The sequence below is a fragment of the Paenibacillus sp. ISL-20 genome, from assembly GCF_018613005.1.
Classification (GTDB): Bacteria; Bacillota; Bacilli; order Paenibacillales; family Paenibacillaceae; genus Paenibacillus_AQ.
Genome location: NZ_JAGGRD010000019.1, coordinates 1 through 57671 on the forward strand (window position 1 = coordinate 1; position 57671 = coordinate 57671).

Here is a 57671-nt window from a genome sequence, read left to right on the forward strand (position 1 = left end):
CGTCGGTAGAGGTTTTTCTTATAATGAAGAATTAATCGAACAAACATATAGAATGATGGAGGTTCACATAACATGCTGCTGCAAGCCAATGGCATTACGAAATTATACGGAGTTACGCCCGTGCTGGACGGGATCAGTCTACAGGTGCTTGAACGCGAAAGAATCGGCCTTGTCGGAGTCAATGGAGCCGGGAAATCGACCCTGCTCAAAATTTTGGCTGGCGAGATGTCTTATGATGGCGGACAAATCTTCAAAGCTAAGGAAACGACCGTCGGTTATCTTGCCCAGAACAGCGGACTTCAGTCCGATTCGTCGATATGGAACGAGATGCTGGATGTATTCACTCCCCTTCTGGAGATGGAGCGCGAGCTGCGTCAGATGGAGGAACAAATTGCCGACCCGAAGTCAAGCGAGGATCCAAAGAAATACCAGGAGCTTCTGGATCGTTATGCGATCCGTTCGGACTGGTTCAAGGATCAGGGCGGTTATGAGATCGAAACACGTATCCGCAGCGTCCTTCACGGCATGGGATTTGGTAGCTTTTCGCCAGACACCTCCATTGCCACATTAAGCGGCGGGCAGAAGACAAGGCTGGCCCTTGCAAAAATATTGCTGCAGGCACCCGACCTGCTCATGCTGGATGAACCGACGAACCATCTGGATATCGCGACCCTCACCTGGCTGGAGGATTATCTGCGCGGCTATTCCGGTTCATTGCTTGTCGTTTCCCACGACCGCTATTTCCTGGATCGTCTCGTGACGACCATCGTTGAAATCGAACGCCGTCACTCCAAAAAATATACGGGCAACTACAGCCGGTATATTGAGCTGAAGGCAGCGGAATACGAATCCCAGCTGAAGCAATACGAGAAGCAGCAGGATGAGATCTCCCGCATGGAGACCTTCATCCAGCGAAATCTGGTCCGGGCCTCTACGACCAAGCGCGCACAGAGCCGTCGCAAAGCGCTGGATAAAATGGAACGGATGGACAAACCGCTGGGGGATCTGAAAAAAGCGCATTTTTCTTTTGAAGCCGAGTATATGTCAGGTAAAGACGTGCTTCATGTGCGGGATCTGTCGCTTGCGTTCGAGCAGGACAAGCCACTGTTCCGACAGGTTTCCTTTGATCTCAGCCGCGGAGAAACCGTAGCTTTGATCGGTCCCAACGGGGTTGGCAAATCGACGCTCCTTAAATGCCTGATCGGTACATTGAAGCCATCGGCGGGATCGCTTCAATGGGGGACAAAAGTGAAGATCGGCTACTACGATCAAGAGCAATCCGAGCTTAATCCGAGCAATACCGTTCTGGAAGAGCTATGGAGCACCTATCCTCATATGGAGGAATCCCGCATCCGCACCGTTCTGGGCAACTTCCTCTTCAGCGGCGAAGATGTGCTCAAGAAGATCAGTTCCTTAAGCGGCGGGGAAAAGGCACGCGTCTCACTTGCCAAGCTGATGCTCCTGGAAGCCAACATGCTCATCTTGGACGAGCCGACGAACCATCTGGACTTATTTGCAAAAGAGGTTCTGGAATCGGCACTAATAGATTACGAAGGCACTTTATTGTTCATATCCCATGACCGTTACTTCCTTAACAAAATGGCCGAGCGCATCATCGAGCTTCATCCGGACGGCATTCAACATTTCCTGGGTAATTATGACGACTATACGGAGAAAAAGCAGGAAATTCTCGATATGAATGACGAACCTTCCGAGCCGTTTGCTCGTCACACCCTGAAACAGGAAGGGAAAGCTGAAGCTACCGTCGAGAAACAGGGGGCCGTTTCTTTTGAAGCCGAGAAGCAAGCAAAGCGGGAGGAACGAAACCGTCAGCGCAAGCTCACAAGTCTGGAAGAGCAAATTCATGATTTGGAATCGGACATTTCCAAACTCGAGACCGAGATGACGCTGCCGGAGATCTATCAGGATTATATGGCACTCCAAGAACGCCAGCAGTCGTTAGAGGAGAAAAAGAGTCAGCTTGAGCAAATTTTTGCCGAATGGGAGTCATTGCTGGAAGCTTAAAAAAAATTCACAAAAGTGTTTCAAATGGAGTTTTGCATTTATGCACAAACTTATCCCCAATAATGGTGCATAAGTTTACCATGAAAATGGCCGAAATGGCCATTTTTTTGTTGTTATTCGCGCATCTTCGGTCCTGTATCCAACTTTATCCACTAAGTTATTCACATTATCCACAGTTTCCACCGAAGAAATTGAAAATCCTGTCCCCTCTTTTCAGCATCTTGCAAAAGACCGATTTATCGACATTTTTCTCGCTTATGCACATTTTTCGGCGAATATGTGGATAACGTTGTTCACAACTTGACAGAATTATATGTCTTATATAATAGCCTTCTATATAGACTTACCACTTGTTATTAGCCAGTTATATTGAGCTAGATCTTGAAAAAAGCGACCTTCCTCAGTGCAATTCGGAAGGTCGCTTGTGTCAAATTATCGAAGTGGAGACGCTAAGGTTCCCTGCTCAGCTTCCTCGCCTAGACCGACATCAACGCCGAGTTGCATGCAGCAACGTATGCCAGACCTGCGGCCATAACGATATCCTGGTGCACGGCCGTGCCGCGGAAGATCTTGCCGGCCTTCTCAACCGTGACCGCCGCTTCGGCATGCGCATCTTCGCCGCTACTTAACGAATGAAGTTCCAGATCGCCAAAGCGGATGGCACTGCTAATTCCTTGGCTGATCGCCGAAATAACGGCTTGCACCGGACCGTCCGCCACGCTGGAGTAGGTTGTTTCCGTTTGCTCGCTCAGATGACGCAGCGTGACAGCCGCAACCCGGCTGCTGCCCGTTCCCGAAATGACCTGCGCCTCGGTCAGCTCATATACTTGGGCCGGTTTGCCTAGTGTGCTGCTCACCATCTGCAGCAGCTGATCATCGCTGACCACCTTCAGGCAGTCAGCCGTCTCCTTGAAGGTATCGTACAAGGACTCCATTTCGGATGCATCGAGCTGGACACCGTACCTGGCAAGACGATCCTTAAGCGCATGACGACCGGAATGCTTGCCCAGCACGATCATGCTCCGCGGAATCCCCAGCTTTTCCGGGTCCATAATCTCGTAGGTGCTTCGATCCTTCAGCAGACCGTCCTGGTGGATGCCTGATTCATGCTGGAAGGCGTTCCGACCGACCACAGGCTTATTAAAGGCAATTGGAAAATGCATCGCACCGCTAACGAGACGGGATACTTCATACAGCTTCTCGGCCGTAATACCCGTCTCCGCCCGCAGGATGTCACCCCGGGTAGATAGAACCATGACCAGCTCCTCCAGTGCGCAGTTGCCTGTACGTTCGCCCACCCCATTCACGGTAACCTCGATTTGGCTGGCACCGTTTTCAATCGCAGCCAGGCTGTTGGCCACAGCCAGACCGAGATCATTGTGGCAATGGGCGCTGTAGGCAACCGTCTTTCCGCCACGGGCGCCTTCCCGCACGCGTCGGAACATCTGACCATATTCATTCGGAAGCGCATATCCAACCGTATCGGGCAGATTGATAATCGTTGCGCCCTCTTCAATGACGGCCTCCACCATCTCAATCAGGTCATCAATGCTGGTGCGCGAGGCATCCATCGCCGTAAATTCCACCACGTCGCTGAACTGCTTCGCATAAGCTGTCATCTCACGTGCCCTTGCTACCACATCCGGTCGGCTCATGCGCAGCTGGTGGCGAAGATGGATGTCGGAAGACGAAATAAACAGATGAATTCGCCTTCTGGCCGCGTCTTGGGTGGCCTTGACGGCAGCATCGATATCTCCTTTCACAGCACGTGCGAATCCGCATATCTCCACCTGCTGCAGCTGTCTCGAGATGTCTTGTACAGCGGCAAACTCCCCGGGGCTAGACACCGGGAACCCTGGCTCCATTACGTCAACGCCCAGCTCCGCCAGCTTTCCGGCCAGCACAATCTTCTGCTCAGGGTGCAGGCTTGCTCCCGGTGCCTGTTCCCCGTCCCGCAATGTGGTATCGAATATTTGGATGGTTCTCATGGATTCACTCATTTTTGTATACTCTCCTTGGTTATGGTATGACCCGATTTCCTACGGGCTTGTTGTCCCATCTGCTCGATATGTTCGCTTTACGTCCGCACGTCGACTTGCGTCCGCATCCCACCCTGCTGCTGCCGGCAGCAAAAAAGCCCGCCATCTCTTCATAAAAGAGACGACGGGCTAACACCCTCCGTGGTACCACTCTAATTGACGCGCCTCGTTCGCAGCTGTTCTGCCGCGACATATACACGTCCACTCACGTCCATGATCTCCTCATACCGGCTGGACATGAAGAGAATGGACATCCTGATGACGGAGGAAACTCCGTAAGAGAGTACGGCTGCATTCATCGTCATTGGTCTGTCTTGCTCCATTCCCGATGCGTGCTGTTCCCCTCTTCCGCTCCCGGGCGAGATTCAAAGCTTGCTGCCGCTGCGTTACACCAAACCCGTAGCTCTCTGTAGACAGCTCTCTTTTACTGCTCCCGTTCATCGCGTTTATACGATATGCTGTTATGCCTACTGCTGCTTGATCAAAGCATTAGCAGCCTAATAAGCATGCAAAAAAGCCTGCCATCTCTTATTCAAGAGACGACAGGCTATCCTATCGCGGTACCACTCTTGTTGACTCTAAGCTCCCGGGTTCATGCTGTTCCCGGACTTTAAAGCCCCCTCCATCGCCAAATCACAAATGATTTGTACGCAGCCTTTCTCACGGAGGCCATCCCGTAACAAGGTCAAACTCCGCAATCAATCCATGCCTGATCGGCATTTCATTGCGCAAGGTTCCCCTGCTCCGCTCCCAGGTGAGTTCAGGCCCTCTCGTCTGCGTTGCACCGTCCCGCAGCTCTCTTTATCCAAGGTTCACCTTACTGGTCCTGTTCTTTGCGTTTCAACATTCTGGAATTTGATCAAGATTATACGTCCTATATAGAGACGTGTCAAGACGCTTTAGCTTAGTGACTGCGCCCAAAGTTCCAGCGACATTTGCGGGTCGGCCTTCATATCGAGCGACGTAAAGCTCCCCTGCTTCCATTTCAGATGCGCCGCGGCGGCAATCATCGCTCCGTTATCGGTACAATACTGAAATGGCGGGATCGTCAGCAATATCCCTTCCTGCTCGCAACGTTCAGCCAATGTTTTACGGAGCCCGCGATTAGCGGCAACGCCACCGCACAGCAGCAACTGCTTGGCATCATATGTTCTGACCGCGCGAACCGCCTTTTCCACGAGCACTTCAACCACCGATTCCTGGAAACCCCGGGCTATCGCTTCCGTCCGGACTTCCTCTCCACGCATTTTGCTCTGATTGACGACATTTAATACAGCCGATTTCAGACCGCTGAAGCTGAAGTCGTAGGAATCCGGCTCCAGCCATACACGGGGAAGCTCCACAACCTCTTCGGCCTCCAATGCCATACGGTCGACATGCGGGCCCCCGGGATACGGGAAGCCAAGCGCTCTGGCCACTTTGTCGTACGCTTCGCCAACTGCATCATCGCGCGTCCTGCCGATCAACTCAAAGTTGCCTTCGTCTTTCATGTAGACCAGCTCGGTGTGACCGCCGGAAACAACCAGTGCCATACAAGGGTAAGCGATATCGCCCACAAAGCGGTTGGCATAAATATGACCCGCAATATGATGCGTACCGATTAGCGGCTTACCAAGTGCAAACGCCAGGCTTTTAGCAGCCATAACGCCAACGAGTAGCGCTCCGACCAGACCGGGCCCCTGCGTTACGGCGATCGCCGACAAATCCTTCATTTCAATGCCAGCCTCAGCTACGGCTTGTTCAATAATTAGCGTGATGCTCTCCACATGCTTGCGGGAAGCCACCTCGGGGACAACCCCGCCAAAAGCTTTATGTGTTTCGATCTGGCTGGCAATGACGCTGGACAAAACCTCATAGCCATCCTTTACAACGGCAACCGAGGTTTCATCGCAGCTCGTTTCTATCGCCAATATGCAGCTGTGCTGCCGGTCCACTCTTTCTTCATTCATGATAGCCTTTGACTTCCTTCCTCGCCATCGTCCTCCCGATATGGGGGCAAATCTGCCCACATGATGAGTGCGTCTTCCTGGTTATCGGAATAATACCCCTTCCGGACACCGGCTGGTTTAAACCCTTTTTTGGTATATAAGTGCTGGGCGACGTGATTGGAAACCCGAACTTCCAGCGTCATTTTCTCCATTCCCATATAAGCAGCGGTCTTCATCAGTTCCGTAAGCAGTCGATCGCCCCACTTGCGTCCGCGGTACTGCTCCAGCAGCGCAATATTCGTAACGTGTGCTTCATCAACGATCGTCCACATGCCTGCATATCCAACCGTCTTGCCTTCGTACTCCATAATCATATAACGTGCAAAATGATTCAGTTTCAGCTCATTGTGAAAAGCTTCCTCGGTCCAAGGCACGGTGAACGCTTCGCGCTCCACCACGAGAATCTCCGGAATATCCTCCAGGGTCATCAACCGAAAGGACAAACCGTCTTCACCATCTACCGGCTTCTTCTGCTGATCCATGACGAATCCAACGCTCCCTTCACCGCTTACGCAGCAGGTTCGCTTCCGCTTCGGAAAGCTGTGTATAATTGGGCACCAGTGTATGCACATCATCCGCTTCCCCGGCGAGCAACCTGGCTGCTCCCAAGTACCCCATCCAGCGGCCTTCAAGCGAATACGGATGAATATGCAGCCCGTCTCCAAACCCAGGCTCAAGCCCGCGGGCGGTTTCGGCATGAAGCTCCACTTCCCCAGTAAACCAAAGGCAAACCGGGCGCTCCTCTTCAGGCAGCTTGCTGATCCGTTCCTGCAAGGCCTCCACCCAGGATTGCATTAGGCGAATACCGTCTGCTTCCATACGTATCGGCGCATCCTCTTGACTCTCTGAATCGACAGCGAATAATGCCGTGTACACTTGCCCCCGTCTTGCATCCAGCAGCGGAATGACCCAGTGGAATCCCTTCTTCGGCTCGGCTTGATGCCATCCGGACTTCAAGCCCCCCCATGCCAAGGCATGCAGGCTGGATACCCCGACAACCGGGATGTGATTAGCCCATGCCAATGTTTTGGCAGCCGTTACCGCAATCCGGATCCCCGTATAAGAACCCGGACCTACTCCTACGGCAATGCCGTCCATCTGGTCCATGCCGAGGCCTGCTTCCGCAAGCGCCTGTGCCATCACCGGGTGCAGATGCACCGAGTGGTTGCGGTCCGCATTCGTGTTCACTTCCGACAGCAGCTTGTCCTGCTCCATCACGGATACCGCCAGCGATGCCGTAGACGTATCCAGCGCCAAAAACCGCTGCTGCGGCTTCGTGTCATTGTTGTTCATTCCAGCTACCCCATTTTTCATTCAAATCCCGGCACCACTCGCCATAGGGCTCGCCCTGGCTTGAAAGTGTGATGATCCGGTGAGTTTCGCCTGTCGTTTCAAGCTGGATATGCAGATAACGCTCCGGCAAAAGCTCGGTGATCAGGCTGCTCCACTCCACGAGACAAACCCCTTCGCCAAAAAAATACTCATCCAGCCCGAGCTCATCCGCTTCATCGATCGACAAACGGTACACATCCATATGGTAGAGCGGCAGACGCCCCTCATATTCTTTAATAATCGTAAATGTCGGGCTATTCACAACCCCGTTCACACCAAGGTGCCGTGCAAATTGTTGGGAAAATGCCGTTTTTCCTGCTCCAAGATCTCCGTCCAAGCCGATGACAGTCCCTGGCTTTGCCCTAGCGGCCAGCCAAGCAGCAAGCTGCTCCGTCTCTTCCAGACTGCTTGAACTCATTCGAAACCGGCCCTCCGTACGGCCATTGTTCACTGATAACCCACCCTTTACTTATTTTGCCCATATCTTAAAATACTTGATCTTCATTATATCGGTCCTCCCAAGCCGCTGCAAGAACATGAGTTTCGCTTTTAAGTTTGGGATGAGAAAAGAAACGTCAACCCAGGTATCAAACACTGACACGATGTAGTCAAAGATCAAGCCTTATAGTTAAACCAGAACAAAGATAAACCATGATAAAAACCTTGAGGAGGATGACAATGAATATAACAAACATACCGAACACAGCCCCTTTTTCTGAAACAACTATAACTCCCTTTCACATTCAAATTCCGGAATCGGACCTGATTGATCTTAAGGAACGTTTGGCCCGTACTCGCTGGCCTGATGATCTGGAGGATAACCACTGGGATTATGGCACGCCGCTGTCTTACCTAAAGAAGCTATGAACTTATTGGAAGAATTCATATGACTGGCGTAAATATGAAGCCATGCTGAATGAATTTCCTCAATTCACGACCACCATCGATGGACAAAATATCCACTTCCTGCATGTTCGCTCCCCTGAGCCTGATGCACTGCCTCTAATCGTTACCCATGGCTGGCCAGGATCGATTGTAGAGTTTATACATATGATTGAACCGCTCACCAACCCAGGCAAGTACGGTGGAAATCCGTCCGATGCATTTCATCTCGTGATCCCCTCCCTTCCAGGTTTCGGCTTCTCCAGGCATACAACGGAACGGGGATGGAACATCGAGCGTGTAGCTAGAGCGTGGGATGAATTAATGCGTCGCTTGGGCTATGAACGTTATGGAGCTCAAGGTGGAGATACCGGGTGTTTGGTTTCTACTGAACTTGGCCGGATCGCTGCAGAACGTATCATTGGCGTTCATTGTAATGGTTTGTCGATGTTCCCAACCGGAGATCCTGCTGAAACCGAGAACCTTACGGCTGCAGAGCAGCTGCGCTATGGGGAATTAGCCGGTGGCGGATTTGACGGGTCCGGATATGCCGTCCTTCAAGCAACCAGACCGCAGACACTATCCTACGGCTTAACAGATTCCCCGGTTGGTCAGCTGGCATGGATTGTGGAGAAGTTTAAGGCATGGACAGATCCAACGGCAGATCTCCCTGAGGATGCGGTTGATCTCGATCTCCTTCTTACAAATGTCTCAATCTATTGGCTCACGGCTACAGCAGGCTCATCTGCAAGAATCTATAAAGAAAGCTCCAGTAATTGGGGAGCTCCAGCACCCTATTCCTCGGTGCCCACGGGCGTGGCGGTCTTCCCCAAGGACCTTTCCATTCGGAGCATGGCTCAGCGCCAGTACAACATACTGCATTGGTCAGAATTCGACCGAGGCGGCCATTTCGCCGCATTGGAAGCTCCTGATTTGCTGGCTGATGATATCCGATTATTTTTCAGAGGGATTCGTTAACGACGTAGTCAACACAAACACACCTTATCCGGTTTCCAACGATATAGGACCCGTACAAGGTGTGTTTTTCGTGTTTATTAACCGATTAGACGGAGCTAAAGAGCACCTACAATAAGCTATTCGCCTTCTTTCAGCCGGTCTACGTTCACAGTCAGTGTATTCGTAGGACGGGAACCAACCTGAACGGTGGCCATCCCGTTCTGCTGATCCACATGCTCGATCCACACGGACTCCCCTCCCAGGTTGACCTTGTAAGTATCCTTGGAGTTGAAAATCTCCACGGCTCTCTGTATCTCCATACGTTTAGTCCTCCTTCTCCATATTTCTTGGCGATTCGTCCACGACGTCCATCGTATCGGTTGTGGAAGGGCCGATCAGCCCGTTATCCAGGGTGACATTGCCTCCGCCAAGGCCTTCGTTGATCATCCGGTCAATATCGAACATCGTAGATTCCCGAGAGATCTCGCTCTCCTCCGAAGTTAGGCTGTTCCAATCCACCATCTCCCCGTTCACCGGTTCTGCAGCGGAATGATCCGAGGCTCTGTCCTTCTGTATCTCTTCCGACGTTTCGGTTTCTCTAGGCTCCATCATAACGAAAATTACCTCCTTATACAGGCAGAGTTCATCGTCAATATGCCACAAACGGGTTCTAATTATGCAATCCTGAGCTATAACTCATACTAGAGTCTTTTTTGGGCACACTAATAGTAGTCGTTTATTGCGTTACTACACAGTCATACCCAAACATATTAGAATTTGATAGGAGGTTTCATAGAATGCATACGGTTTGGAAGGGCGCGATCAGCTTTGGTCTGGTGCACGTGCCCGTCAAGATGTTCTCGGCTACGGAAGATAAGGATATTTCGATGCGGTACATTCACAAGGAGTGCGGCAGCCCCCTCTCTTACATCCGCAAATGTCCGGTATGTGAAGAGGAAGTTGCCTGGGAGGAAATTACGAAGGGGTACGAGTATGAGAAGGGGAAATTCGTGCTGTTCGAGAAAGAGGAATTGGAGCAGCTGGCGGAGCAGAACAGCAAAAACATTACCATTCTGGACTTTGTGGATCTGACCGAAATTGACCCGATTTATTTTCAAAAGACATACTATCTCTCGCCGGATCAAGCAGGTGCAAACGCATACCGGCTCTTGCTGGAAGCGATGAAGCAGTCAGGCAAAATCGGCATCGCCAAAATCGCTATTCGCTCGAAGAGCAGTCTGGCCGCGATCCGGGTGCTCGATGAATGCTTGTCGATCGAGACGATTTTCTACCCGGATGAGATCCGGCCGATCTCCCAGGTCCCGAATTTGCCTGAAAGAACCGAGGTCAACTCCAAGGAACTCGATATGGCCAAACTGCTGATTGACCAGCTGTCGACTCCCTTTGACCCTGAGAAATATACGGATGATTATCGGGAACGTCTGCTGGATCTGATCAACAGCAAAGTATCCGGCGAAGAGATCAAGATTGCGCCTGCCCGTCAGGAGACCAACGTTGTCGATCTGATGGCGGCCCTCCAGGCAAGCATCGAAGCGGTAAAGCCAATCGGAACGGATCCTGGCACCAAACCAAAGCCGCGTAAACCAACCCGGAAGACGGCTGCCAAAGAACCGGCTGCCAAGGTGAGCGGCGGGGAAGGCGAGCTTGACACACCGAAGCCGAAGCGCCGGACAACCAAATCCAAGAAATCCGACTCGACATCCTGATCCGTATGGGACAATTGCAGAATCTGCTGCCCAAAGAGCCGATGGCACCGATCTCGACGGATCAGATCACGACGGGTGAGGATTGGGGTTATCAGCTGAAATGGGACGGCGTGCGCATTCTGGCCGGACTTGACCAGAACCGTGTATCGCTATACTCCCGCAAGTTGCTCGATAAAACATCTCTATATCCCGAAGTCGTTCAGGCATTATCCGGACTGCAAGAACGGCGTCTTCTTCTGGATGGCGAGGTTGTCTATTTTCATCCGGAGCTTGGTCGTCCCGTGTTTCAGAAAGTTCTTCAGCGGGAGCGTTCACGTGCGGTCAGCACGAACGCTCCTCTGTTTACTTATGTCCTCTTTGACATTCTGGTGGACGGCGACCAAGACATGCGCAAGCTGCCATATCTTGAACGACACCACCGCCTGAAGGAGATCGTTTCCGACACTCCGGGCCTGCTGACCGCGGATCTGTTTCTTGAAGGCGAGCATTTATGGAGTTGGGCCGAAGAACGGGGATGGGAGGGCATTGTGATGAAGCGCCTCTCCTCTCCTTATCGTGAAGGCAAGAAGCATCGGGATTGGTACAAGAAAAAGATCGCCGTGAACATGACAGCCTCCGCCGTCGCCATGATTATCAGGGAAGGCCGTGTCGCCAGCCTCGTCATTGCCGATGACGACGGTAACTACATTGGCCGGGCTTCCCTGGGGCTTAATGAGCAGACGAAGAAGCGGCTGCTGCAATATGCCGAAAGCCATCGTGCTGATGCGATATGGAGTACGCTCCATACCGACCTGAAGAAAGAACAGCTGGCCTGGCTTAGCCAGCCGCTTTCCGTTCAGGTCACATTTCTTGAATGGAGTCAGGATGGCATGATGCGCCATCCCAAACTCGTATCGATTGAGGGGGTGTAAACCATATGGCTCGTACCGTCAAAGGGACCCTAATGATCGAGGGACAGGAGATTCAAATTACGAATCCCGACAAACCGCTATGGCCGGAAGTCGGCATTACTAAAGCGATGTATCTGCAAAAGCTTGCGGCTATCTCCCCGTTCCTGCTCCGGTACTGCCGGGGCAGACTGCTCACGACCATCCGATATCCGCACGGGGCCGAGGGCGAATCCTTCTATCAGAAAAATGCGCCGGAGCCGCTGCCGTCTTTTGTGCAGACCTATGTGCACGAAAATATTAACTACGTGCTGCTCAACGGACTGCCGGAGCTGCTCTGGCTGGGGAACCTGGCTGCGCTTGAGTTTCATCCTTCACTGCACATAGCAGGCAGCAATCTGCCCTGCGAATGGATGATTGATCTGGATCCAACGCTGCCGGAAGAGCCGCGGATCATGGAAGCGACTTCGATTGTAGGGGACGTGCTGAGCTCCTTGGGCCTGTCCTCCGTCCCGAAAACCTCAGGAGCTACCGGGGTTCAGATCATCGTTCCGATTCCGGAAGGCATTACGTTTGATGAACTTCGCACGGTTGGCCAATTCGTGGGGCAATATGTGACGGAGAAGTTCCCTAAACTGTTCACCATCGAACGACTTAAGAAGAATCGCGGCGATAAAATCTACTTTGATTATCTTCAGCACTACAGCGGAAGGACGCTCGCCGCTCCTTATACCCCACGGGCCCGGCGGCTGGGGACCGTCTCCACGCCGCTCACTTGGGACGAGGTCCGTCAGGATGTTTCTCCCACGGATTTTCATCTGCTGAATATCGAAGAACGGCTAAGAGAGAAGGGCGACCTGCTTCAGACCTTGCCTCCCCAACCGATAGAGAACGTCATCCGACATCTGAAGCCCCAAGGAAAGGGAGCATCAAAAAGGAAAGGATAGCTGCTCAATATCCGGCATAAGCTCCTCCCAGGAGACCGGCACTGCCGGTTGCGGCAGCTTCCTTGGCTGTGCAGGAGCAACCAAGTCCCCCACTGAAAGAAGATGCTCGCGAGCGCCTTCAACCTGCGTCCCGTTCTCTTGAGAAGTCCTGCTTACGATCGTCCCGGACTTGCTCACGGCAGCAGCAGATGCACCCGTGGTCAGTCCGTACAGATCATATTCGTTCAGCAGCCTGGCTGCCATCGACTTGAAGGAACGCACGTAATGCTCTTCAGCATATGCGCCCTGTCCATATAACTCGCGGTACGGTTGAACCACTTCGGGAAACTGGTGTTTAAGTGTTTCGATGTACCATTTCTTCACGTCGCGCGAGAGTCTCAATAACGAGATCATGGCAAAAGAAACGCCCCTTACCTTCCCCTGCAACAAGAGATCTTTCAGCTCTGACTCCTTATCCGTCAAAAAGGGCAGCACAGGCGCCACAAACAAGCCCGTTCTTATGCCTACAGCCGATAATTGGTGGATCGTATCGAGCCTGCCCTCCGGATGGGGCGATGCCGGCTCCAGCTTCCGGATGATGTCCCCATTCAGCGTGTTGAGACTTATGTTGACAGACACATTCTCCATTCGGGTCAATATATCCATATCCCTGAGTACGAGCGGAGAGCGCGTTGTAATGCTTGTGGAGATGCGGTATTTAGCGAGCAGCTTCAGACACTCCCGCGTAATGCCCTCCTTGCTCTCGATCGGTTGGTACGGATCGGTTGCCGTACCGATCGTAACCTGTCCAATATATCTCCGCATCGCTTCAATATCATGATCAAACTTCCTTGCCGCACTCGATAGCTGCTTCTCAAGCGCTTCGGCTGCATTCGACTTCATAAAGATATGGTGCTGAAACTCATCTTCCGCTCCCATGCCGATAAAGGATTGGAAAGCGCGGGCATAACAAAAGCTGCAGCCATGCCCGCATCCGCGGTACGGATTGATGGACCAATCGAAGGGCATCCTCTCTTCCTTCACTCTGTTTAAAGTCTGTTTGGTAGTTATCCGTTCATATAACGTACGAGCCACTCCTCTTCCTCCCCTCTGATCCTTTACTGCTGTATGTTGAACTATTTCATATTTTAACAAACATATGTTCTTATTATAAGTGGGTTTTACTGGATTTACAAATAAAACTCCAGCAACGCTTTGCGGGGTTTTCTGATCAGGAGCTGCAATCGATTTTTTTGAAAATGCAAACCTTTCAGACAGGTCTCTGTGTCATGCTAGCCAATGATTTGTTTACGGAGAGCGTGGATGATGACAGGATGATCCATATGATGGACGAAGCCGCTGAAGATTTCATACGTGCCGCTCGTTTGCGGAAACAGCAGGAGGCATGAATCTGCATAAAGTATGGATAAATTAGGATTTATGGGAGGTATAAGGAGAATGGGAAGAGCCCTTGAGCAGTCGCTCCTGGATGAATGGTTGGCTCAGATCGCCAATAAAAGAAATGTGTTTAGCACGGTTTTGTGCGTCGAGGACCAGAAGCAATCACTCTCCCTTGAGGATTACACCGAAGAAATCACCGTCAAACAGTTAATGTCCAATACGTCAGGCATCCCGGACTATTTTTCCGGAGACGTCTTCTCGGAACTCATCGCCGGGCATGATCAGGCTTGGAGTCTGGACAAAACAATGAATGCAGTCAGACGGCGAAAGCCTAAGTTCAAACCGGGACAGAAGAAAAAAGCTCAATATTCCGACATCAACTATCGGCTGCTTGGGCAGATCATCGAGAATATTAAGGGTGACTCCATTCAGAACGTATTCAAGGAATACATCTTCGACAAACTGAATCTGACACTAACGTATTTCTATCGTAACCCGGAGGATACGACTCCCGTTCCATTCTATTATAAGAAGAAGCGTTTGGACCTTCCTCAGTACATAGCGTCAATCGGAGCGGAAGGCGGCATCGTCTCAACGGCAAGGGAAACGATGACTTTCCTGCGGGCCTTTTTTAACGGGGAGTTGTTTCCGATAGGTGATTTGGAGGAACTCCAAAGAGAATGGAACTTTCTCTGGGCACCTGGCCCCTTTTTCTATGGCACCGGCATTTCAAGACAGCCGCTTTCTCCATTTGGCTTGAGACGAGGACTCATCGGTCATTGGGGTCAATCCGGCGCATTTGCCTTCCATCACCCTGAATCAGGACTTTATTTCACCGGAACCGTTAACCAGGCTGTCGGTCAATCCGCGGCTGCGCAAGCGATGACGAGAATCATCCGTCAATATGGGCGGGAGAAGAAGGCACTACGCTTGCACGCAGATGTCCCTTAAACAAAAAAATGTTCCACCCGTGTTAACTCTTAACACGGGTGGAACATAGGAATATTGGTGTATTAATGAATGGCCTTCTTCTTAAAGCGGCCACCCTTCACATCATGGATATTCCCGATGGCAACAAAAGCCTGGGAATCCCAATCTTCTACGATGGATTTGAGCTTCGCTTCTTCCAGACGGGTAATGACAACAAAGATAACTTTCTTGCTGTCGCCGGAATAAGCGCCCTCTCCCTCCAGATAGGTTACACCGCGCCCAAGACGTTGGGTCAGGGCATCACCGATCTCCTTATGCTTATCACTGATAATCCAAACCGATTTGGATTGATCAATGCCTTCAATTGTAATGTCAATCAGTTTAAACGCCAGGTAATAAGCAATCAGCGAGTACATGGCATGATCCCAACCGAAAATAAATCCTGCGCTGCCAAGAATAAATACGTTAATGAACATCACGATTTCACCGACAGAGAACGGCGTTTTTTTGTTGATCAGAATAGCCACGATTTCCGTTCCGTCCAAGGAGCCGCCGGACCGGATAACAAGACCAACCCCGATTCCGAGTAGAACGCCGCCGAACACGGCCGCAAGCAGCGGGTCAATGGTGATCGGATCAACGGGATGTAGAAAATAAGTTCCAACGGACATGATCACTACGGCGAACAGCGTGGATAATGCAAAGGTTTTCCCGATTTGTTTATATCCCATAAATAAAAATGGAAGGTTGAACAAGGTCAGGAATACACCTAGCGGAACATTGGTGATATGGGAAACCATAATGGATACACCGGTAATTCCCCCGTCAATAATTCTGTTGGGTACCAGAAAGATCTCCAGCCCTACTGCCATCAATATCGCACCGAAAGTTAAGAACACCAGACGACGGAGAAGCTTCAAGGTGGTTGAGCCTGCCTTGGGATTCTCCGGCTTCTGCTGCTCCGCTTTCACTTGCGTAAGAATCTTCACATCACTTGACATAAATCTCCCCCGTTCAACTTATGAAAAATAAGCTAATTTATATTTATAAGTGAAACCCTTATAAATATTCTATCATATAATAAATGCTGGACATAGGACTTTCAGGTTTCTTCCTGAATTTCACCTGCTTTTTCAACACTCTCACATCTGATGTAAGATGTTACACTTATAGTAAGGGTGACAGCATCCTGCATAAAATTTCGGCTGCTTTCTGCCATCTTCCGCGCTGACGAAACCTTTCCGCATCAATCTGCCTGCTCTGTTTGAGATCCTCCTTAAAATCCGCAACCAACTGCTCTATCGGCAGTTGATCAAACAGTACGGCTGTCAGCTCGAAATTACAGAAGAAGCTCCGCATATCCATATTCGCCGTACCGACCGAACCGAGAAGTTCGTCCACAATGAGCACCTTGGCATGGATGAATCCTTTTTCATACTCGTAGAAGGTAACTCCAGCTGCCAGCAGCTCTTCCACGTAGGACAAGCTTGCCATCTTCACAAAACGGGAATCGGCACGATCCGGAATAATAATCCGTACATCCACACCGCTCACCGCTGCCGTCTTCAGCGCCTCATATATCCCTTCATCGGGAATGAAATACGGCGTTGTGATCCATATCCGTTCCTTGGCTACGGAAATCGCCCCGAAGCACATCTCCTGAATGGCATTCCAGCTCAGATCCGGTCCGCTGCTCAAAATTTGCATTTGCTCATTCCCGGTGCATTGATGCTCCGGGAACAGCCCGAAATCCGCAATGCGCTCTCCGGAAGCAAGCTTCCAGTCATGCAGAAACACATTTTGCAGGAAATAGACTGCATCTCCCTTAACTTCCAGATGCGTATCGCGCCAGTAGCCCATTTTCGGATATTCGCCCAGATAGTCGTCCCCGACGTTAATTCCGCCAAGAAAACCGATCGTGCCATCCACTACAACGATTTTACGGTGATTCCGGTAATTGATTCTGCGGCTGAACATCGAAACCATGGCGGGCAGGAAGAAATAGAACTCCACTCCCGATTCCTTAAACCGCTGAATGAACGTTTTCTTGAGTTTATAACTGCCAAGCCCGTCACAAACCAGACGTACCTTGACGCCTTCCTTCGCCTTTCGAATCATGACATCCTGAAACTTCGTGCCGATCCGGTCATGACGAAAGATATAAAACTCCACATGAATATGATCTTTGGCCTGCTCCATCGCGCTCAGCATGGCAGCGTAAGTCTCTTTCCCATCCGTCAACACTCGGCTCTGATTACACCCTGTAATCGGACTCTCCGACAAGTGATTAAGCAGATTGAATAAACGATCATTGTGATGGAATCCGGCATTGTTCATATCTTCCTTGTGCCGAACAACGGCGGCCCGATCCCACAGATGCCCCCTGAGTTCCTGAAACAGTCTGGAGCCCCGCTTGCGAATCTTCAACCGCTTCTGATAGTCCCTCGCCACAAAGAAATAGAGTACAAACCCGATCAATGGGAGGCAAAATAAAATAAACAGCCAGGCCACGGCCTTGGACGAATTCCGAAACTCCAGCAACAGCACTGCAACCATCTGCAAAATAAAAGTAATAAGTGCAACCAGAAGCCATACCATATCGACAGCCTCCTCAGCATGAATAATAGTCGTATTTAGAACCGAATAACTACACTACATCATTGACCAATTCCATACGTATTTATTCAATTACCCAATGACGCACCATACTGAATAAGTTCTCTTATCTAATAATTTTTGACATGTTCTTCGAGAGAATAGAATACATACTAGATAAGGAGCTGGTCAAGTCTAGCGGGTACCATAATTCATAAATGATGTATGGAAGGGAGATGCCATGAAAACCACACACCGTAAACAACGCTTAACCCTGCTGGTACTTCGGGATGCCCAGCATTCAGTCAAGCAGATCCATCTGTCCAAGCCTCTAATGATAGCGGTGCCCGCGGCCGCTATTTTGTCCATCGCCGGACTGATTGTTTCCCTGCAGATCCAGTCGGCCCAAACGATCTCGGGGCTGGAACAGCAGCTGATGCTCAGAAGCCTGGAAGCCTTAAAGATGGAAGTGACGGTCACCGACAAGGAGGAAGCCATTGAACGACTAAACAAAGCTATCATTCAGCTGTCGGGTGAAGCAGAGCAAACGAAGGTCCAGATGGAGCGCGTTCAGCAGCTGGAGCAGGAGCTTCAGCAGTTTATTCAGAAGCACGGCAGCTTGTCAGGACAGACCTCCTCCATCACAGCTGAGGATAAGCAGCATGTCGGAGGTGAATTCATTGCCGTTCATGAGAATGAAATGTTAAGTCTCGCAAGGGAGACCCATGATGATTTCGAGGAGATTCAGCAGTTGATTTCACGTATGGAGCGTCATATTCCGCGTACGCTGGATCAAGCCCAGGAGACCCAAGAGAAACGTGAAGGCACACCCTCACTGTGGCCAACCACCTCTAAACGGCTGACATCGAATTTCGGTTATCGGAGCGATCCTTTTACCGGGCGTTCGGCCTATCATGCCGGCATCGATATTGCCGGTAAAACCGGCGATCCGATCTATGCCGCAGGCGCTGGTGAGGTGACGGCAGCGGAACGCAGCGGAGCCCGGGGGCTTTATATCGTAGTCAAACATCCGAATGGTCTGGAGACCTGGTACATGCATCTGGACAGTCTGGCCGTGTCGGTAGGCGATCATGTCGAGCAAGGTGAATCCATTGGCAAGCTGGGATCCTCCGGGCGAAGCACAGGTCCTCATCTTCATTTCCAGGTCGTCAAAAACAACCAGACGATTGACCCATTGCCTTATCTGCAGTAAGCACCATCCATTCATAATGAGGAGGAATGTAATATGAAAAAGAAAAACAAGAACAAGCGGGCTTCCCAGCGAACAGATACGCTGATTGGACCAGGAAGTGAAGTTGAGGGCGTGCTGCAATGTGAGGAAAATCTACGGATTGACGGGCGCTTTAACGGCTCCATCGAAAGCCAAGGCTGTGTGACCATCGGCGAAGAAGCGATTGCCCGCTCCAATATCTCCGCTCGGGAAGTTATCGTGGCCGGCAAGGTGTATGGCGATGTGACGGCCGAAAACAAACTGACCATCACGCCTACGGGACAGATGTACGGGGATGTTTACGCCGCTTCCCTGATCGTTATGGAAGGCGGACTCCTCAATGGAGCAAGCCGAATGGATCACCAAACCTCCACTCAAGAAGCTGCGGAGTCAAAGGACATCACACTACCGCTTCAGCGCTCGGAAGCAGGTTAACCTGGCGTATGGACGACCACCCGAACCTGGCGGTTTTATATCGATCGGCCCGTTCTTTCAGCCGACATAATCAAAGAGCCCCTTCCCATCCATGTAATTCACACGGGTAGAAGGAGCTCTTTTCATAACCATAAATTAAGCTGCAACGTCTCTCTTCGTAAAGGCCAACCAAGAGATAAGCATGAACAACAAGCAATAAACAACCAGAATCGTGATGGAGAAACCCAGCCCCACTCCTCCCGGTCCGACAGCCGACTGGATATAGCCGCTTAGGTCGATGTGGAGAAAGAGTAAATACTTCGCCCATTCAAACCGCTCCGGATTAAAGATAAAACCGAAAATATCTTTGGTGAACAGGAGCATCAGCGATAATCCAATCGCCAGACCGCCAGAGCGAAACACCGTAGAGAGCATAAACGCAATTAGCGAGATGACCAGCGCCTGGATCGTATCGGTCAGCAGGAGAAGCAGCGAGTTGTTCATCGATGATCCCGCGAATCCGTCCGATAATCCGGTATTGCCGGAAAACAACAGCAGCGAAATAGCGATCCCTACCACGGCCGTAATTCCCGCACAGAGCAGACCGAATAGAATCAGGGAGGTGAATTTGGACAACAGAATCTTCCCTCGGCTCCACGGCCGGATCAGCAGCAATTTGATGGTGCCTCCGGCAAACTCCCCGGCCACGATATCCGCAGCGATAATTACCGTAAATATCGTACTTAGGTAGATGGTGAAACTCTCCGTCCATGTAAATACGGTCCAGACATCCATCGGCGCATTCGTATAGTACAGCATGATAGGCATGGCCGCATTAAACAAGAGGAGAATCGCCAGCATGACCCATGTCCGTACGCGATAGTAAATTTTCATATTCTCATTGGCAACAAGACGGGTAAAGTTATTCAACAACGGATCCCCCTCCCGTCATTTCCAAAAATTGATCCTCTAGCGAACGGGTCACCGGCTGAATGGCATATACGCGTATGCCTGCCCCAACCAATGTCGCGTTAATATCCGCAATCATATTCTCGTCGCCGCGAACAATGATTCGGTGATCGCGGGCTGACGCTTGATATTCCTGGAGCAGCGCTGCCGCTGCATCCGCATCATTGACAGTAAATGCGGTCTCTTCAAACACCCGCTCTCCCTCGGCCGTCCGCAGCTGACGGATATCAATCAGCTTGCCGTGACGTATAATGCCAACGGTATCACACATCAGCTCCATTTCAGACAGCAAATGACTGGAGACGAATACGGTTGTCCCTTCCTCCTGCGTCAACCTGCGCAAATAATCACGCAGTTCCCGAATGCCCTGCGGGTCCAAGCCATTCGTAGGCTCGTCCAGGATCAGAAGTTTCGGCCGGTGCAGCAGTGCCTGTGCCACGCCAAGCCGTTGGCGCATCCCCAGCGAATAAGTCTGCACTTTCTCATGAATCCGATTCCCGAGCCCGACAAGTTCCACGACCTCATCGATACGTTCTTTGGTAATGCCCTGCATCATGCGCGCAAAATGCTTCAGATTGTTATAACCAGACAAAAATTTATACATCTCAGGGTTCTCGACGATCGCCCCAATCTGAGCGGCTGCCTGTTCATAATTCTTCCGTATGCTGTAACCCCCGATGGTAATATCCCCTTGGTTAATGGACATCAGCCCGACCATCATGCGAATGGTCGTTGTCTTGCCTGCTCCGTTCGGCCCAAGAAATCCGAAGATTTGTCCAGGGGGGATATCTAAAGTCACATGATCTACCAAAACCTTGGACGAGATTTTCTTCGTAACCCCGAGCAGTCTTACCAGCGGTTCCTGCTTCATGTAATCTATTCTCCTTTGCCCTTGTATCATATCAATCTCCACAATTATACAATACTAGGGCAAAGGACAAAATTGTTGAAATGCATGACCCCTACACTGCATAGTAATGGAGCCGTCTACTTGTAATGCACCAACAAAGCCGATTGACACTCCTTGCAGACTCCCGCCGGAACATTATGCTTATAGAAGCCGGTTTTATACAAGTTGTGGCTTTGGGTGATGGGAAGCATCCGACAGCAACTGACGCAATACATCATCACTTCTTTCATCCCGTCATCTCCTCTTTCGGGATTGATGCATCTATTCTATGCACAGAATGATACATAATGTATCCACAATAAAAATTCTATATAAATTGTTACTCTTTGTCAAACGTAAATAAATCAAATCTTGTTAAGACTATAGGACCTGAAATTCCATTATATAGAAGGTTAAAGATACATTTTTTTCTAAATTTTAAATAATTGCTACAATATGTATTGACGATAGACCGGAATTAAGATACATTTTGTATCATATTAGATGTTTTTATATGATGTATGTTTGCTCTAAATTAAAGGAACTTGTAGAGAGGTGAGTATGAATGTCATATGGATCTCGCATTGCAAAATTGCGGGAGCAAAAAGGTTGGACCCAAGAAGAGCTATCCGAGCGTATTGGAATCAGTCGGGCTTCTTTATCACATTATGAAAAGGATCGCCGAGAACCAAATCTGGAAACGCTAACAAGATTAGCGGACGTATTTCAAACCACGATTGATCAAATCATTGGAAGATAGTCTGTTCAATCCCCCCACTCAAAAAATAATCAAAGTTACCAAAACTTCGTTATTCTCCTTCACACACAAAACCCCCTCTACTCAAAAAGGGGGTTTTGTGTTACGAGTCATTCCATATATGCTCTTAAAGTAGACGTTATCTTGTCTCTTTCTTGATCACCGACGATATAATACCAAATTCCATTCATTTTTTGACCATGGCCAGCAATTTCAACCTGCTCAACCTTTTTCAGTTTTTGACGATACTCTGTCACAAACATCTTCATCTCTTCAAACGAAATATCCGTTTTGACACTGCTCCCAATGTTATCCAGAAGTGATTCCAGTTTAAACACAGTCGAAATCCTTATTAACTTATTTAAGATCCCTTTCAGAACTTCCCGTTGCCTTGTATTTCTACCTAAGTCTCCCTTAGGATCTTCAAAGCGCATACGCGAGAATGCCAGTGCTTCATCACCGTTTAAGTTCAACTTCCCCTCATCAAAGTCATAGCCAGCATATGCGAATCCCATATTGTTATTTACGGTGACTCCACCCAATGAATCTACAATGCTGGAGAAGCCCTCCATGTCCACTTTAATGTAGTAATCGATAGGGAATTGCAAAAAATTCTCGACACTGCTGACCGACATCTCAACGCCTCCAAAGGCATAGGCATGATTGATTTTATCCACTGTTCCATGACCTACAATATCAGTCCTCGTATCACGTGGAATATTAAAAATCAGTACAGACCCCTTTGCAGGGTTTACTGCCATTAATATCATGACGTCAGATCGCCCACGATCATAGGGCCTTTGGTCTACGCCCAAAACCAGGACAGTAAATGGATCAGCGTCCCTCATATTTTTCTCTCCGACCTGAATTGTCGTCCGATCCTGTACGAAGGTTGGGACTACAGGCGAAGGCTCCCGTTCTTCGTAAATCCGATTTGCTGTCGATTTAATGGATTGATACGTATACAGAAGATACGCAGAAGGCAGCAGTATAAGAATAGCTAGAAGCCACAGGACCCATTTCCTTCTCATTTTCATCCAGTGATGCCCTCCATTGCATTGACCTAATCCTGTTCCGTTAAAGGTCGATGTTGAATCATTAAATACATTGAATTCATAGTGAACAAGGGTCAGGAGAATAAGAACTCGCAGAAATATGTATCGAGGAGGTTTCATGATTACAATGAACTAAATATACAACTCCAATTCAAGATTGAATATAAATCCACATATGAAATCATATAAACAAGTTCATTTATAGTAGGAGAAAAACAACGATATTCTAAACCCATCCCACATCATGCACAAGGATTTAAGGTAAAAGAACTAATGACCAAGCAACATAAATATAGTAGAATATCAATAAACCATGATAATGATTCATCGTGAATACCTGTTCGCTGCAGGTTTTCCATGAATTACGTTTTCAGTTATAGAGACTCATTTTATTCGACTCGCTGTGACCGAACATCATTCGGTTCAACATACCCACGATACGGGTCTTTTTATCGCCATCTGTATAGAATTCCGTATGATACAATTGGCGTCCATAAAAGAGTCCCCTTGATTCAATGTGGCCTGAAAGCAGAATATGATCCACATTATCATCAATTTCGTAACCCAATATAACATTAGAATGAATCGGTATTTCCCAAGGACATAGGAATACAAGACCACTTGGCAGCAACTCTAGCGGTGTAACGGAATGACTTTTCCCATGAATGGTTAATTCCCCGATCTGCATGACTCTAATCCTTACTGTAATTTGGTGTTGCCGTTCTCGTAACATTGGAGGTAACTCATCCGCTCCTTATTATAATTTTTTGGTATGGGACATTTCTGCACTGGATAAAATGATACTAACTGTACCCAAACCTTTACATTGTAGATACAATATGTATCTTATTAATGTTTATAATACGATACATATTGTATCTAGTCAATAAAAAGTAGTCTTTTTATGTATATAATAAACCGGCAATTTCAACTTATAGATCTATTCAATTAACTTCTATAGATACAAGCCATTCGAAAGGGGGTTCAATGCGTGAACTACGGAGAACGAATATCAGAATTACGTGAACAGCATGGATGGACTCAGGAAGAGCTCGCTACCTCTGTCGGTATTACACGTGCTGCACTATCCCATTATGAAAAAAATCGGCGCAAGCCCGATTTCGAAACATTGACCCGCCTGGCAGATCTGTTTGACGTATCCATAGATTATCTGATCGGGAGAACGACACAGGAAAAAACGGTGCTTGATGCGGAGGTTCGATCGTTTGTGGACGGACTTGAACTATCCGATGAGGATTTATTGGAACGCTTTAACCTTACAGTGGACGGCCGCAAGCTCACTGAAGATGAAGCCAAGCGATTTATTGCATTTGTTCGCATGGAACGGGCCATGAAATAACGGTTTTACGCCCAAGAACTACAAATCCCCGACGTGTAGGATACTACGATCACAACATGTCGGGGATTTTCTTGTCACCATGAGACCTATCTAATCTTTTCGTCCTCCATTTGCAGCCATTTATCAGGATGGATTCCCAATTGAGTCATGAGCTTATTGATGTCGATGTTTGTTTTCTGTTGGTCAAGCCGCTGCTCGGTGCTTCCGGAGCCTCTCTCCTTGTCCACACTCATTTCCACAACTACCTCGCTTATCTATAATTTCCTCTCCATCCCAGCTGCTCATACTTGTTGAAATTACATGTATACAGCAACAACCTATTAAACAACTTACTTACCAATATTATAACCAACGAATCCACATGATGCTGTCGTCTTATGGAGCCTTTGTCCTATGCTTCCGGTTCTAATTTTGTCGAATTTTCTTTTGAAATATTTTGTTGAAAATACAAATTTCTCAATAAGACTCATCGTAACTTATTTATATATGAAAAAAAACCACATTGCATTCATTAAAGAACACAATATGGTTTCTAATATCATAACATCAGATGTTAGTTCCCTGTACGAGCCAATTCTTTCATATTCGCCTCAAAAGCGGCGAGGAGTGCAGCTTCACCCGCCAGGCCTTGGTCTTGCGCCTTCTCGATATGCAGCAGCATGCGCTTGTAATCTTTCGGAATAATACGGACAAAGCGGCTGAGCGCCTGATCCCAATCTCCTAGAATTTGCTGTGCCGGCACACTGCCGGTGTACTGCTCATGCTGCTGGATAAGATGATGGAGTGCTTCAGCTTCTACTGTTTCCTCCACACGCTCAAGGAGTACCATCTCCAGATTGCAGCGATCCACAAAAGTTCCTTCAGGATCATAGACGTAGGCTACACCGCCAGACATCCCGGCCGCGAAGTTGCGTCCGGTTTCGCCGAGCACGACTACCCGGCCGCCGGTCATGTATTCACAGCCATGATCACCAACGCCTTCAACCACAATGTTCGCACCCGAGTTGCGAACGGCAAAGCGCTCACCGGCAATGCCTCTTACGTAGGCTTCACCGCCTGTAGCACCATAGAACGCGGTATTACCGGCAATAATGTTCTCCTCGGCTTTGAAGGTTGCTTTTGGCGAAGGCTTCACGATCAGCTTGCCGCCGGAAAGGCCTTTACCGATATAGTCATTCGCATCCCCTTCCACCGTCAGCGTCATCCCTTTCGGCACAAAGGCACCAAAGCTCTGGCCTGCGGAACCCACGAAGTTAAATTGAATCGTGTCTTCAGGCAGTCCGGCAGCGCCGTATTTGCGCGTGACTTCACTGCCCAGTATGGTACCCACTGCACGATCCACGTTCGTGATCGGGAAGGTCCCTTCTACCGCTGCTCCCGATTCCAATGCAGGCGCAGCGCTGCCGAGCAGTGAACGCATATCCAGCGTTTCTTCCAGGCCATGATTCTGTCTTTGACTGCGATAGCGAGTGCTGCCTGCCGGAAGCTCCGGCGTATACAGCAATGCGGAGATATCCACGCCTTTCTTCTTCCAGTGATGATCCGCTTTGACGGCATCCAGGCAATCGGTACGTCCAATCATCTCATTAATGGTGCGGAAACCAAGCTCTGCCATCAACTCGCGCATGTCTTGAGCGACAAAGCGCATGAAGTTGGCAACATGCTCCGGATCTCCTGTAAAGTTCTTACGCAGCTCTGGATTCTGCGTGGCCACGCCAACCGGACAGGTATCCATTTGGCAGACACGCATCATGATACATCCGACGGCAACCAATGGTGCCGTAGAGAAGCCATACTCTTCGGCCCCAAGCAGAGCCGCTACCACCAAGTCGCGTCCGTTCAGCATTTTGCCATCCGTCTCAAGCACAACGCGGTCACGCAGATTGTTCATGATGAGTGTCTGATGGGTCTCGGCAAGGCCAAGCTCCCAAGGCATACCCGCATGTCGGATCGAGCCTTGCGGCGAAGCCCCCGTTCCACCATCGTAACCACTGACCAGAATGATGTCCGCGCGGCCCTTCGCAACACCTGCAGCGATCGTCCCCACACCCACCTCGGATACAAGCTTCACGTTGATATCCGCACGCGGGTTGGAGTTCTTCAGGTCGTAAATAAGCTCCGCCAAATCTTCAATGGAGTAGATATCATGATGCGGCGGCGGCGAAATCAGGCCAACACCTGGCGTCGAACCACGAACCTCGGCTACCCAAGGATACACTTTACGGCCCGGCAACTGTCCACCTTCACCCGGCTTCGCGCCCTGTGCCATCTTAATCTGGATTTCGTCCGCATTCACCAGGTAGTTGGAGGTTACGCCGAAACGTCCCGAGGCCACCTGCTTGATGGCGCTGCGGCGGGAGTCGCCATTGGCCTCCGGGATGAAACGTGCCGGATCCTCTCCGCCTTCACCCGTATTGCTCTTGCCTCCGATGCGGTTCATCCCGATCGCAATACTCTCATGCGCTTCCTTGCTGATCGAGCCGAATGACATCGCGCCCGTTTTGAATCGGCGCATAATGGATTCTACGGATTCAACCTCATCCAGTGGTACCGGTTCGCCGGCTGGCTTGATTTCGAGCAGTGAGCGCAGCGTAAGATGCTGCTCATTCTCCCCTTTCACAAGCTCTGCATATTTTTTATAAGTTGCATAGTCATTGGTTCGGACAGCCTGCTGCAGCAAATGGATGGTTCTCGGGTTGAACAAATGCTCTTCCCCGTCAGCTCTCCATTGATATTCGCCGGCTGAATCCAGCGCTTTATCGTTCCCATCCTTATCGGTAAAGGCACGCTCGTGATGGGCCAGAGTTTCCTTGGCCACTTCTTCCAGACCGATGCCCCCGATACGGGATGGCGTCCGTGTGAAATAGCTTTCTACGAATTCTTCTTTGAGGCCGACAGCCTCAAAGATTTGAGCCCCGCGATAAGATTGAATCGTGGAGATCCCCATTTTCGACAACACTTTGACAACGCTCTTACTTGCCGCCTTAATGTAATTCTTCACCGCTTTCTCATGCGAGATCCCGCGAAGCATGCCTTCCGAAATCATGTCATCCAATGTTTCGAACGCCAGATACGGGTTGACCGCACTCACGCCGTAACCGAGCAGCAGGGCATAATGATGGACTTCACGAGGCTCACCGGATTCAAGCAGGATCGCCACCTTGGTCCGGGTTCCCTGGCGGATCAGGTGATGATGGAGAGATGATACGGCAAGCAGCGATGGAATCGCAGCATTGTCTTTATCCACGCCGCGGTCCGACAAGATCAAGATGTTATGGCCCTTGGCAATGACCCGGTCCGCTGCCTCGCAAAGGGTTTCGATTGCTTGGCGTAGCCCTTCTGCACCTTCCGCTGCCGGGAAGAAAATCGGAATGGTCATGGATTTGAAGCCGGGACGACGAATGTGGCGCAGCTTCGCAAAATCTTCATTTGAGAGCACCGGCGAATCCAGACGGATGTGACGGCAGCTTTCGGGCTCAGGCTTCAGCAGGTTACGCTCCGGACCGATCGTTGTTGCGGTTGAAGTGACCAGTTCTTCACGAATCGCATCAATCGGCGGATTTGTCACCTGGGCGAACATCTGCTTGAAGTAGTTGAACAGCCGCTGCGGACGATCGGACAACACCGCAAGCGGTGCATCATATCCCATGGATGCAACAGCTTCCGCACCCGTGATCGCCATCGGCTCGATTACTTTGCGCAGCTCCTCATACGTATAACCGAAGGCTTGTTGCAGCTGACGTACATTTTCATGCTTTGGATCCGGCAGTTCCGGTGGTTCAGGAAGATCATGAAGCTCTACCAGATGCTCATCCAGCCATTCAGAGTACGGAAGTTCAGCGGCGATACTTGCTTTGACTTCTTCATCGGAGATGATCCGGCCTTCCTGCGTGTCAACGAGCAGCATCCGGCCAGGACGCAAGCGGTCCTTATACAGCACATTTTCCGGCGGAATATCCAGTACGCCCGCTTCGGAGGACAGAATGATCAGATCATCCTTCGTTACATAATAACGGGATGGACGCAGTCCGTTCCGGTCCAGGGTAGCCCCGATCTGAACACCGTCCGTGAACGCCATTGCGGCCGGGCCGTCCCATGGCTCCATCAGGGTGCTGTGGTATTCGTAGAATGCTTTTTTGGTCTTATCCATACTCTCATGGTTGCTCCATGGCTCAGGGACCATCATCATGGCCACATGCGGCAGGGAACGACCGCTGAGATACAGGAATTCAAATGTATTATCGAACATACCGGTATCAGATCCGTCCGGGTTGATGACAGGTTTAACCTTCTCCAGGTCGCTTCCGAACAGTTCATGCTCAAACAGCGATTGACGGGCGTGCATCCAGTTGACATTCCCGCGCAGCGTGTTGATCTCGCCGTTGTGAATCATGAAGCGGTACGGATGCGCGCGTTCCCAGCTTGGGAACGTGTTCGTACTGAAACGGGAGTGAATCAACGCGATAGCGGATTCCAACCCCTCTTCCTGCAGGTCCAGGTAAAATTCCCCCACCTGCTCTGTCGTTAACATGCCTTTGTATACGATTTTCCGGCAGGAAAGGCTGGATACATAGAAGCTATCGCCTTCAGGCTTGCCGCTGTAACGGATAGCCAGCTCGGCGCGACGGCGGATGACATACAGCTTGCGCTCGAACGAGAGATCATCCTGAATGTCGGCGCTTCGTCCAATGAACACTTGGCGGACATACGGCTTTGCCGCTTTTGCTGATTTACCCAGCATTTCATCATGGGTTGGTACATCACGGAATCCAAGCAGGGTCTGACCTTCTTCAGCAATAATCGAAGCCAACTGGTCTTCATGGGACAAACGGACAGCAGGATCATGGGATAGGAACAGCATGCCGGCACCATAATGCCCGGCTTCCGGAAGCTCAAAGCCCAGTTTCGCTGCTTCGGAGGAGAAGAAAGAGTGAGGAATTTGCAACATAATCCCAGCACCGTCACCGGAGTTCGGCTCGCTGCCCTGACCGCCGCGATGCTCCATATTGGCAAGCATGGTGAGCGCGCTGCTAACGATTTCATGGGATGGCTTACCCTTGATATGGGCAACAAAACCCATACCGCAAGCATCTTTTTCAAACTGCGGATCATAGAGGCCCTGTTTCTGGGGAAAATCAGTATGTTTCATAAGATGCAACCTTTCTTTGTATAGAATAAAATGCTGCTGATCAATAACAGAAAACATAAAGTGCGTGTTCAAAAAGGTCGGTTTTCAGCACCGAGAAGATTGGATGAAGCTAGGGACTGAGGAGTGGAGCGTACGTTTTTGGTACGTGAGCACCGGAAGGCCCGGCTGAATTCAAGATTCGATGCCGAGTGGCTTCCTGATTCACTTCGTGATCAAAAGCGGACTTTTTTGAACAACCTCTTAAAGGTTGGACATCAATCCTCTCCTGCAGTGAACACACTGTCACGAGGCGATGCAGTATTGTGCAAAAGCGGCAAGGGGTAACATTTACCTAACACGTAAGATTTATTAGTTCTATATATTTTAGCACCGTCATACAGTGCAGGCAATTCAAAGTTTTTATGAATTTGATAAGAATTGTTTTTATGAGAGTTAACACAAGACACTGTTAAAATTTATGTAGAATAGTGCAAAAAAACATGCAAATAAAACATTCCGAACAGGCGGTTTTGTTCACCTTCTCTCATTTCCACACAACCATCCGCTCAGATTCACCCTTCACCTTCTTATTCGAAAGGCGGCTTTTCTTCTTTTAAATACCCTCCCGCTCCCAACACCTCTTCAAAAAAAAGACTTCCCCGAGATCTGTTCGATCTTCGGGGAAGTCCTCTTCCTTCATATAATAGCTATCTTACTTATGCAGTCAACGCTGTATCGGTGTCTGCTGCTTTCTTGCTGTTTCGAGTAGCCAGGAAGTACACAGCGGTCAGTGCCAGGAATACGAGACCGAATCCGGCCAGTACACCCACATTGGCCCACATGCCGTCGAAGCTTCCTGTGGAAATGACGTCCTTGTATCCTTTTACGCTGTAAGTCATCGGCAGAAGCGGATTCAATGCTTTCATCCAGTTCGGAATCAGCTCTACCGGGAACGTGCCTGCGCTTGTTGTCAATTGGAGGATCAGGATAACGATGACGACGAAGCGTCCAGGCTGATCCAGCCATGTTACGAACATTTGCACCAGGAACATGAACGACAAGCTTGTAATGATGGAGAAGAGATAGAAGAGCGGAACGCTCTGTACCTCAAGCTTCAATCCGTACAGCATGACGACCGCTGCCAGCAGCGCTTGAATCAATCCCATACCGGCAAAGGAGAGCGTACGGCTGACAAACCGGTTCCAGCCCGATGCATTCGGTACCGATGCACTGCGGATTGGCATAATAATTGTACAGAGCAGGGCTCCGACAAACAAACCGAGCGACAGGAAGTATGGTGCGAATCCCGTACCGTAGTTCGGCACTTCGTTCACTTTGTGCTCTTCAACCTGTACCGGACCGGCAAACATAGTGACCGTTTCATCGGTTGTTTTGATATCGCCTGTCTTGTCGGCAGCCTCGTTCAGCTTGCCTGCAAGCTCTCCGCTGCCTTCCTTCAATTCATTCATTCCGTTTACCAGCTCACCAGCTCCGGAATCCAGCTTTTTAGAACCGTCGGCAAGCGTTGTAACACCACTTCCGAGCTTACCTGCTCCTCCAGCTAGCTGCTGCGTCCCTTGCGAAAGGGTCGCTGCGCCGCTTGCGAGCTGTTTACCACCAGCTGCCGCTTCGCTCAGCTTCGTGCCGAACAGCTTCATGCCGTCAGCCAATTGCTTTTGGCCGGCGTTCAGCTGTTTGGCACCAGCCAGCAGCTCTTGACCGCCAGCTGCGAGCTGTTTGCCGCCTTCAGCCAGCTGGTTCGCTCCTGCGCTCAGCTTGCCAGCGCCTTCCTGCAGCTGCAGCGTGCCTTGATTCAGCTCGGATGCGCCTTGTGCCAGCTGTTTCTGGCCGGCATTCAGCCCGCTTGTGCCAGTGGCAACGGATTGGCTTACAGCCAGCAGCTGCTGAACCTCCGGACTTTGCTCCAGCTCCGGATTGCTTTCAGCCAGCTTCTTCAACCCTTCTGCAACGGCCTTGGCGCCTTGCTCCAAGGAAGCAGTAGCCTCCAGCGATTGATTCAGTCCGGCTTTCAGACTGCTGCTGCCTTCATGAGCGCTTTTCGCGCCTGCCGCAAGCTGGGAAGCCCCTGCCTGGTTGGCTTGCAAGCCGTTATTCAGAGTGGTACTGCCGGCTGCGGCAGATTCAATCCCCGCTTGCAGCTTGGCACCACCCTTGCTCGCTTCCTCAGCTCCCGCTTGCAGCTGGCTGTGACCCGCTTTAAGCTGATCCAAGCCGGAAGCGAGGGTGCCCGCTCCTGTGTTCAACTTGCCTGCACCGTTATTCAGTTCCTGCACGCCTTTGGTCAAAGGTGCGATTCCATCCTGAAGCTCCTGTGTGCCACTGACGAGTTTAGCCAGGTTTTCTTTCAGCTTCACTGCGCCATCATCCAGCTTCACGGCACCTTCGGATATCTTGGTCGCGCCGTCTCCCGCTTCGCTCAAGCCATCGGATACTTTGGCTACTTGATCGAACAGGGTTTCCGTATAGGCTTCCGTCACTTTCGCGGACACCTTGGCCTGAATCTGCTTCACTGCAGATCCACCGATCTGAGCTGCCAGGAAGTTGTACCCTTCATTCGGCTCAAACACGATTTGCGCAGGCTGCGGATGTTCATCCATTAAAGTTGTCGCCTGCTGTGAAAAATTCTCGGGAATGCTGATGGTCATGTAGTATTTGTTATCCTTCATGCCTTGCTCAGCTTCTTGCCGATCAACGAATTGCCAATTAAAATCTTTTCCCTTCTTCAGCTCGGCAACCAAATCCTCGCCAGCATGAAGCGTCTTTTCTTCAAAAACAGCACCCTGGTCATTATTGACGACCGCAACGGGCAAATCCTCCATCTTTCCGTACGGGTCCCAAAAGGCCCCGAGAAACATACCGCTGTACATGACCGGTATGAACAGCACCGCGATGATCGGAATCAGTATCTTTTTATTCCGAACAGCAGCGCCAAGATCTTTTCCAAATACAGATAATGACTTCATCCAGTCTCTCTCCTTTTTTTCTCTAGATAACCAGCCGACATGAATCTGCATTCTCGCAGATCACATTCTAGTACAAAATGACCAATATCCTCATCTAGTCAATTCAGGCCAAAAAAAACGGTCCCTGGCAAGGAAGACGATCCCTCAAGCCTAGAGAGTCCGCCTTCCTCATCACGAAGGAGGTTCATGCATCCTTCTTATGAAGTGGCCTTCAACCCGTCAGCCAGGAACACCATCATATATTCCTTGATCTGTTCCTTGCTCAGCGCCTTGTGAAGCTGATTAAAGTCCGTCGTGAGCGCAACATACAGCTTCAGCATCACGAAGGATACCACTTGAGCATCCAGGGGCTTGAGCTCACCGATCGATATGGCCTGCTCCACAATCCCCTCGAGATACCCGACGATTCCGTTCTCCACCTTCGTCAACCCTTCATGCGCCTTCGGCGTGCCGATATCCCGCACTTCTTGCGATAGCTTAATGAACAGCTCATGCTCGCTTCGGAATTCAAGCAGCGCATCCAGCACCCGATACAGATTGTCGAAGAAATCTCTGTCCTTCTGGATCTCGCGCTCGGCAATACGTTTCATCTCCATAATGGCCGACAGCAAAATCTCGTCAAACAGTTCATCCTTATTCGTGAAAAACGTGTAAATCGTACCTTTCCCTACATTCGCAATCTTCGCCACCTGTTCCATCGTCGTCGCTTTATATCCGAACAAAGCAAACGACTTGGAGGCAGCATCTAGCACCTGCTTCCGACGGTCCACAGCTGACATGCTTACCCCTCCTTCTTGATCTTTTAAATTGGCCTTCATTTCAAAATTGACCAGAATACTTTTTCGGTCATTCGGTCAAAAATCACTTTACCAGATAATCGGATGCATTGCAATATCTTTTCGTTAAATTTTTTAATATTTTATATGCAGGGTTCAAATCCGATCCTGACGTCTAATGTAAGGGTACACTCTAACTCCCGGCCGTAAAATAATTGAAATGCTTTTCCCTTTCGCGCGTATACTTATGATGCATACTCTTTTTTTTCGCGCCGCTCTTCAAAAAATGATTCCTGTTTTGTAAGATAGAGGGAGAAAGAAGTAGGTGAAACCATGCGATATACAAGAGTGCTCCTCTTTTCCGAGGGTTTCGGCACAGGACATACGCAAGCAGCGTATGCGCTGGCTGAAGGTATACAACGGATGAATCCCGGCATCCACTGCCGTGTCATTGAGCTCGGCAATTTTTTAAATCCAACCGTGGGGCCGTTAATTTTATCCGCTTATCGAAAAACCGTCAGCACCCGCCCGCGCCTTGTCGGCATGCTGTACCGTTCGCAATATAAGAAATCGTTAAACCGTCTTACGCGGCTCGCACTGCACCGTATATTCTATGCGCAGGCCCAGCAGGTCATTGAGCAGCTGAAACCGGATCTCATCATATGTACCCACCCCTTTCCTAACGCTGTGGTCTCCCGCCTGAAGCGTCAGGGGCTTGAGGTTCCGCTCTATACGCTGATTACCGACTATGATGCCCATGGCACCTGGGTCAATTCGGAAGTGGATGAATATCTCGTATCAACACCTCATGTGAAACAGTTACTGCTGCTGCGGGACATTCAGCCCGAATACATTCATGTGACCGGTATTCCGGTGCATCCCAAGTTCTGGGAAAGGGGCAATCAAGAGGCACTTCAAGCCGAGCTTCGACTAAAGAACATGCCAACCGTGCTGATTATGGGGGGCGGATGGGGTCTCGTATTCAACAAGGAGCTGCTCAGCAAGCTGGCCAGCAGGGCCGATGATATCCAGCTGGTCTTCTGTATGGGACAGAACGGGAAGCTCGTTGCCAGCATGCGCGAAGACCCGATCTTTCAGCATCCCAACATTCATGTTCTCGGTTATCGTGACGATATACATAAACTTATGGAAGTGTCCGATTTGCTCATTACGAAGCCAGGCGGGATGACATGTACAGAGGGAGCTGCCAAGGGAATTCCTATGCTGTTCTATGAGCCTATTCCGGGACAGGAAGAAGTGAATTCCCATTTCTTTGTCAGCGAAGGCTATGCGGAAATTTTGGATTCTCCTGCCGTGATCGACAAATGGCTGAACCTGCTGTCCGATCATTATGATCAGGTAAGTAAGAAACGTAACGGAGCAGGCGAGCGACGCATACCGCATCTGGAGCCCGACCACTGTGCCAGCCAGGTGATGGGATTGCTGACCGAAGGACATATGCCCGGTAATCATGAAGATCCCGTCAAACTGTTGGCGGACCAGCCCTAATATCTATAGCATGTTCTATAATTCCCGCTTTTGAACTTTTACCCCCAAAAAAAGCTTCCCTGTCTTCGTGACAGGGAAGCTTTTTTCCATGAACAATCCATCTATATTTCCAGCGTTTCTCCAGCCTTTAATGGATGACCCTGAATGCCTGTTTTGGCTAGTTCGCCGCAAAAGGCCCCAGCGTCCTGTTTAATGCCCGGGAACGTGTCATAATGGACTGGGATGACATGCTTCGCGCGAATCCACTGTGCGGCCAGCAGGGCGTCCTGTGGCCCCATCGTCAATAAATCTCCAATTGGCAGCGCAGCTGCATCAATTTGGTTCATCTCTCCGATTAAGCGCATATCGCCAAATAAACTCGTATCGCCTGCATGATAGAACGTTTTGCTGCCCATCGTCAGAATGACGCCGCCAGGCTGCCCTGCATAGATCCAGGTGTCCCCTACCGAAATGGATGAAGAATGAAAGGCTGGGGTAAACTTCACCTTAAAGCCATCGAATTGCGCGCTTCCGCCGATGTTCATCCCATGGGATTTGGCACCCAGGCTGCCGCAATACACGGCGAGTTCATAGACTGCGATAATCGGGCAATCATTCTGCTTCGCAATCTCGATGCAATCGCCAAAATGATCGGAGTGGCCATGCGTCAACACAACCGCATCCACCTTTACGTCTTTGGGCTCGATGCCTGAGCCTGGATTCCCTGATAGCAGCGGATCGATGATCACACGAACTCCGCCTTCTTCCACCAAAATGCTAGAATGGCCGTAATACGTAATATTCATGCTTAAACACACCTCCTACATCATAGTTTACCCATACAGGCACTACTTGTAAAAAGAGTGATTTCCTATTTTTTTAACGAACGTTCTTGAATGATGTACCGTCAGGTCCTGAGCCAGCTTCAAAGACAGGAAGAAGTACGTATCGTCCTTTACCTCTTTTTGACCATGAAGTGCCGCATTCACGGATTTAATCGTCTCTTTGTTCGGATTGACACGTTTAAGACGCCCGTTCGCTACAGGACTAAATTGGTGTTTTTGATAGATGACATCGGTAATCGTATCGGGAAAATTAGCTGACCGCAGCCGGTTTAAGACAACGTTAGCAACTGCTACTTTGCCTTCGTACGGTTCGCCTTCCGCCTCTGCCATGACAATCTTCTGGAGCAGAAGCAGTTCTTCAGCTGACAAATCATAGGTCCAGGTCGCTTTGGCTTTCTGACCCTGGGTTAACGTATTTGTTCTTGTGAAGAATAAAGTTGTGGGGGGTGATAAGCTTTCAGTCTGAGATTTGACGACATGCGTCCCCTTTTGTTTTGCCGGTTTCCCGTCCGCAGTCTGAGATTTCGCTGGTTTCTTTTTCTCATCTGCAGTCTTCAATGCTTGTTGCGAGTTCCAATATCCGTTTTCAGCCAAACCTATGCCTTTTGCGCTTGAAAAAGCATGACTCTTGCTCCCCGGCTTATTCCACTCTTGGAAAACAATTGAAGACAAATTATTGACAGGTTCCCTATCCTGCTTGGTACTCGCCTCTTTTACGAAGAGATCAGGGTCATTTACAGGAGCCGGTGCAGCCATCACAAACTTCGGCATATCCTGCTGCTGTTCTTCCCCTTTCGTTGTCTTTTTCTGCATTCCAAGTAAACTTATAAGAGACAAACTCACAAAGAGCGCTCCGATGAGCAGCGCAACCCAGCGATTTTGCCGTAGCACTTTGATAGTCATATTTTTCCTCCTATGATGTCGGCACATTCCTACACTATGTAACCACATTTTTAGGCGTTGAAAACATGGTAATTTTATGAACATTCTATTTTCAATTTCAGAAAAATGTCGAAAGCCGCGCCACACCTACTGTTTCGTACATCGGACTTGCATGCAAATTTGTTCGAAAAAGAACAAGTTGCTGCACATCCCACTGGATGGGTTTGGGTCCTGTTCCGATAACATCCAATGAAAATTTTTGATATCCTTGAAATTTCCGGCCAATCGTAATATGCGGACGAAACGGTCGCTCCTCCGGCACAAATCCGAAAGCCTCCATCCTCGATACCATCGATTGCTGAAGCAGAGACAGAGCATTCAAATCCCCGCCGACTCCCGCCCATAAAATTCTTGGCGAGGCGCTTGCCCCGAACACGCCGGCATCATAAAGGCCAAGCCTGAAGGGCTTATGCTCCTTGGCGACTTCCTGCAGCGCCGCTGTGAGCTCCGCTATGCGATTTGACGGCGTATCGCCTAGAAACTGTAAGGTAATGTGGTAATCTTGCGGATGAACCCATTTTTTGAAATTCACTTGCTCCCTCAATGTTTCCGTCCAATCCTGAATCCGGGAAGACACCTCGGAAGGCAGATGTACGGCAACAAATAAACGATCCATAGCTCCCTCAGCCGAATGGCTCAACTAAGACACTTCCTTCCAATCCTCTTTTATCCTAAGCAGCCACCGGCTGCTATAAGCACCATGTTTTCATGGTTCGTTTATAGTTTGAGCAATATTACCTGAAAATAGTATGAGGGTACATCAAATTCGCCTAAAAATATGATGAAGCTTCAATTTACCATAAAACGGACAATAATTCATGTACAAATTTACCAATCTCGATAGTTCGTCCATGCGCAAAGTTATGATTTCTGATAATATGTTCCCAAAGAGCGTTACGCTTTTATTCTGGTTTATATCACATTCCTTAGGAGGTAGCACCATGCCGAAAATCGTTGCCATACACGACTTAACCACCGAACAACAGCAAAAAATCAAGGATATCGCCCCCGACTACGAGCTGCTGGTCACAAAAGCGAAAGAGCTTACGCCAAGCATCGTTCAGGATGCCGAAATCATGATCGGCTGGTCACGCTCCATACAGGAGGATATATTGTCTGCGGACAGCAAACTGAAATGGATTCAAGCATGGTCAGCCGGTGTGGATAAAATGCCGCTCAAAGAGCTCGAAGAAAAGGGCATTCAGCTTACCAATGCCAGCGGCGTACATAGCGTTCCGATTACGGAGCATATTTTTGCGATGATTCTGGCCTTCACGCGCAACCTTCATCTCGCCATTCGACAGCAATCGAACAACAAATGGGATACGTCCGGCACGTTCACGGAATTGGCAGGCAAAACCATTGTCATTGTCGGCGTCGGCAAGATCGGCAGTCATACGGCGCGCGTGGCCCAAGCGTTCGGCATGCGGACCGTCGGGGTCCGTCATTCCGGCAAGTTCGATCCTTATGTGGAAGCGATGTATAAGGTCGATCAGCTCGATGAAGCACTGGCGGAAGGAGATTATATCGTGAACATCCTCCCGCTCACCGATGATACCCGTGGACTGTTCAACGAGGCAAGATTCTCGGCGATGAAGGACTCTGCCTTCTTCGTTAACGTAGGCCGCGGTCAGACCGTGGTAACGGATGACATGATTCAGGCACTTCAATCCGGAGCCTTGGCAGGTGCGGGACTGGATGTCTTCGAGGAAGAGCCGCTTCCGTCAGACCATCCGCTGTGGAACTTGGACAACGTCATCATGACCCCTCACATGGCGGGCGATACGGATCGCTACAGCGAGCGTGCCGTGGATATTTTCCTGGAAAATTTACAGAGCTATGTAAGCGGTAAGCCGCTGTCCCGAAATGTAATCGACTATAGCAAGTCGTACTAAGACCAGGTAACAAGTTTTTAAGTACAACTTTTTATCCTGCTCTCAAAGGAGCCAGGGATCTTGCAACAAAGACCACAGATCCATACAACAAAAGGAACGTCCCGAGGTTTTCATTTTCACACCTTCCGGGACGCCCCTTTTTATTTTTTACTACTTTTATACGCAATGGGAGAGAGAATCGATGCAGCCGTATACGGAACGTGTAATTGAAGTGATCCGGAGCATTCCGGAAGGATATGTCATGACGTATGGACAAGTGGCCAGACTCGCTGGTAGCCCAAGGGGCGCCCGTCAGGTCGTCAGAATACTTCACACCCTCAGTCACATTCACAAGCTGCCGTGGCACCGGGTCGTCAACGCAAAAGGAGAGATCGCCATCAAGGACGATGAATCCAGGCTCATGCAGGAGCTGTACCTCCAGGACGAAGGCGTTGTCGTCAATCCCAAAGGCATCATTGATTTAGAGAAATATCGTTATGATCCTGCGGAATAGATAATATGCCCCATTATTCGCACAACCAAATATCCCTTACAAAACTCCCCTTGCGGGTCGTGCAATGACGCAGGACCTTCCAGCCCGTATTCATCAGTTGCTCGCGTAATGGCTCTGTGCTGACGATGACAGCTCGATCTGACAACCGACGTAAGCTATGCAGCATCTGCAACTTCTCTTCCTCCGGGAAAACGGAACACACATTATACGGCAGGTCCAGGATCGCGGCATCATAATGCCCTTCCAATGTATTCATATCCTGAATGGCAACTTTGTTATCATCATAACCGTAGTGTCTCAGATTCACCCTCGATCCCCGAATGGCAAGCGGATTGATGTCATGACCCTCGGCCGCGATTCCCATCGACAACGCCTCGATCAAAACATTCCCCATACCACAGCAGGGATCCAGGAGCGTCACTTCGCTTAACCGAGGAACTGCCAGGTTGACCAGTGCCCTCGCGATCCGCGAGCTGAGGCCTGTAGAGTAATTTTGCGGCTTCTGTTTATGATTCAGCCATGCACGTTCAGGTTCATGAAGAATTCCCAATCTCCAGATGCCGCCTGTGGACATCATACCGAGCGTGATATCCGGAGCTTTCATCTGTGCGGTTCCTGTAATTTGGCGGCCTACCGTCCGTTCATATCCGCGTGATTGTTCATAACTGAATCGATCCCCCGCCTTGAGGCAGACAACTTTGAAGGTCGCATTATTAAGGTGAATCCTGCCTGCTTGCTCGGCGATTCGTTCGATGGATTCTCCAGTTATCCTGACATTGATGCAGGCCGATAAGAACGGGCTCCGATCCGGATCAACCCATAACTCGCTTTCCAGCCAATCCTCACCGTCAGGCTCATGACCGAACAGCTCCGTCAGCTCCATCAAGCACAGCTCTCGCTCCGTTTCATGACAGGCATAAGTGTAAAAAAACGATGGCTCACCGCTTGTGGAAGACGGAGCAAAGGTAATGTCATACTCGTTCGTATTTATCATTTTTTTCGTCTCTCTTCTATTATATATGTGCAGCAGTCACTACTGCTCCATTAACAGCCGATAGGATTCCAGCCGCGCATTATAATCGCTCACCGGCGTGACGATCAAGAACTCGTCACACCGATACTGTTCTGCCATATGCTGCAGTCTGTTTCGTATACTTGCAGACGTGCCGATGATAAGCCGCTGGGATGGGTCTGACGAATCGGAACCAGACGGGTCCGTGGGCATCGTGCGCTGCCCTCGTCGGGGAATTTGCGTTGCAAGCTTCTTTGCCTGTTCCTCCGTCTCCGCGCAAACCACGCTTACCGCCACCATCGCGCACGGTTCCTGCAAATGAGCGCTTGGCAGAAAAGCTTCCCTATAAGCTTGGAGAACTTCCGCCCCGTCCGTATCGCTCATAAACTGTCCGAATACATAGCCCGTCCCGAATTCGGCCGCATACCCCGCACTCTTCGTGTTCGTGCCGAGCATCCACATCACGGGCGGAGTTGCGGGGACCGGTTTCGCTGCTACCGGCACGTCTTCATAGCGATACCGATCCTCCAGCAGTTCGGTCAAAGCCCGAATCCGCTGCGGCAAATCCGCCACATGACCCAGGAAATTTCCGCTAAGCGCCAAACTCGTATGGGCTGAACCTCCCGGCGCCCGCCCGATCCCGAGATCGATGCGTCCGGGATACAGCGCTGCCAGCATACGGAAATTCTCCGCCACCTTCAGCGGGCTGTAGTGGGGCAGCAGCACGGCCCCAGAGCCGAGCCGGATGCGCGTTGTTCTGGCGCCGATATGGGCCAGCAAAATCTCAGGCGATGCACAGGACAGATGCTCCAGATCATGGTGCTCTGCCGCCCAGTAGCGCCCGTAGCCCCATGCTTCCACTTTTTGTGCCAGTATCACCGCTTGCTGCAAGGCCTCTTCGAACGAGCTCTCTCCCAAACGCGGAACCAGATCAAGCACGCTCAGTTTCAATTGGCTTTTTCCTCCGTTACTAATCCAAATCATAGATCGAACCTACCTTGAGTCCATATAACTCGTTATAGATTTTCTCGGCAAAAGCGTCCGTCATCCCTGCGATATAATCAATCACCATATGCTCCCACGTCCAGATCGGCTGGGCCCGCTTCTGATCCGCCTCATAGCGCTGAAGCCAGTCGGACGGAATGATCGCCGTTGAGGCAACAGGATCCAGAAAAGCATCCCACAAGCGCTTGATGATCCATTCGCTGCGTTTTTGCAGGCGCTGAACCCGCAGGTCGCGAATCATAGTCACCCAGGCGAAACTCTTCAGGACGCTGACCGTACGCAGCATATCCTCGTCTTCCACGCCGTCTTTGACAAACGTCACCTTTTTCCAATCTCCGTTCGTAATCACGCCTAAGCTGCCTACAAACAGGCTGACCCAGTAGGCCTTGACCTCCCGCCGGGTACGGGAATAGTCATTCTCGCAGGTCGGCATTTTCTCGTTCCAGATTTTCAGAAACTCATCCAGCACCGTTTCCACCTTCGGATGAATCTGCTCTTTGGTCCATCCCTTCCATACCTCGTCTTCCAGCGTCATGATCTTCTGCACGATCAGTTTGTTCAGGTGACTATCTCGCAAAAAGTGTTCATGCACCTCGATCTTCCCGGCTTTGATGCCATCCTCCAGATCATGCGCGGAATAGGCGATGTCATCGCAAAGATCCATCAGCTGCGCTTCGAGCGTTCGATGCGTGCCGGGAATTTGCCACTCCTTCCGAATCTGGGAGATGTATTCCCATTCATGCCGGTACATCCCTTTATGATTATCCAACCCGGAGAACGGATATTTATTGATGCCAAGCAGCACCGCATCGGACAGATTGAGTCCGTTGACATTCTCTCTTTTCTCCAAAAACATGATCAGCCGAAAATTGTGCGCATTCCCTTCAAAATGCTCATATTTCCGCCGCATCGCCTGCTGTACCTCGGCAGCCCGCTCCGGCGTCGGCGTACCCGGCTGACGCGTCAGCTCCTTCTCGGTTCTGCGGTCAATGAGCTTCTCCAGAATGCCCTGCAGCACCTCTTCGCCCTTATGGCCGAATGGAGGATGCCCAAAATCATGGGCGATCGCCGCGCATTCCACCACCTCGGGATCAATCATCAGCCCGGCGTTCTCCGCCTGATCCGGCATCACTTCGGGATAATGGCGGCTCAAACTCCGTGCCGCTTCGCGCGCAATCTGCGCCACCTCGAGCGAATGCGTTAAGCGCGTCCGGTAGTAATCGCCGGTGCCAGCACCGAATACCTGTGATTTTCCTTGCAGCCTGCGGAACGTCGGCGAATGGATCAGGCGCGAATAATCCCGCTCGTATACCGCGCGTGAAGCATCCGACTTCGTTTGCTCCGGGTATTGGCGATGCTCTCTAAGCTCATTCAGTGTCATTTATCCCACTCCTGTTTTATCTGTATAGGGTCGATTCGGAACCGTTCGTTCTTTAGATTATATGCCATCCGGCAGCTGAAGAAAAATATGATTCCCCAGTAAACCCGTTCCTCCTTGTATACCCGAATTGTGTCAGACACTATCTGCTAAGCACGATATTCCCGTCAAGGCGATGGGTGGAGCAAATCATACAAAGATGGACTCCAGTCTCCACGGCCCTATTTTTACACCCTCGGGAGGGTATAAACGTCAATGAATCTTCCATTATGCAAAAACGCCAAGCGCTTATAGGATTAACACAAGACCTATGCTTGCATTCTTGATACGTTGTTAGGTAAGCGCTGTCATTCACTTCTTGAAGCGCGCCACGGAAAGGAGGGAAATGATATTCCATAAGAGTCATAAAGCAAATCCGATACCACCCCGAATCAGTCCGACCATGTCAAAGCCCCACCTTCTTCTCCTATACCCACATGCACCTCTAACATTCATTGGGCTTCTTATGCCCGGGGGGCAGTCAAGCGCCTACTCCTCGGGTTTTCTTAAACACGCTTCAATCACAAATTGAAAAGCGAGGGATGGAACGTTGAAGAAGACACTTAACCGAATCTCATGCCTGATCCTCTGCCTGCTGATCTCCATAAGCATCATGGCATCCCCAGGGCATCTTCGTGCCGTATCTGCACAATCGGTTTCAGAATTCGATCTTGCGGATGAATCTTTTGCATCGAATTCCGATCCCCTACCGGAACCAGAAGGGCCAGATATTCTTTTCTTCTCCGATAACTTTGATTCGGACCGCTACGGAACCACGGGCGGCGTCGTGATTCCGCTGCCTTGGGTTCAGACCGGGGATGGCGGAAGTAAAGCCAAAACCTCCGTATCCAGCAGCGCTCCGTCTACGCCGAACCTTATGAAGATCGATGTGACCGACTCGGTCTATCTGCCCGTCAATACGACGGGTTATGGCAATATCAAGCTGAGCTATTATACAAGAGCTTCATCCTATGTCAGCGGAAGCATTGTGGCAGAATGGTCAGGCGACGGCGGCGTAACCTGGAGCACGCTGGAGGATTTCAAGCTTGCCCCCGGAACCCCCGAAGCGCCGCGCAGCGAATCCAACACGTTGAAAACCTGGACGCTGCCCCCTGAGGCTAACAGTAACCCAAACGTACAAATCCAGTTTCGGGTAGGTGATCCGATGAACGCCAACATGTACATCGACAGCGTCTCGCTGTCCGGCCAGGCCATACCGGGCATTCCGCCTGCGGTCGATCCTGTGCCTGAACCCCCGCCGACCGAAACGGGCCCGTACCCTGCACCGGAAGGCGTAACCCTCTATGAGGACGTTTTGATCGGCAAAGCCGGCGACCGGGATCTCTTCACGTCCATTGCCGTTCCGAGCACCCAGCCAGCCGAGCCTATGCCGGTCATGATCTACATTCACGGCGGAGGCTGGAATAAAGGCGACCGCAAAAACGCCCTCGGCAGCATCTGCAACTATGTCCTTAAACACGGGTACATCGGCGTTTCCTTAAGCTACCGGCTAACCCCCGAAACGCCTTACCCGGCCCAGATTCAAGACGTGAAGCTGGCCATTCGGTATCTGCGTGCCCATGCCGAGCAATACCACATCGATCCAAGCCGGATCGGCGTTTGGGGCACTTCGGCGGGCGGGCATCTCGCATCCCTGCTTGGAACGACCGGAGACCTGACCATGGAGGATACGGTCACGCTGGATACTGGGGATACCGTTCATCTTCCCGATATCGAAGGCGTAGGAGGCTGGCCGGAATACTCCACCAAGGTGCAGGCGGTGGTGGACTGGTACGGACCAGCAGACTTCACGACCGATTTTGCCGACCGTTACAGCTCGGTCACAAAGCTGCTCGGAGGGCATAACGCCCTGTCCGTCCCGATTGAGGCTCGGCTTGCCATGCCGGGGACGTATGCCACTCCCGATGATCCGCCGTTCTGGATCCGGCATGGTGACGCGGACGCCACCATCCCTTACACCGACAGCGTGACATTCGCGGATCAATTGACAAGCGCCGATGTTCCGGTCGTAGATTTTGAGATCGTACCCGGACAGGGTCATGGTTTTACCGGAGAAGCCAAGTCAACCGCAGAAGCGGAAGCTTGGGCCTTCATGGCACAGCATGTGAAGAATCTGGAGGTAACAACGCCGATTCTCTACAAAGACGGTTACACGCCTCCTGATCCGACAGATCCAACCGATCCCACCGACCCAACTGATCCTTCACCGGGTATTCCCGTTGTGGTTGGGCGTTTGGAGCCCTCGGACGATGCCTTGATCGACAGTTCCAAACCGGACACCAATATCAATTCCGCCACAGGCACAAGCCTCGGCCTTTTTAGCGTATCGTCCGGCACAACCAACAAAAAGGTTGTCTATTTCAAATTCGATGCTTCCACCCTGAGCGATCCGGACTACCTCTACGAATTCCAGGTCGCCGCGAAAAAAGGCACCAGCAACACGGACCTAGAGCTCTCCCTCTACGGGATCGAGAATACAGCCTGGAACGAAAGCCAACTGACCTGGAATAATGCGCCCACGAATAGCCTCGATCCGGCCGCTTATGTGGGGTCGTTTACGGTAAAGGCCGAGAATAGCGGGCGCCCGGAGGTGTACAGCGTCGATGTGACAGACTATGTCCGCAGCCGTCTTGCGAATGGCAGCGTATCGTTTCTCCTTGCAGATGCGAGCCATACCGGTGTCAGCGTCAATATCTATAGTAAAGAAGCCAACGGCTCCAGCAATCCAAGACCTGCGCTGGTCGTAAGCGAGTTGGTGGATTCCAGTCAGGATAATACGCCACCGTCCTGGCCGGTCGGAAGCCGTCTATCCATCGGCAGCATTGGCGAAGATTATGTGCATTTGGCATGGCTGACGGCAGAGGACAACAAGTTCGTCGCGAAGTATAACGTTTATCAAAACGATGTCAAAGTAACGGAGCTAAGCTCCGACATCACCCGCTATGAAGCGGAAGGACTGTCTCCGCACACGGAGTACAGCTTTAAGGTCGAGGCTGTCGATGCCGCTGGAAATGTCAGTCCGGTTCCACTGACGTTGTCAGTTACGACGCTTAGCTCCCCCTTATCGCCTTGGCCTGTGGCCTCGGTTACGGCAAGCGGCAGCGACGGCAACATCGAGGATAATACCTTGGACCAAAATCTGTACACCCGCTGGTCAGCCGCCGGCGATGGTCCGTGGATCATGTATGATCTGGGCGAGACCAGGGACATCGGCTATCTGGGAATCGCCTTCTACAAAGGGGATGTTCGCGCGACGCAGATCGATATCGAAACCTCGGATGACGGAGTAAGCTGGTCTCCCCTCTTCAACGGTTCGAGCAGCGGAACCAACACCGCGATGCAGCCATTTAACGTCCCGGACACGAATGCCCGGTACGTCAAGCTGATCGGGCGCGGAAATTCGGACGGCAGCGCCTACACGAGTCTGACGGAAGTCCATATCTATCCGCCTTTTGCTAACGGGGATACACCTGTGGCAATTATTCCGGATTTTGTGCCGCAGCCGCCGGAGGGTACCGTCCCTTTTACCTCTCCCGGCATGAAAAATGCGGACGGCAGCAACCATCCGGTGCATCAGGCTTTTGCTGCTACCGGAAGGACGCTGAATGTAGTCGATTACGGAGCCGATCCTGCAGACAACGGCTCGGACGATCGACCGGCGATTCAGCGAGCAATTGATGAGGCGCTCCCGGGAGACGAGGTGTTCTTCCCTAATGGCGTGTACAACTTAAACAGTGCTCCAGATGGTTTGACCAATCTGACGCTGAAATCGAAGGTCAATTTACGGGGGGAGAGCCAGAACGGCGCGATCCTGAAGACCTCGCTGAACAAGGTTCGGAACAGTACGATGCTGAGATCCGCCAAGCAGCATGATCTGACCATCTCCAACCTGACGCTGACATCTGCTTGGGAGGGTCAATATACAACGGATCACAGAATCAACAACCCGGATGCCGGCGGTCCTGACATGATGATCATTGCCGCCAATTATGGCGAGGCGCCTTCGTACAACATCACGATCAACAGTGTGACGATCGAAAAATTCAGCCGCATGGGGGTCCGCATCGAGAACAGCCATGATATCGTCGTCCGCAATACCACGTTCCGAAATGCCACGGATCTCGGTCCGGGCGGTGCCGGATACGGTATATCCATTCAGGGCGTACCGAAGGTCGACCGCAACGGTTTTGCCAATGATACCCGGTGGAATCTAGTCGAAGACTCTTACTTCGAGGGGCCTTACCTGCGCCACGGCGCACTCATTCAATATGTGGCCCATAACAATGTGATCCGGCATAATGAATTCCACCAAGTTCGGCTGGATGCGATTGATCTGCATGGGGAGCTGGAGTATTTTAACGAGATTCACCATAACCTTATTACCGACATGCCTTATGGCGGCGGCATCGGCATCGGGAATACCGGGGGAACCGCCCCAACCAATCACAGTAAATCCGGTCCGCAAAACTATATCCACGACAACACAATCCGCAATGCGCGGCAAGGCATCGTCGTATCCATGGGCTCACCGGATACCATCATCGAGAACAACCGGATCGAGAACACCGTCGACATTCCGGATGCCGCCGGCATCAACATTTTGAACGGGCCGGGCACAATCATCAAGGGCAACACGATACGCCAGAACACGGCCGAGCATTATTGGGGCATTCTCCTCGAGCACGACAACGGGGACACCAACGCGGGCGGCACTGGAGCTGGAGAGCCGGAGGATGTGCAAATTCTAAACAATACCATTACCGGGAACAGCAACGGGATTCAGCTCAAGGCGGGCCAGAACATCAAACTAAGCGGAAATACGCTGGACAATGTAGGCGAGAACTTTACCGCCGCGCCGGGTGTCACGTATACCGATTTCACAGTAGGCTTGGAGTACAGCACAACGACCCCGACAAATGGAGACGTTGTTGCAGCCTTGGTCTCGAATCGTCCGTTTACCGTTATCAATAACGGCGGATCTTCAACTTACAAATTTACCGAGAATGGTTCATTTATCTTCGAATATGAAGATGAGGACGGCAACGAAGATAAGATGACAGCCACAGTGTCGAACATCGATAAAATCGCCCCGGTGCTGAAGGTAACACTCTCACCTTCCGTACTAAAGGCACCGAACCACAAAATGGTCGATATTCACGCTGAGCTCGAATCTAGCGATGAAGGCTCTGGCGTTGCATCCATTGTGTTGACCTCCATCACCATGGAGAGTGCAGGCGGCAAGGGGCATAGCGGAGATACATCGGAGATTGAGAAAGGTAAAGATAAGGACACGGGTGACAGTGAAAGCAAAAACAATCGAGGCGATGGGGGCGACTGGGGACAGGATATACAAGATGCCGAGTTCGGTACCTATGATACCCATTTCCGGCTGCGGGCAGAGAAATCGGAGCGCGGACAGAGCCGAATCTACACGGTGACCTATACCATTACGGACCATGCGGGGAATCAAGCGCAGGCTGTGAGGACGGTGAGGGTGAAGTGAGCTGAGTTTACTTAGGTAGGGATTTTTAATATGAATATGTATGCACGGACACAGGGTTCATGGAATAAGCGAACGTGAATTGCGCCGAGAAAGTAAAGACGGCTCGAACACACTATAAAAGCACATTCCGGAAATGAATAATCGAGAATGAAGATGCTAGCAAAACACTAACTGATATAAACAACAAAAACTGCCCATACCGTCCTAAACGGTTGGGCAGCTTTATTGTTCAACACAGCTCAAAAAACGCTTCATTATATAGATGGAACTTGCGAGAGCAGCTGCCATGTTAATTTTTGTATCACTTGCTCGGACTATCGAAAGTCCCCAAACGATGCAGCACAGTCATAATTCGGTAAAAATCGTAGCTACCCTTAGGATCATGCAATACTTCTGCTTGCTGTGCAGCTTGTACTGCCGGTTCTGCCCAAGATGGAACTTTCGCCGGTTTCTCCGTCTCAACTGCCTTGAGCCTTACGTTCATCTGCTGAGTGGTATTGCTTTGCTCCGTTAGCAGTTTCATCGCAGAAGCATATTGCTTGCTAAGCTGCTGAATCTGCTCTTGTGTTTTTTGCAGCTCGGCCGTTAATTGTTCGATTTTCATACGTTCCTCCTCCTCTGGACTAGGCACATCATATTGATAGAGCGAGTTCTGCTCCATAATGGAAATGAGCTTTTTTGGATAATTGGGGTCTGTGGCATAGCCCCCTCTCCAAATCTCGGTTGCAGCTGTTTTATAATCCGCCCACAATACGCCATGGTAACGCTGCGGCTTGTCACGTGTGCCGTTCAGGATCAGCCGGGTATGATCGGCAACCGATTCACTCCAGCTGTTATACTTTCGAAACTGGGCATTGGTCGTATAGGGCGTTTGCCCTCGGTATTCGGTTGTCTGCATGGTGACACTTCCCGCCGGACCAGTCCCCTTGATGCCAAACAGATTGTTCGCTTTTTGCGTTAGACCGCTCATTCCCCAATTGGATTCCAGGATTGCCTGCGCGAGCGTAAGCGAAGCAGGCACCCCATACTGACGCATGTCCTGATTGGCTATAGGTGCCAGCTTGGCTATAAATTCAGAGGGTTTCATCCTTTTTCTCCTTCTTTCGTGCGGTTGGCTTATCCCCTTCTTCGGATTTGATCTGGAATACCTGCACCACATTACGCAGGGACTGGGGGATCGGTACCCCCATTCTCCCCACGTTCTCAATAATAGACAGCAGCTCATTCGCGAGATAGAAGAAGATTACCGTGTTCTGAAAATAATTCATCTCCCCCAGCACCCGGTCCACCAGATGCATCAGGGCGATGATGAGAAATATGGTCATTTTACGTGCAATCCCAGTATAACCAATACGGCTGCGCAGCTCGCCGTTCATCCAGGCCGCGCCCCATCCGGTCAACCAATCGATCACGACGAACCACAACAACAGATGCAGCGGCAGCGACCATCCACCCCAGACGTAACCTGTCACGGCCCCCGTCCCCGCCACCAGCATCTTAAACAGCTGACCGATGTGCTCATACATAATTGTTCCTCCTTTTATATGGTTTTGAAGGTGTAAAAAAGCCCTCGGGGGAGCCGAGGGCTTGAATTGTTGCTATTTATAGTTGCTCTAAGAGAGAGAATCCTTATTAGCATGTACGTCACTTCGCCTGCGGATCATGCTTCCGATCGCTGTTGCCCACGGATTTCCTTAAAACTCATGGATAGGGTTAAAATCCGTGGACAAAGGCGAACGCTCCGCTTCTACAGCATGATTCCGCCTTCTTCGTTGAAGTCTCTTTTTAATCTAAGGTCATTCAAAGCAGCGTTTAGTAGGCCTCGCCAGTGATGACTTCATATTCTTCCAAAGTGATCACGCCAAAGGCAACATATTGTCTCAGTTGGGGCTTCTGTGCCCACTTCTTTTCATAGTAGTACTTCAAGCGCTCAAAATCGTTCTCGAACATCGTCTTCCGCTCCTTTCGATCAGCTATTTTCAAGTGACAGCAACCGCAATTCAAGCCCCACAATTTGAGCGCCCTGCGCCTCATTTTGCTGGCGCAACTCCATGGCCTCGAGCTCCCGCGCAACCATCTCAGAACCTAAGCGATCCACTTCATTAGGTTCCTGTGGTTGAGGGCTAGTTAGCTCCTCGATTTCTTCCTGGGTTAAGCCTTCGATCCATAATGTAGGCTGAGGTGGGGACTCCACCACTGGCTTGTCGCCGCGTTGCTCTTCCGGGAGTGTGTGCCATCCCGATAAGGCTTGTTGGAATGAATCTTGGGCTACGCTTATGGTAGCCTGGTAGCCATTCCAGGCTGCCATATCGAAGCGTGGTTGGTAGAGACCGGGAGTTACCGGGATGCCGATGATGTAGCCGGAGATATTGGATTCTGGTTCGTTTGATGGTTCATCTAGTTCTGTTGTCATGCCTTGTGTTTTGGTTAGACTATCTAGTGTTCCTTGTTCCGTGTGGGAATAAAAAGGGACGATACCGGAAAAGGTATCGTCCACCAACGTATCCTCTATATAGAGGCCGTCTATATTTACTTTAGGTGCGGCTTTCATGAGGATTCTCCTTTCAATTAACTAAGTGAAATAGAAGCATTCATAAGTAAAAATTCATTACCTATATTTGAAGTACTCGATCCATTAATCACCACTACTCCATCAGGCCATATATCTACAGCAATAATTGTCCGATCTCCATTAGAGTTTTGACTAAATGTTCCTATTACTGATACCTTTGATGGCCTTAATTCGTTTGGTAGTCTCATTATATGTGTACCGGAAATAGCCACACCAGCCCTTATTGCCCCTTTAATTTCTAGGTGATCTCCATTCTTACGAATAGACACTCCCGTACTCCCATGACCTACCCATCCATTTAATAAGGTCGGCGTTATCCAGTCAGATACCTTCTTATCCTCTTCCTTTCTCATTAACTCAGAAATGGTGGTCGTACTGTTTTGTACTGATATCACAAGCTCTTGGAGTAACGACTTTTCATTTACTGCGATAGTTCCGAGAAGTGGGACATCAGGTGACTTTTCTAACTTCAGGTACGTAACGGAATAAGCTGCTAATTGATTGAAATGATAAATAGGGCTCAATTGTGCTAAAGCCCCATACTTTTCAGTAAGGGTAACCTTCCATCTAAAATCCTTAACATTATTCATAAAAACTGAAAATACTTGTTTAGCAACATATTTAAAACTAGTAGATCCCGGATTTGCAACAGGATTACCAAGATTCCACCACTTAGCATTATCTAAATACGGTTTTACTCTTTCTCTCAACACGATCCCCGTACCAACTTCGATCTGATTGTCACCTTTATTAAACGTCAGTAATCCTTCAGATATGATAGAATCGACAGTAGGATTTGCAAGTTGGTATACAAGTTGAAAAGGTGTCCAACTAGGAGCTTGGACTGTTGGAAGAACGGCTGTTGCATCTACCCATAGACGACTTATACCGTCACTTCTTCTAGCCCACCACTTAGCGCCAATACCATTATACAGGTTAGTATTCGGACTTTGATTTCCCCCTGTTCCATCGTACATTGTCCAGCCCATAAAAAATGCTTTAATCTCGTCAGAAGTTGGTGTGTAGTTGTCCCCCCACCCGCTGTCTGCGTTGGAAATCCATACATAAGCGTTATCGTTATCAACAGTAACTTTGTCAGGTGCATCTGTACCGCCATATTCATTAAGTATTTTACCATCATATTTAACTCCAATAGCACTACGTACAACTACGTTAGTTAGTGGATATCTAACACTTTTAAATCCTGTAAAAGGGAAAGAGCCGACCCAATTTATCGAACCATCCAAAACCTTCCTATTCCACTTCGCCAGTCTGAAATACTGCCCGTTCTTCTCGAACACCTCGTCAGCATTCGCACCTGTCACCGGATCGGAGTATAAGTCCGTTTGCAGCGCAAGTATACAGTCTTCACGTGGTTTATGTGTTTTGACCGTAGCTCCGAGATTAAGCATAATATCTTCAATAACATAGTCACCAACAGCTGCATCTTGAGGGGCTACAATACGAACCTCCATAGTTTTGATGTTTGCCGGAGTAGCAAATATATCTGTTCCAGTTCCTGTTCCATTGACGGAGGTTCCAGGTGTGTCTAATACATACAACCCAGCTTCATCGTAACCCAGTACATCAACGTACACTCCATCGTATTTTTCTAGGCCATTTAGAGTGATTTTCGCACGAAGTGTATAGTTAGTATTCGGTATAGCAGGTATAAGTTTAGACCGGTATTCCACAACCGTTGAACCTGTCGCTTTTACTATAGCCGAATATTCAGATAGCACTTTCGTTGAACTTTCAACCGTGCCTTCAAATAGTGTAGGAGCCAGATTCTCTCCGTACCGGATCACATACGGATTTCGTACAGGTTGAATACTATCGACGTATGGATATTTAATATCCATTTGTTCTGCGGAATACGATGTAATACTGTTATACTCTGATTGTGAAATTTCATATAAACTTACGTTTTTAACATCAAAGTTGACGGCAGCATATACCCCACCCGCGTAACAAACTCCAATTATAATATCAAAAGCGGTGTCAGCCGATTTTGTAAACCCATAATAAATTCTTTGCCAAATCCCCAGTCTAGTCTTATCAACAGTATCTGCCCCAATTCCAACATTTGCGCCTACTTTAACTAACCCGCTACCAGAAATGCTGTTTACTTTCACTTCTGCCGATATTACGTAATATTTCCCAGCAAGAGCAAGAAAAGCTGAGCCCCCTACTTGTCTATATATGATGTAACCCTCGTCTGTATTTTTAACAGCTACATTTATAATCTCAGTATTATTACCAGTGGTGCCCGACCCAACACTTAAGGTAGTTGTCGCAGGATTTGATGCGCTACGGTTAGTCTGGCGTCCCGCAAGGTTCACCAACGTCCGCCCCTTAATCCCACTCAACTTAAAAGGCGCGCTCCGCTCCGCGTTCACGATCTGAAGCCCTGGCTGCAGCACCACTCCCCTTCGCTCTTCTGTGTCCAGACGCTTTTCCAGTGCGCCGATGGCCTCACTGCTTTCACCCGCGAACCGATCTACGGCATCTGCGTTCTGATCAATATATTTCTCCAGATCGAAATACGTCGTGGACGGCGAGGTTCGATCGATTTTGTTCAACCCGATATTCGGCGTAACCGGATTCGTCATTTAGGCTCCTCCTCCCAACAATCTGTCTTGTGTCGTTGCTGATATTTCCTCAAAGGTCATGCCCTCCACTTCAGCTATGGTGAGATAACGCAGGGCGTAATCGACCGCCATATGTGCTGGCTTGATCTCCTCAATGGCTGATTTCAAATCACTTAAATTCGGCGGGATGCCGAGTGTATCTCGAAAATGAATCGTCACTTTATACTCCGCTGGCTGGACGGATACCTCGATGCTGCCCCGCTCATAGGCTTGCGCCACATTTTTGAGCATGCTGGCAGACACCTTGCCGCTCCCCCGCATCTTCGAAATGATGACCGAACGACGTTGCTCGATCGGCTTGGCGAGGTTCACCGGAATGTTCAAGTCCTGCTCGAACCGGGATAGCGCCCACGTAGCGGTTTCGGGATAATACTGGTCCAACTGATCCTCCAGTTCCTGCGCCAGCTTGTCCAACTCAGCCCCTTCGGCTCCGGCAATGGCTTTCATTTCTCGAACATCGTGATAAAAGGACGGCAGGTAACCCAGCCAGGCTTCGGCTTTACTCATCGGACCGTCACCGTCCCTAGGACAGCTACCGCTTCCGGTTCGATCGGAAGACTGTCCGTTCCTCCGTTCACGGTCAATATCTCGTAGTCGATGACTGCCGGAATATCCAAGATCACATTGGCAATTCGGTTATACCGGACCAGCGGATCGGACATTGCCAGGTCTTTGAGATACTGACGAACCCCCTGCTCAATGGCTTCCTGCACGCCATCCATGCCGGCTCCATCGAGCAGCGTAACCTGTACTTCAATATTGACAGGCACTTCAGCCGCCCCAACAACGGTGACAACCGAACCGACAGGAGCTGCGCCTTCCCCCATGCCATCCATGGTCGGATCGATATACTGCTGCACCGATTCCACAACGGAAGGCGTAGGCGATCGCATCTCGTTATCCAGCAGCACCACCTTGACGGTGCCCGGACCATTCCATAACGGAAAAGCCTTGGCCTTGCCAACCCCGGCTTTCTCCCTCGCCCACAGTTCATACTGATTCCGGTTTGCACTGGTCACGGGCCGGGAGATTTTTTCGCGGTATCGGTCATATAACGCTTCGTCCGACTCGGTATCTTCGCCTGGCACCCAGAGCTCCATTAGCTCTGCCTTCACCAAGCCTTCGACGTATTCCAGCGGAAGCAGCGCGCCGAATCGGCGGTTGCCTTCCTTCCCGCTTGTCTCGCATTCGAGAACATATTGCCCTGAATCCAGACGGGTGATTACTTTGTAATTCAGCGGATCCAATGAAAAACGACTCCCTAGAGGCACATCTACCGCGGTACCGTTATTGCCTGAGAAGTGTCCCAGAAGCTGTGCCTTTGTAGCCTGCTTTCGGGTCAGTCCCGACCAGGCAATGCTCCGATCCAAAAATTCGCCCGATGCCGTAGCGGCAAATTTCAGATTCATGGAGTACCCCAATTCCACGTACATCTGGGCAAGCTCAGCAGCAGAAGGTGCCAACGCATCGTAAATGATGCTGCCTTCCCTTTTATCCATACCATCCGGAATTCGATCCATCATCCGCTCCAGAATTGCTTCGTACGTCTGTTCCTCAACCATCCTCTCTCACCTCCTTGATCATATTGAAAGCACCATACACGCTTCGGACCGTAAATTCCGCCACGGCCTGATCGCCCACAAAGGTAATATTCATATCATCTACCGACAAAATGCGGTCATCCTGCAGCAGCGCTTCCTTGATATGCCGCTCGATTTCAGCATAGGCCCACAGTGGGTCGCGGCCAATGACGGAGTCCAGCTCCTGCCCATAGTTACTGCTGTAGATCAGATGTTCAAAACGCCGCGTCTGAAGGATTTTTACGACAGCCTGTTTAACGGCCTCAAGACCGTCAATGTGACCGGATATCGTTCCTTCCTCCAGATTCAAGTCATATGTCAAGCTAGGCTGTGCCATTGTTTCCACGATCTCGCTACCCGGTTGCAGCGTTCCACCCTGCGGGATCATCACGGCTTCACCAACCGATCCAGCACGAGATACGTTTGTCCGCCCTGATAACGAATGAGCAGCACCGTATCACCAATCTCCAGCCCTTTTCGAATTACATACTCCGCGCCGCCAATGTTCAACTTGTACTCGGTCATTGATTCTCCGATAACTAAAAAATCCTCCGTCAGGCTGAAACGCTGATCCACGTTCACCTCGAGAGGATGTGTTGATGTGACTGTCCCGTACAGCACCGCCATCGGATTTGTGTTTCCCACGGCGCTGAGACTGGCTTTTTTGATAATATCCAGCATCACTGCTTACACCACCTTCATATTCAGCGACATCGTGTGCGTACCATCCGAGAATTTATGCGTACATTCATCGATGAGATACGGCTTCAACCCTTCTTCTGGAAGATTCACATAGATCGTGTTTCCGGCACGGACCCGCAAATCTCCAATAGCCTCGATCGACAACGTCTGCTGCTCTCTGTTCTTCAGCTCCAGCAAGTTCTGCGCTAACTGCTTCAATTGAGCGGGGTTCATGTTCTCGTCAGCAACCTCATACAGCTGGAGCAGCCCCCACTGGGCGATGTTCTGCCCATGCTGGTAAACATACACATCCCTCTTCCCGGTTTCCTTGTTGTCCCGCACGACTTTGACGCGGTTGTACGTCTCGTTGTCGATGCTTTTTTTATATGAAAAATCCGTCATGAGGCTGTCTTCTCCCACCGCGAGTTTAAGCAGCATGTCGTTGATATTGGCCAACGTCAGTTCACCATACTGGTCGTAAAACATATAGTACTGCTTGGTCGCGATCAACGTGGACTCCAGGGCCTTGCAGATCATATCGATCAGTTTTTTGTCCGCTTCCAGCATCGCAGGGATCGTATGGCCGGTATCGGCAAGCGTGCCTGTCTTCAGATTGAAATCCTTGGCAATCTTCCGGATGATATCCTCCACCTTTGCATTCGTGAACCGGTAGGTGTCGTTGCTGGACAGGTAACGCAGCTGGTCATACGCCATCACCTTGACCTCAGCATCCATACCCCACTCCTTGGAAAAAACATAGCCATAAAACAGATCCTTATTATCCTTCCGAAAGCGCACAATGTCGCCGTTTTCCACTTCGAATTCCTTGCTCTGTGCAAGACCATCGTTCACATAGTTAATATCCAGACTCGCCGGCTTCGCCTGACGGCTTGTTTTCCACGTGATGTCGGTTACGATCTGCCCCAAATCCCACACGCTTCCGTTCTTGCGGTCAATCATCAGTTCAATCATGGCGCCACCTCTTTAGGGAATCTTGAGAACCCGGCCTATAGCCAGCTTCCGGACTTCATGGTCCTTGATTCCGTTCAGTTTTTGGATGTCCGCATGACGGGAACCGCTGCCGAGCAGCTTTTGGGCAATGCTCCACAGGGTGTCGCCTTTGGCAACCGTATAGGAGGTTGGTTTTTTGCGGTCATCCGGCCGGTCTTTCTTCTTCACGGCTGCCGCTTTTTTGTCTTTTATCGGTACCACCTTCCGAGCCCCATAAAACACATAGCGTTTGAGCGAAATCGAGAACTCGATATCTTCCGGCGATCCGGTCATCGTATTCCAGTTGAAGCTTTCGATGGATGCCGCCATGTTGATGCCAAAAGACTTCATCGCCCCGACCACATTCTTGCCGTCCGTACCGCTCAGCGGATCTGGAACGAGGCCCGTCATGACAAAGCGCACAGGTCTGCGGGTCTCCATCCATCCTTTAATGGTATTTACGTAATCAATCGGCAGCTTCAGCTCCTGGTCAGATCCTAGATGGACAAAGGGGTACATCCTACCCGGAAAAAAACTTTCAAACGAGATCTCCGTCAGCTTCGGATGCAGAATCGCATTTACTTCACCAAGCCCCGCTACCGTATAGGATTTGCCTTCTCCGCTATCCTTCACGTCAATCCGCTCGGGGTTCACAGGAAACCGAAAAACCTCCTCCTGGTTATTGAAGCTCAGAAAAAATCCGTAATCGCTCATGTTACAGATACACCCCCTCGGCACTGGAAACAAACTGCTCCTCCAGCGTTCGGTTAATTCTCGACATGATCGTATCCAGATCGGCCCCGGAGTTAATATCTCCTGTCGTCATCTGCACGGTCGGCGTCAGGGTGATCATATTGCTGATCGCATTCACTTCTGCCAGATCACGCATGATTTTCAGATCCTCGCTCGCCACGTCCACCGAGTTATCCACTTTACCAATGGAATCGATGCTTCCGCCCGCAGGGGCTACCGGGATTGGGGCCGTTGGCATGACGGGCATGGACGGAGTTGGGGCTGTTTTTGGAACGGGAACATCGTATCCGGTTTTTCCCATATTGTACTGTTCCAATAACTCCTCGTTGTTCTTGCCCGTGTTCTTAGCCGGCATGAATTGATTTTTGAACTTATCTATGGAGAAATCTTCAATATAGTCTTGCCCTTTATCCTTGAAATTCGTAAAATCTGCCTTATATTCAATCTCCGCAATTTGCTTGGTATCCACGCCAAGCACCTTGCCAAAAAAGCCCGCTACTGCGTTAACACCTTTAATGATCCCGTTAATAACTGAAATGACCGTGTTAACCGTGTTTTGCGCCAGATCGAC

At 50.2% G+C, this 57671-nt stretch carries 50 protein-coding genes, 2 pseudogenes and 1 other annotated feature (1 of these 53 running past the window's edge); of the genes and pseudogenes, 16 read left to right on the forward strand and 36 right to left on the reverse strand.

What is annotated here, in order from left to right:
- Positions 1–72: 72 nt before the first annotated feature.
- Positions 73–2025, forward strand: a complete 1953-nt coding sequence (locus J7E85_RS11055) for an ABC-F family ATP-binding cassette domain-containing protein (RefSeq protein ID WP_215157747.1) — start codon at positions 73–75, stop codon at positions 2023–2025.
- Positions 2026–2501: 476 nt separating this feature from the next.
- Here J7E85_RS11055 and J7E85_RS11060 read toward each other — a convergent pair whose 3' ends face one another.
- A complete protein-coding gene (locus tag J7E85_RS11060) occupies positions 2502–4025 on the reverse strand; it encodes a 2-isopropylmalate synthase (protein WP_215157749.1) in 1524 nt (507 codons plus the stop codon).
- Positions 4026–4051: 26 nt separating this feature from the next.
- Between J7E85_RS11060 and J7E85_RS34560 the strand changes: the two genes are divergently transcribed.
- A complete protein-coding gene (locus J7E85_RS34560; RefSeq protein ID WP_285228811.1) occupies positions 4052–4180 on the forward strand; it encodes a hypothetical protein in 129 nt (42 codons plus the stop codon).
- Positions 4179–4514, reverse strand: a binding site (T-box leader). Its footprint overlaps the gene before it by 2 nt.
- A 449-nt stretch (positions 4515–4963) precedes the next feature.
- Here the strand turns inward: J7E85_RS34560 and tsaD are convergent.
- Genes tsaD through tsaE form a run of 4 tightly spaced genes read right to left on the reverse strand, consistent with a single transcriptional unit; the run spans position 4964 to position 7802 of the window.
- Positions 4964–6013, reverse strand: coding sequence for a tRNA (adenosine(37)-N6)-threonylcarbamoyltransferase complex transferase subunit TsaD (gene tsaD, locus J7E85_RS11065; RefSeq protein ID WP_215157751.1), 1050 nt, complete (start codon positions 6011–6013; stop codon positions 4964–4966).
- Positions 6010–6534, reverse strand: a complete 525-nt coding sequence (gene rimI / locus J7E85_RS11070) for a ribosomal protein S18-alanine N-acetyltransferase (protein WP_215157753.1) — start codon at positions 6532–6534, stop codon at positions 6010–6012. The genes tsaD and rimI overlap by 4 nt, the downstream gene beginning before the upstream one ends.
- 19 nt (positions 6535–6553) lie before the next feature.
- Complete coding sequence (gene tsaB / locus J7E85_RS11075) at positions 6554–7345, reverse strand: tRNA (adenosine(37)-N6)-threonylcarbamoyltransferase complex dimerization subunit type 1 TsaB (RefSeq protein WP_215157755.1); 792 nt, start codon at positions 7343–7345, stop codon at positions 6554–6556.
- Positions 7332–7802: a tRNA (adenosine(37)-N6)-threonylcarbamoyltransferase complex ATPase subunit type 1 TsaE gene (gene tsaE / locus J7E85_RS11080; RefSeq protein WP_215157763.1), complete on the reverse strand. Its 471-nt coding sequence runs from the start codon at positions 7800–7802 to the stop codon at positions 7332–7334. The genes tsaB and tsaE overlap by 14 nt, the downstream gene beginning before the upstream one ends.
- A gap of 260 nt (positions 7803–8062) precedes the next feature.
- On the opposite strand from tsaE, the pseudogene J7E85_RS11085 reads away from it, so the two are divergent.
- A pseudogene (locus J7E85_RS11085) lies at positions 8063–9244 on the forward strand (epoxide hydrolase family protein).
- Between the two features lie 116 nt (positions 9245–9360).
- On the opposite strand, the gene J7E85_RS11090 reads toward J7E85_RS11085, so the two are convergent.
- Positions 9361–9543, reverse strand: a complete 183-nt coding sequence (locus J7E85_RS11090) for an H-type small acid-soluble spore protein (RefSeq protein WP_076324721.1) — start codon at positions 9541–9543, stop codon at positions 9361–9363.
- A 4-nt stretch (positions 9544–9547) separates the two neighbouring features.
- Positions 9548–9835: a hypothetical protein gene (locus tag J7E85_RS11095; RefSeq protein WP_215157765.1), complete on the reverse strand. Its 288-nt coding sequence runs from the start codon at positions 9833–9835 to the stop codon at positions 9548–9550.
- A gap of 185 nt (positions 9836–10020) precedes the next feature.
- Between J7E85_RS11095 and ku the strand changes: the two genes are divergently transcribed.
- From ku to ligD, 3 genes are read left to right on the forward strand one after another with little or no spacing between them, the layout of a single operon-like run.
- Positions 10021–10950, forward strand: a complete 930-nt coding sequence (gene ku, locus J7E85_RS11100) for a non-homologous end joining protein Ku (RefSeq protein ID WP_215157767.1) — start codon at positions 10021–10023, stop codon at positions 10948–10950.
- 5 nt (positions 10951–10955) lie between these two features.
- On the forward strand, positions 10956–11861 hold the full coding sequence (locus J7E85_RS11105) for an ATP-dependent DNA ligase (RefSeq protein WP_215157769.1): 906 nt from the start codon (positions 10956–10958) through the stop codon (positions 11859–11861).
- Between the two features lie 5 nt (positions 11862–11866).
- On the forward strand, positions 11867–12784 hold the full coding sequence (gene ligD / locus J7E85_RS11110) for a non-homologous end-joining DNA ligase (RefSeq protein ID WP_215157772.1): 918 nt from the start codon (positions 11867–11869) through the stop codon (positions 12782–12784).
- Here ligD and J7E85_RS11115 read toward each other — a convergent pair.
- Positions 12767–13858, reverse strand: coding sequence for an SPL family radical SAM protein (locus J7E85_RS11115; protein ID WP_215157774.1), 1092 nt, complete (start codon positions 13856–13858; stop codon positions 12767–12769). The two genes, ligD and J7E85_RS11115, sit on opposite strands and share 18 nt — an antisense overlap.
- A 158-nt stretch (positions 13859–14016) precedes the next feature.
- Between J7E85_RS11115 and J7E85_RS11120 the strand changes: the two genes are divergently transcribed.
- Both J7E85_RS11120 and J7E85_RS11125 read left to right on the forward strand, forming a co-directional pair.
- Entirely contained in the window at positions 14017–14172 is a 156-nt protein-coding gene (locus tag J7E85_RS11120) for a hypothetical protein (protein ID WP_251035649.1), read from the forward strand.
- 49 nt (positions 14173–14221) lie between these two features.
- A complete protein-coding gene (locus J7E85_RS11125) occupies positions 14222–15115 on the forward strand; it encodes a serine hydrolase domain-containing protein (RefSeq protein ID WP_215157776.1) in 894 nt (297 codons plus the stop codon).
- A 62-nt stretch (positions 15116–15177) separates the two neighbouring features.
- Here J7E85_RS11125 and J7E85_RS11130 read toward each other — a convergent pair whose 3' ends face one another.
- Together J7E85_RS11130 and cls are read right to left on the reverse strand one after the other, a co-directional pair.
- A complete protein-coding gene (locus J7E85_RS11130; RefSeq protein WP_215157778.1) occupies positions 15178–16095 on the reverse strand; it encodes a YitT family protein in 918 nt (305 codons plus the stop codon).
- A 166-nt stretch (positions 16096–16261) separates the two neighbouring features.
- Positions 16262–17692 carry a cardiolipin synthase gene (cls, locus tag J7E85_RS11135; protein WP_215157780.1) on the reverse strand — a complete coding sequence of 477 codons (1431 nt, stop codon included), beginning with the start codon at positions 17690–17692 and terminating at the stop codon, positions 16262–16264.
- 238 nt (positions 17693–17930) lie between these two features.
- Here cls and J7E85_RS11140 point away from each other — a divergent pair, with 238 nt between their 5' ends.
- On the forward strand, positions 17931–18902 hold the full coding sequence (locus tag J7E85_RS11140) for a M23 family metallopeptidase (RefSeq protein ID WP_215157782.1): 972 nt from the start codon (positions 17931–17933) through the stop codon (positions 18900–18902).
- Between the two features lie 33 nt (positions 18903–18935).
- The gene (locus J7E85_RS11145; RefSeq protein ID WP_215157791.1) at positions 18936–19355 is read left to right on the forward strand and encodes a bactofilin family protein; all 420 of its coding nucleotides are present in this window, start codon (positions 18936–18938) and stop codon (positions 19353–19355) included.
- A 135-nt stretch (positions 19356–19490) separates the two neighbouring features.
- Here the strand turns inward: J7E85_RS11145 and J7E85_RS11150 are convergent, their stop codons facing one another.
- Complete coding sequence (locus J7E85_RS11150) at positions 19491–20267, reverse strand: ABC transporter permease (protein ID WP_215157793.1); 777 nt, start codon at positions 20265–20267, stop codon at positions 19491–19493.
- The gene (locus J7E85_RS11155) at positions 20257–21174 is read right to left on the reverse strand and encodes an ABC transporter ATP-binding protein (RefSeq protein ID WP_215157795.1); all 918 of its coding nucleotides are present in this window, start codon (positions 21172–21174) and stop codon (positions 20257–20259) included. The genes J7E85_RS11150 and J7E85_RS11155 overlap by 11 nt, the downstream gene beginning before the upstream one ends.
- A 583-nt stretch (positions 21175–21757) precedes the next feature.
- On the opposite strand from J7E85_RS11155, the pseudogene J7E85_RS11160 reads away from it, so the two are divergent.
- Positions 21758–21949: pseudogene (locus J7E85_RS11160) on the forward strand (helix-turn-helix domain-containing protein); the annotation flags it as partial.
- 110 nt (positions 21950–22059) lie between these two features.
- On the opposite strand, the gene J7E85_RS11165 reads toward J7E85_RS11160, so the two are convergent.
- Positions 22060–22986, reverse strand: a complete 927-nt coding sequence (locus J7E85_RS11165) for an LCP family glycopolymer transferase (protein WP_215157797.1) — start codon at positions 22984–22986, stop codon at positions 22060–22062.
- 388 nt (positions 22987–23374) lie between these two features.
- On the reverse strand, positions 23375–23692 hold the full coding sequence (locus tag J7E85_RS11170; protein ID WP_215157799.1) for a hypothetical protein: 318 nt from the start codon (positions 23690–23692) through the stop codon (positions 23375–23377).
- A 303-nt stretch (positions 23693–23995) separates the two neighbouring features.
- Between J7E85_RS11170 and J7E85_RS11175 the strand changes: the two genes are divergently transcribed.
- Complete coding sequence (locus J7E85_RS11175; protein ID WP_076324736.1) at positions 23996–24364, forward strand: helix-turn-helix domain-containing protein; 369 nt, start codon at positions 23996–23998, stop codon at positions 24362–24364.
- Between the two features lie 86 nt (positions 24365–24450).
- Here the strand turns inward: J7E85_RS11175 and J7E85_RS11180 are convergent, their stop codons facing one another.
- The 4 genes from J7E85_RS11180 to J7E85_RS11195 form a co-directional block, all read right to left on the reverse strand.
- On the reverse strand, positions 24451–24597 hold the full coding sequence (locus J7E85_RS11180) for a hypothetical protein (RefSeq protein ID WP_215157801.1): 147 nt from the start codon (positions 24595–24597) through the stop codon (positions 24451–24453).
- A 320-nt stretch (positions 24598–24917) separates the two neighbouring features.
- On the reverse strand, positions 24918–29513 hold the full coding sequence (gene gltB / locus J7E85_RS11185) for a glutamate synthase large subunit (RefSeq protein ID WP_215157803.1): 4596 nt from the start codon (positions 29511–29513) through the stop codon (positions 24918–24920).
- A 695-nt stretch (positions 29514–30208) separates the two neighbouring features.
- A complete protein-coding gene (locus J7E85_RS11190) occupies positions 30209–32476 on the reverse strand; it encodes a YhgE/Pip family protein (protein WP_215157805.1) in 2268 nt (755 codons plus the stop codon).
- Positions 32477–32673: 197 nt separating this feature from the next.
- Entirely contained in the window at positions 32674–33255 is a 582-nt protein-coding gene (locus tag J7E85_RS11195) for a TetR/AcrR family transcriptional regulator (protein ID WP_215157807.1), read from the reverse strand.
- Between the two features lie 330 nt (positions 33256–33585).
- Between J7E85_RS11195 and J7E85_RS11200 the strand changes: the two genes are divergently transcribed.
- Entirely contained in the window at positions 33586–34761 is a 1176-nt protein-coding gene (locus J7E85_RS11200) for an MGDG synthase family glycosyltransferase (protein WP_215157809.1), read from the forward strand.
- Between the two features lie 101 nt (positions 34762–34862).
- On the opposite strand, the gene J7E85_RS11205 is transcribed toward J7E85_RS11200, so the two are convergent.
- The 3 genes from J7E85_RS11205 to thpR all read right to left on the reverse strand — a co-directional run bounded on the left by J7E85_RS11205 (position 34863) and on the right by thpR (position 37167).
- On the reverse strand, positions 34863–35546 hold the full coding sequence (locus J7E85_RS11205; protein WP_098748779.1) for a metal-dependent hydrolase: 684 nt from the start codon (positions 35544–35546) through the stop codon (positions 34863–34865).
- 42 nt (positions 35547–35588) lie between these two features.
- Complete coding sequence (locus J7E85_RS11210) at positions 35589–36488, reverse strand: cell wall hydrolase (RefSeq protein ID WP_215157810.1); 900 nt, start codon at positions 36486–36488, stop codon at positions 35589–35591.
- A 97-nt stretch (positions 36489–36585) separates the two neighbouring features.
- Positions 36586–37167 carry an RNA 2',3'-cyclic phosphodiesterase gene (gene thpR / locus J7E85_RS11215; protein WP_215157812.1) on the reverse strand — a complete coding sequence of 194 codons (582 nt, stop codon included), beginning with the start codon at positions 37165–37167 and terminating at the stop codon, positions 36586–36588.
- 301 nt (positions 37168–37468) lie between these two features.
- Here thpR and J7E85_RS11220 point away from each other — a divergent pair, with 301 nt between their 5' ends.
- Both J7E85_RS11220 and J7E85_RS11225 read left to right on the forward strand, forming a co-directional pair.
- Positions 37469–38422: a D-2-hydroxyacid dehydrogenase gene (locus J7E85_RS11220; RefSeq protein WP_215157814.1), complete on the forward strand. Its 954-nt coding sequence runs from the start codon at positions 37469–37471 to the stop codon at positions 38420–38422.
- Positions 38423–38603: 181 nt separating this feature from the next.
- Positions 38604–38915 (forward strand): MGMT family protein, encoded by a 312-nt coding sequence (locus J7E85_RS11225; RefSeq protein WP_098748782.1) that lies wholly within the window; start codon positions 38604–38606, stop codon positions 38913–38915.
- A 13-nt stretch (positions 38916–38928) separates the two neighbouring features.
- Here J7E85_RS11225 and J7E85_RS11230 read toward each other — a convergent pair whose 3' ends face one another.
- From J7E85_RS11230 to J7E85_RS11240, 3 genes are read right to left on the reverse strand one after another with little or no spacing between them, the layout of a single operon-like run.
- The gene (locus J7E85_RS11230) at positions 38929–39909 is read right to left on the reverse strand and encodes a TRM11 family SAM-dependent methyltransferase (protein ID WP_215157816.1); all 981 of its coding nucleotides are present in this window, start codon (positions 39907–39909) and stop codon (positions 38929–38931) included.
- Between the two features lie 39 nt (positions 39910–39948).
- The gene (locus J7E85_RS11235; protein ID WP_215157818.1) at positions 39949–40911 is read right to left on the reverse strand and encodes an LLM class flavin-dependent oxidoreductase; all 963 of its coding nucleotides are present in this window, start codon (positions 40909–40911) and stop codon (positions 39949–39951) included.
- The gene (locus tag J7E85_RS11240) at positions 40898–42313 is read right to left on the reverse strand and encodes a deoxyguanosinetriphosphate triphosphohydrolase family protein (protein WP_215157820.1); all 1416 of its coding nucleotides are present in this window, start codon (positions 42311–42313) and stop codon (positions 40898–40900) included. Before J7E85_RS11240 ends, J7E85_RS11235 begins: the two co-directional genes overlap by 14 nt.
- Positions 42314–42899: 586 nt before the next feature.
- On the opposite strand from J7E85_RS11240, the gene J7E85_RS11245 reads away from it, so the two are divergent.
- The gene (locus J7E85_RS11245) at positions 42900–47873 is read left to right on the forward strand and encodes a CBM96 family carbohydrate-binding protein (protein ID WP_215157822.1); all 4974 of its coding nucleotides are present in this window, start codon (positions 42900–42902) and stop codon (positions 47871–47873) included.
- 301 nt (positions 47874–48174) lie between these two features.
- On the opposite strand, the gene J7E85_RS11250 is transcribed toward J7E85_RS11245, so the two are convergent.
- The 12 genes from J7E85_RS11250 to J7E85_RS11305 form a co-directional block, all read right to left on the reverse strand.
- Entirely contained in the window at positions 48175–48960 is a 786-nt protein-coding gene (locus J7E85_RS11250) for a glycoside hydrolase family 73 protein (protein WP_215157824.1), read from the reverse strand.
- On the reverse strand, positions 48947–49399 hold the full coding sequence (locus J7E85_RS11255; protein ID WP_215157826.1) for a phage holin family protein: 453 nt from the start codon (positions 49397–49399) through the stop codon (positions 48947–48949). The genes J7E85_RS11250 and J7E85_RS11255 overlap by 14 nt, the downstream gene beginning before the upstream one ends.
- Before the next feature lie 286 nt (positions 49400–49685).
- Positions 49686–49856 carry an XkdX family protein gene (locus tag J7E85_RS11260; protein WP_483311311.1) on the reverse strand — a complete coding sequence of 57 codons (171 nt, stop codon included), beginning with the start codon at positions 49854–49856 and terminating at the stop codon, positions 49686–49688.
- A complete protein-coding gene (locus J7E85_RS11265; protein ID WP_215157828.1) occupies positions 49843–50424 on the reverse strand; it encodes a hypothetical protein in 582 nt (193 codons plus the stop codon). The genes J7E85_RS11260 and J7E85_RS11265 overlap by 14 nt, the downstream gene beginning before the upstream one ends.
- A gap of 17 nt (positions 50425–50441) precedes the next feature.
- Positions 50442–53057 (reverse strand): hypothetical protein, encoded by a 2616-nt coding sequence (locus tag J7E85_RS11270; protein ID WP_215157829.1) that lies wholly within the window; start codon positions 53055–53057, stop codon positions 50442–50444.
- Positions 53058–53603 (reverse strand): YmfQ family protein, encoded by a 546-nt coding sequence (locus J7E85_RS11275; RefSeq protein WP_215157831.1) that lies wholly within the window; start codon positions 53601–53603, stop codon positions 53058–53060.
- Positions 53600–54658, reverse strand: coding sequence for a baseplate J/gp47 family protein (locus J7E85_RS11280; RefSeq protein ID WP_215157833.1), 1059 nt, complete (start codon positions 54656–54658; stop codon positions 53600–53602). The genes J7E85_RS11275 and J7E85_RS11280 overlap by 4 nt, the downstream gene beginning before the upstream one ends.
- A complete protein-coding gene (locus J7E85_RS11285; RefSeq protein ID WP_215157835.1) occupies positions 54651–55064 on the reverse strand; it encodes a DUF2634 domain-containing protein in 414 nt (137 codons plus the stop codon). Before J7E85_RS11285 ends, J7E85_RS11280 begins: the two co-directional genes overlap by 8 nt.
- Positions 55064–55357 carry a DUF2577 domain-containing protein gene (locus J7E85_RS11290; protein ID WP_215158113.1) on the reverse strand — a complete coding sequence of 98 codons (294 nt, stop codon included), beginning with the start codon at positions 55355–55357 and terminating at the stop codon, positions 55064–55066. Before J7E85_RS11290 ends, J7E85_RS11285 begins: the two co-directional genes overlap by 1 nt.
- Positions 55358–55363: 6 nt before the next feature.
- Positions 55364–56329: an XkdQ/YqbQ family protein gene (locus J7E85_RS11295; protein ID WP_215157837.1), complete on the reverse strand. Its 966-nt coding sequence runs from the start codon at positions 56327–56329 to the stop codon at positions 55364–55366.
- A gap of 12 nt (positions 56330–56341) precedes the next feature.
- On the reverse strand, positions 56342–57061 hold the full coding sequence (locus J7E85_RS11300; RefSeq protein WP_215157839.1) for a LysM peptidoglycan-binding domain-containing protein: 720 nt from the start codon (positions 57059–57061) through the stop codon (positions 56342–56344).
- Position 57062: 1 nt separating this feature from the next.
- On the reverse strand, positions 57063–57671 hold the 3' portion of the coding sequence (locus J7E85_RS11305) for a phage tail tape measure protein (RefSeq protein ID WP_251035650.1). It continues 1089 nt past the right edge of the window; only the last 609 of its 1698 coding nucleotides appear in the window; its start codon lies off the right edge, out of view; its stop codon occupies positions 57063–57065.

What these genes read in the sequence shown, in the direction of transcription:
- J7E85_RS11055 (WP_215157747.1), top strand. Translation starts at nt 73, where the DNA reads ATGCTGCTGCAAGCCAATGGCATTACGAAATTATACGGAGTTACGCCC.
- J7E85_RS11060 (WP_215157749.1), bottom strand. Translation starts at nt 4,025, where the DNA reads ATGAGTGAATCCATGAGAACCATCCAAATATTCGATACCACATTGCGG.
- J7E85_RS34560 (WP_285228811.1), top strand. Translation starts at nt 4,052, where the DNA reads ATGACCCGATTTCCTACGGGCTTGTTGTCCCATCTGCTCGATATGTTC.
- tsaD (WP_215157751.1), bottom strand. Translation starts at nt 6,013, where the DNA reads ATGAATGAAGAAAGAGTGGACCGGCAGCACAGCTGCATATTGGCGATA.
- rimI (WP_215157753.1), bottom strand. Translation starts at nt 6,534, where the DNA reads ATGGATCAGCAGAAGAAGCCGGTAGATGGTGAAGACGGTTTGTCCTTT.
- tsaB (WP_215157755.1), bottom strand. Translation starts at nt 7,345, where the DNA reads ATGAACAACAATGACACGAAGCCGCAGCAGCGGTTTTTGGCGCTGGAT.
- tsaE (WP_215157763.1), bottom strand. Translation starts at nt 7,802, where the DNA reads ATGAGTTCAAGCAGTCTGGAAGAGACGGAGCAGCTTGCTGCTTGGCTG.
- J7E85_RS11090 (WP_076324721.1), bottom strand. Translation starts at nt 9,543, where the DNA reads ATGGAGATACAGAGAGCCGTGGAGATTTTCAACTCCAAGGATACTTAC.
- J7E85_RS11095 (WP_215157765.1), bottom strand. Translation starts at nt 9,835, where the DNA reads ATGATGGAGCCTAGAGAAACCGAAACGTCGGAAGAGATACAGAAGGAC.
- ku (WP_215157767.1), top strand. Translation starts at nt 10,021, where the DNA reads ATGCATACGGTTTGGAAGGGCGCGATCAGCTTTGGTCTGGTGCACGTG.
- J7E85_RS11105 (WP_215157769.1), top strand. Translation starts at nt 10,956, where the DNA reads ATGGGACAATTGCAGAATCTGCTGCCCAAAGAGCCGATGGCACCGATC.
- ligD (WP_215157772.1), top strand. Translation starts at nt 11,867, where the DNA reads ATGGCTCGTACCGTCAAAGGGACCCTAATGATCGAGGGACAGGAGATT.
- J7E85_RS11125 (WP_215157776.1), top strand. Translation starts at nt 14,222, where the DNA reads ATGGGAAGAGCCCTTGAGCAGTCGCTCCTGGATGAATGGTTGGCTCAG.
- J7E85_RS11130 (WP_215157778.1), bottom strand. Translation starts at nt 16,095, where the DNA reads ATGTCAAGTGATGTGAAGATTCTTACGCAAGTGAAAGCGGAGCAGCAG.
- cls (WP_215157780.1), bottom strand. Translation starts at nt 17,692, where the DNA reads ATGGTATGGCTTCTGGTTGCACTTATTACTTTTATTTTGCAGATGGTT.
- J7E85_RS11140 (WP_215157782.1), top strand. Translation starts at nt 17,931, where the DNA reads ATGAAAACCACACACCGTAAACAACGCTTAACCCTGCTGGTACTTCGG.
- J7E85_RS11145 (WP_215157791.1), top strand. Translation starts at nt 18,936, where the DNA reads ATGAAAAAGAAAAACAAGAACAAGCGGGCTTCCCAGCGAACAGATACG.
- J7E85_RS11155 (WP_215157795.1), bottom strand. Translation starts at nt 21,174, where the DNA reads ATGAAGCAGGAACCGCTGGTAAGACTGCTCGGGGTTACGAAGAAAATC.
- J7E85_RS11165 (WP_215157797.1), bottom strand. Translation starts at nt 22,986, where the DNA reads ATGAAAATGAGAAGGAAATGGGTCCTGTGGCTTCTAGCTATTCTTATA.
- J7E85_RS11170 (WP_215157799.1), bottom strand. Translation starts at nt 23,692, where the DNA reads ATGCAGATCGGGGAATTAACCATTCATGGGAAAAGTCATTCCGTTACA.
- J7E85_RS11180 (WP_215157801.1), bottom strand. Translation starts at nt 24,597, where the DNA reads ATGAGTGTGGACAAGGAGAGAGGCTCCGGAAGCACCGAGCAGCGGCTT.
- gltB (WP_215157803.1), bottom strand. Translation starts at nt 29,513, where the DNA reads ATGAAACATACTGATTTTCCCCAGAAACAGGGCCTCTATGATCCGCAG.
- J7E85_RS11190 (WP_215157805.1), bottom strand. Translation starts at nt 32,476, where the DNA reads ATGAAGTCATTATCTGTATTTGGAAAAGATCTTGGCGCTGCTGTTCGG.
- J7E85_RS11195 (WP_215157807.1), bottom strand. Translation starts at nt 33,255, where the DNA reads ATGTCAGCTGTGGACCGTCGGAAGCAGGTGCTAGATGCTGCCTCCAAG.
- J7E85_RS11200 (WP_215157809.1), top strand. Translation starts at nt 33,586, where the DNA reads ATGCGATATACAAGAGTGCTCCTCTTTTCCGAGGGTTTCGGCACAGGA.
- J7E85_RS11205 (WP_098748779.1), bottom strand. Translation starts at nt 35,546, where the DNA reads ATGAATATTACGTATTACGGCCATTCTAGCATTTTGGTGGAAGAAGGC.
- J7E85_RS11210 (WP_215157810.1), bottom strand. Translation starts at nt 36,488, where the DNA reads ATGACTATCAAAGTGCTACGGCAAAATCGCTGGGTTGCGCTGCTCATC.
- J7E85_RS11220 (WP_215157814.1), top strand. Translation starts at nt 37,469, where the DNA reads ATGCCGAAAATCGTTGCCATACACGACTTAACCACCGAACAACAGCAA.
- J7E85_RS11225 (WP_098748782.1), top strand. Translation starts at nt 38,604, where the DNA reads ATGCAGCCGTATACGGAACGTGTAATTGAAGTGATCCGGAGCATTCCG.
- J7E85_RS11230 (WP_215157816.1), bottom strand. Translation starts at nt 39,909, where the DNA reads ATGATAAATACGAACGAGTATGACATTACCTTTGCTCCGTCTTCCACA.
- J7E85_RS11235 (WP_215157818.1), bottom strand. Translation starts at nt 40,911, where the DNA reads ATGATTTGGATTAGTAACGGAGGAAAAAGCCAATTGAAACTGAGCGTG.
- J7E85_RS11240 (WP_215157820.1), bottom strand. Translation starts at nt 42,313, where the DNA reads ATGACACTGAATGAGCTTAGAGAGCATCGCCAATACCCGGAGCAAACG.
- J7E85_RS11250 (WP_215157824.1), bottom strand. Translation starts at nt 48,960, where the DNA reads ATGAAACCCTCTGAATTTATAGCCAAGCTGGCACCTATAGCCAATCAG.
- J7E85_RS11255 (WP_215157826.1), bottom strand. Translation starts at nt 49,399, where the DNA reads ATGTATGAGCACATCGGTCAGCTGTTTAAGATGCTGGTGGCGGGGACG.
- J7E85_RS11265 (WP_215157828.1), bottom strand. Translation starts at nt 50,424, where the DNA reads ATGAAAGCCGCACCTAAAGTAAATATAGACGGCCTCTATATAGAGGAT.
- J7E85_RS11270 (WP_215157829.1), bottom strand. Translation starts at nt 53,057, where the DNA reads ATGACGAATCCGGTTACGCCGAATATCGGGTTGAACAAAATCGATCGA.
- J7E85_RS11275 (WP_215157831.1), bottom strand. Translation starts at nt 53,603, where the DNA reads ATGAGTAAAGCCGAAGCCTGGCTGGGTTACCTGCCGTCCTTTTATCAC.
- J7E85_RS11280 (WP_215157833.1), bottom strand. Translation starts at nt 54,658, where the DNA reads ATGGTTGAGGAACAGACGTACGAAGCAATTCTGGAGCGGATGATGGAT.
- J7E85_RS11285 (WP_215157835.1), bottom strand. Translation starts at nt 55,064, where the DNA reads ATGATCCCGCAGGGTGGAACGCTGCAACCGGGTAGCGAGATCGTGGAA.
- J7E85_RS11290 (WP_215158113.1), bottom strand. Translation starts at nt 55,357, where the DNA reads ATGCTGGATATTATCAAAAAAGCCAGTCTCAGCGCCGTGGGAAACACA.
- J7E85_RS11295 (WP_215157837.1), bottom strand. Translation starts at nt 56,329, where the DNA reads ATGATTGAACTGATGATTGACCGCAAGAACGGAAGCGTGTGGGATTTG.
- J7E85_RS11300 (WP_215157839.1), bottom strand. Translation starts at nt 57,061, where the DNA reads ATGAGCGATTACGGATTTTTTCTGAGCTTCAATAACCAGGAGGAGGTT.